Raw genomic sequence first — 44,884 nt, 5'->3', positions numbered from 1 at the left:
CTTTCAGTCAAGGATATTCCGCACCACAGCGCTCTGACCTGCCCCGTTCGACACGCCGGGATGCACAGCGTTCAAGCGTCCAGACTGCGCGACTACCTCGACTGAGCGTGACACCGCTGGAGACCACCAGCGGCGCCGGGACCTCCGCCAGGGAGCCCGGCGCCGCTGGCGATGTGCGTGTGGTGCGGGTCGGCGAGGAGGACTGGCGGTCCCACCGTGATCTGCGCCTGGACATGCTCGCCGATTCGCCGCGCGCCTTCTGGGCGCAGCTCGCCGAGGTGCAGGACCGCACCCCGGAGCAGTGGCGCGAGGAGCTGCGCGGCCCCCGCATCCACCTGCAGGCGCGGTGCGGCGACCAGGTCATGGGCAGCCTCGCCGTGCTGCCTCAGGGCTACACCCCCGAGCACGTGATCGGGGAGGACCAGGCGATCCTGGTCTCCCTGTGGGTGCGGCCGGAGGCGCGCGGCAGCGGTGCCTCCCGTGCTCTGTTCCGCGCCGCCGCCGAGCTCGCCCTGGAGCTGGGACGGCCGCATCTGCTGCTCGAGGTCGATGATGCCGGGCATGCCGCGCGTCGGCTCTACGCGCGCCTCGGCTTCACCGAGACGGGCACGCGCCACCCTCGGGAGTCCACCGGTGGCGAGTGGATCGAGTACGAGGGCCGGGCAGAGCACCTGCTCCAGATCTGAGCGGCCGGACCGGGCACCTGCTCGGGATCGGAGCGCAGGCAGGGCACCGGGTACGAGAGGACCCCGCACCGCGATCGGCGGTGCGGGGTCCTCGACGTCCAGGGGCGCGGACCCGTGAGGTCAGTCCTCGGGGATCTGCGGCTTGATGTGGAGTCGTTCGGTCTCGTCGATCACCTCGGAGGCGAGGGGACGCAGCGCATCGGAGTGGGCGCGCGCATGATGGGCGCAGAACATCAGCTCACCGCCGGCCTGCAGGACCACCTTCACGTAGGCCTGGGCACCACAGCGGTCGCACCGATCGTGCGCGGTGAGCCGGGGGGCTTCGAGAGTCAGGTTCATGGTTCTTTTGTAGCACCTGGCGGGTGCGAAACCGAGGTGCGTCCACCTCGGTTCGCTGGCGGCGCAACCTGCTGTGAGGGGCGCCGCAATACCGGGTGCGCGGCTGCCGGGCCCGTAAGATCCACAGGGTGTCCAGTTCCAGCAGCACCCCACGTCCCAGCGCGAAGACCGAGTACGACGCCCGCCACCTGCAGGTCCTCGAGGGGCTCGAGGCCGTCCGCAAGCGCCCCGGGATGTACATCGGGTCCACGGACTCCCGCGGTCTCATGCACTGCTTGTGGGAGATCCTCGACAACGCGGTCGACGAGGCACTGGGCGGGCACGGCGAGTCGATCAGCGTGATCCTGCATCCCGATGCCTCGGTGGAGGTGCGCGACACCGGGCGCGGCGTCCCCGTGGACACCGAACCCCGCACCGGCCTGACCGGCGTCGAGGTCGTCTACACCAAGCTGCACGCGGGCGGGAAGTTCGGCGGCGGTTCCTACGCCGCCGCCGGTGGTCTGCACGGCGTCGGCGCCAGCGTGGTCAACGCCCTCTCGGGCCGGCTCGACGTCGAGGTGGACCGCGCCGGCACCACCTATGCCATGAGCTTCCAGCGAGGCCGGGCGGGCGTGTTCGCCGATGACGGCGAGCCCAGCCCCGATGCGCCCTTCACCCCGGCCGACGGCCCGGCGGAGCTGCGGAAGATCGGCAAGGTCAAGCGCGGCGTCTCCGGCACCCGCGTGCGGTACTGGGCCGATCCGCAGATCTTCGTCAAGGGCTCCCACTTCTCCCTGGACGACCTCACCCGCCGCGCCCGGCAAACGGCTTTCCTGGTGCCCGGGCTGGAGCTGTCGGTCACCGACCACCGGCCCGAGGCCTCGCCCGATCAGCCCGCCACCCGCCGCTTCCACTACGAGGGCGGGATCTCCGAGTTCGTCGAGTACCTCGCGCAGGACGAGAGGATCACCGACGTGATCCGCCTCCAGGGCACCGGCGAGTACACCGAGACCATCCCGGTGCTCGACGCGAACGGGCACATGGTCTCCACCGATGTGGACCGCAGCTGCGAGGTGGACATCGCCCTGCGCTGGGGCTCCGACTACGAGACCACCCTGCGCTCCTTCGTCAACATCGTGGCCACCCCCAAGGGCGGCACCCATGTGGCCGGCTTCGAGCAGGCCATGGTCAAGACCCTGCGCAAGCAGGTGGAGAACCAGGCCCGCCGCCTCAAGTTCAACGCCAAGCACGAGAAGATCGAGAAGGACGACACGCTCGCCGGTCTGACCGCCGTGATCAGCGTGCGCATCGACGAGCCCCAGTTCGAGGGCCAGACCAAGGAGGTGCTGGGCACCCCTGCCATCCGCGCGATCGTGAGCAGGGTGGTCGAGGAGCAGCTCACCGCGTTCCTCACCTCCGGCAAGAAGGGCGAGAAGGAGCAGGCCGCCCTGGTGCTCGACAAGGTGGTCTCCGAGATGCGCGCCCGCATCGCCGCGCGCATGCACAAGGAGGTCTCGCGCCGCAAGAACGCGCTGGAGTCCTCCACCATGCCCACCAAGCTCGCCGACTGCCGCACCACCGACGTGGACCGCTCCGAACTGTTCATCGTCGAGGGCGACAGCGCCCTGGGCACCGCCAAGAACGCCCGTTCCTCCGAGTTCCAGGCGCTGCTGCCGATCCGCGGCAAGATCCTCAACGTCCAGAAGGCGTCCATCACGGACATGCTCAAGAACGCCGAGTGCGCAGCGATCATCCAGGTGATCGGTGCCGGCTCCGGGCGCACCTTCGACCTCGAGGCCGCCCGCTACGGCAAGATCATCATGATGACCGACGCAGACGTCGACGGCGCCCACATCCGCACCCTGCTGCTGACCCTGTTCCACCGCTACATGCGGCCCCTGGTCGAGGCGGGTCGCGTCTACGCAGCGGTGCCCCCGCTGCACCGGGTGGAGATCATCCACGGGGGAGCGAAGAAGAACGAGTACGTGTACACGTACTCCGAGGCGGAGCTGCTCAAGCTGGTGAAGTCCCTCGAGCGCCGCAACAAGCGCTACAAGGAGCCGATCCAGCGGTACAAGGGGCTGGGGGAGATGGATGCCGACCAGCTGGCCGACACCACCATGGACCCCGCCCACCGCACCCTGCGCCGCGTGCGCATCGAGGACGCCGAGGCCGCCAGCGCCATGTTCGAGCTGCTGATGGGCTCCGAGGTCGCCCCGCGCAAGCAGTTCATCATCGAGGGCGCTGAGGAGCTGGACCGCGAGAGGATCGACGCATGAGCCTGGCAGTCCGTGTCATCCCGTGTCTGGACGTCGACGCCGGGCGCGTGGTCAAGGGCGTCAACTTCCAGGACCTGCGCGATGCCGGTGACCCCGTGGAGCTCGCCGCCCGCTACGGCGCCGACGGCGCCGACGAGCTCACCTTCCTGGACGTGACCGCCTCCTCCGGGGGCCGCGCCACCATGATCGACGTGGTCCGGGCCGCCGCCGAGCAGATCTTCATCCCGCTCACCGTGGGCGGTGGGGTGCGCACCCCCGAGGACGTCGATCAGCTGCTGCGCGCGGGCGCGGACAAGTGCGGCGTCAACACCGCCGCCATCGCCCGCCCCGAGGTGATCACCGAAATCGCCAGCCGCTTCGGCAACCAGGTGCTGGTGCTGTCGATCGACGCGCGCCGCGTCACCGACGACACCCCCCAGGGCACCGCTCGCACCGGCTCCGGCTTCGAGGTCACCACCCACGGTGGCCGCCGCGGCACCGGCATCGACGCCGTAGAGTGGATCCGCGAGGTCACTGATCGCGGAGCAGGCGAGATCCTGCTGAACTCCATGGACGCTGACGGCACCAAGGACGGCTTCGACCTCGAGCTGATCGGTCTGGCCCGCCAGGCCACCACCCTCCCGCTGATCGCCTCCGGTGGCGCCGGGGCCCCCGAGCACTTCGCACCCGCGGTGCGGGCCGGGGCCGACGCGGTGCTCGCCGCGAGCGTGTTCCACTTCGGCCAGATGAGCATCGCCGAGGTGAAGCAGGCCCTCGCCGCTGAGGGCATCACCGTCCGGTGAGCGCCCCGCTGTCGGTCAGCACCGATCGCACCGTCGGCGGTGACCGGCGCTCCCGTGCCGCCCGTCGCTTGGCCGTCTCCGCCCTGGCGCTGCTGCTCGCGATCGCGCTGCTGGCCGCCTGGCTGCTGTGGGACAACCGCCGGCTGGACGTGACCACCTACCGGGTCCCGCTCCTCGGCACCGCGGCCTCCTCGGCGGGTTCAGGCATCGGCCCGGCCGGCCCCGTGCGGATCGCCCAGATCTCCGACCTCCACGCCGCCGACTTCGGAACCTTCACCGATCGTCTGCTCGCGGCCATCCGCGAGGCCCAGCCGGACCTGATCGCCCTGACCGGGGACATGATCGACGTCCGCACCCGCGACCTCACCGGGGTGCTGGACCTCGCCTCCGAGCTCAGCTCTCTCGCCCCCACGTACTTCGTGCTGGGCAACCACGAGGCGGACTCCCCGCTGCGCGAGGAGTTCCTGGCCGGGCTCGAGCAGGCCGGCATCACCGTGCTGCGCAACGAGGCAGAGGTGGTCACCCTGGGCGGCACCGAGCTGATCATCGCGGGCATCGACGACCCGCGCGTGGATCGCGCCGACGGACGCACCGCCTCCTCCGCACGGTCCGACGCGGCCCTCGCCCTGCACGGCCTGGGAGCGGAGGCCGATGAGCTGCCCATCATCCTGCTGGCTCACCGCCCGGAGCTGCTGGAGGACTACGCCCGCACCGAGGCCGACGTGGTGCTGTCCGGCCACGCCCACGGCGGCCAGGTGCGCCTGCCCGTCATCGGTGCGCTGTTCGCCCCGCACCAGGGCTGGCTGCCCGAGCTCACCAACGGGGTCCACACCCGCGAGGGCACCACCATCGTGATCAGCCGGGGGCTGGGCAACTCGATCGCCGGGGTGCGGGTGAACAACCCGCGGGAGCTCGTGGTGCTGGATCTGGAGCGCGGTCTGGTCGGAGACAGCCTGGGCCCGCCTGCCGGGGACGCTCACCCACGGGCAGTTCCTGACAGCCGTGCGGGAGCCGGGGACTCTCCAGGAGCTCGCCTCCCTCGTCCGGGGCCTGATCAGTGCCGGTCTCAGCGCTCCACGCGGTAGGTGACCCCCAGGGTGAGCGCCCCGCCGGGCGGCAGCACCTGCGCGGCGTCCTTCGCCACTGCCGGCTCCACGCACACGAAGTCGGTCCAGGCGTCGTTGGGCATGTCGGCCATCTCCGCCGCCGACTGCGACCACGGGTTCCACACCACGGTCTTCGCGGTGCCGCGGGGGGAGGAGACGATCCGGCGGGCCCCGGCCACGTCCTCGATCACGACCTCCGCGTTGACGCCGTACACGCGGTCGGTCGCGCCGCTCAGCCTCAGCACGGGCTCCTCCTGCCGGAACTGCTCCAGGTCCCGTGTGTTGTCGAAGTAGTCCCCGCCCTGCAGGCCCCGGATCTCGATCTCGCGCACGTCACCCACGGCGAGGTACGTGTGCAGGGCTGCCTCGGCCTCGATCTCCTCGCTGCCCGCGGTGAGGGTCAGATCCACCGACAGGTCCGCGCCGATGCGGAACACGGCGTCCGCCCGGATCCCGGTGCCGTCGGGATCGGCTCCCTTCAGCGCCAGCTCGAGCACCACGTCGTCCCCGTCGAAGGAGGCGGCGGTGAGCTCCCAGGGATGGTTGCGGATCCACCCGTGCTTGACCGGCCTCTCACTGTCGCGACCGGGTCCGAACCAGGGGACGACCAGGGGGATGCCCCCTCGGATCGCGGCGCCGTCCCCGTACTCCGAGAGCTCGCTGAGCCACAGCACGTCCTGTTCACCGGCCGGGGCCCAGCTGGTCAGGTGCGCGCCGTCCAGGTGCAGCACGGCGCGGGCGGCCGGGGTGTCCACCACCAGCGCCTCGGTGCCGTGCACGCGCTCCTGGCTCACGCCGGGCGGCAGGGGGACAGGCGCGGGCTCGGTCGCAGGAGTCATGGTGTGATCATCCCACCGCGGCGATCGGCACGGCCACCGGCGTGCCGGAGCCGTCGCGGCGGCCCGTCGGCTCGGGCAGCTCGATCGGCTGCCCCGCCTCGGAGCTCGCCCGAGCGGGATGCGGCACCACCCAGGCGCCGATCAGCACGTCCTCGCCGCGCAGGAAACGGTGACAGCGCACACCGCCTGTGGCCCTGCCCTTGGCGGGGTACTCGGTGAAGGCGGCGACCTTGAGGGAGCCCGTCTGCAGCACCGGCAGGGTCCCGGAGGAGCCGGCCACGGTCACCACGTCCGCCGGAGCGGTCACGTCGACCACGCCGAAGGAGACCACGTGGGCTCCCGCGGCCAGCTTGATCCCGGCCACGCCCCCGGCCGCCCGCCCCTGGGGTCGCACACCGGAGGAGGGGAAATGCAGCAGCTGCGCGTCGGAGGTGACGAACACCAGGTCCAGGTCCGCATCGTCCTCCAGGTCCACGGCGCCCACCACCCGGTCGCCGTCCTTCAGCGCGACGATCTCGAAGCCGTCGGCGCGGGGGAAGTCCAGCTGCACCCTCTTGACGACGCCGTGGCGGGTGCCGAGCGCGATCGCGCCGCCGCGGGCCACGTCCCCCTCCGCGAGGCGGATCAGCGCCAGCGGCCTCTCCTCCTTCTCCAGGTCGATCAGGTCCACCAGGCGGGTGCCCCCGGCCAGCGACGGCGCACCGGCGGTGGGCGCGAGGGACGGCAGGTCCACCACGTTCACCCGCAGCACGCGCCCCAGGTCCGTGACCACACCGACCTCGGAACGGGTGGTGGTGGCGACGTCGGAGACCACCACGTCGTGGGAGCCGCGCGGCCCCTCCCGCAGCAGCGGTCCCTCGCCTGCCACCCGCGCGATCAGACCGGTGCCCGTCAGCAGCACCCCGCAGGGCTCGTCGGCCACCTCGAGGGAGCCGCCGGCGGTGGCCACGGGCTGCTCCGCGGCTTCCAGCAGCACCGTGCGGCGAGGCGTGCCGTGCTCGGCGGCCACCGCGGCCAGCTCGTCGGAGACCAGGCGCCGCAGCACCTCGTCGGAGCCCAGGATCTCCTGGAGCCTCTCGATCTCGGCGCGCAGCTCGTCGCGCTCGCCCTCCAGCTCGATCTGGGAGAACTTCGTCAGGCGCCGCAGGCGCAGCTCGAGGATGTACTCGGCCTGCACCTGGGTCAGGTCGAACACCCCCATCAGCCGGGTGCGGGCGGTCTCGGCGTCATCGCTGGAGCGGACGATCTGGATCACCTCGTCGATGTCCACGATCGCCAGCAGCAGGCCCTCCACCAGGTGCAGCCGGTCCAGGCGCTTGCGCAGGCGATGCTCCGTGCGGCGCCGCACCACCTTCAACCGGTGGTCCACGAACACCTCGAGCAGCTGCTTGAGGCCCAGGGTGCGTGGCTGGCCCTCCACCAGCGCCACGTTGTTGATGCCGAAGGACTCCTCCAGCGGGGTGTGGCGGTACAGCTGCTGCAGCACCGCCTCCGGGTCGAACCCGGACTTCACGGTGAGCACCAGGCGCAGGCCGTGGTGGCGATCGGTGAGGTCCTGGTAGTCGGTGATGCCCTGGACCTTCTTGGCCTGCACCGCATCGCGCAGCTTCTCGGCCACTTTCTCCGGGCCCACCTGGTACGGCAGCTCCGTGACCACGATGCCCTTGCGGCGGCTGGTGACGTTCTCGATCCGCGTGGTGGCACGCATCCGGAAGGAGCCGCGGCCGGTGCGGTACGCATCCCGCACGCCCTCCAGGCCGATGATCCGACCTCCGCTGGGCAGGTCCGGTCCGGGGACGAAGCGCATCAGCTCCTCGAGCTCGGCATCCGGGTGGTCGATCAGGTGGCGCGCGGCAGCGATGGTCTCCACCAGGTTGTGGGGGGGCATGTTCGTGGCCATGCCCACCGCGATGCCCGCCGCCCCGTTGACCAGGAGGTTCGGGTACTGCGCGGGGAGCACCTCGGGCTGGGTGAGCTGGTTGTCGTAGTTCGGCACCAGATCCACGACGTCCTCGTCCAGCGAGTCCGTCATCAGCAGTGCTGCCTTGGCCAGGCGCGCCTCGGTGTAGCGGGGCGCTGCCGGCCCGTTGTCCAGGGAGCCGAAGTTCCCGTGGCCGTCGATCAGCGGCAGGCGCATCGAGAACGGCTGCGCCATGCGCACCAGCGCATCGTAGATCGCGGTGTCGCCATGGGGATGGAGCTTGCCCATCACCTCGCCCACCACGCGCTGGCTCTTGACGTGGCCCCGGTCGGGCCTCAGCCCCATCTCGGCCATCATGTAGAGGATGCGACGCTGCACGGGCTTGAGACCGTCTCGGGCATCGGGCAGCGCACGGGAGTAGATGACGGAGTAGGCGTACTCCAGGAAGGACGTCTCCATCTCGCTGGTGACGTCGATGTCGAGGATCGTCTCCGCGACCTTCTCGTCACCGGCCGGGGGCTGCGTGCTGCGGGATCGGGCCATGGGGGACATCATGGCAGGTGGAGGGCCCGGATCCCGGCAGGCCGGAGTGTGGATCGCGTCAATCCGGGGCATGCCCCGATAGGATCCGGGACATGGCAGCCGGCGCGAAGGTCCCCGCCCCGACGACGCCGCCCCTCCTCGCAGGAGCCCGCCCGCGCGCCCTACCCGGCGCACTGGGAGGCCGACATCGCCCTGCGGGACGGATCCGCGGCCCACCTGCGCCCGATCCTGCCCAGCGACGCGGAGGCCCTCCAGCGCTTCCACGAGCGGCAGTCCGAGCAGTCCCGCTACCTGCGGTTCTTCGCTCCGATGCCACGACTGTCCACGAAGGACTTGGAGCGCTTCACCGTGGTGGACCACCGCGATCGGGTCGCCTTCGTGGTGCTGGTGGGCACGGAGATCATCGCCGTGGGCCGCTACGACCGCATCGGGCCGGACGAGGCCGAGGTGGCGTTCAACGTCTCCGACTCCCGCCAGGGGACCGGCCTGGGCTCGGTGCTTCTCGAGCACCTGGCCGCCGCCGCGCGCGAGCGCGGGATCGGCACCTTCACCGCCGAGGTGCTGCCGCAGAACACCAAGATGTTCCACGTCTTCTCCGAAGCCGGTTTCGATGTGAGCCGTGCCTACGACGATGGCGTGGTGCAGGTCTCCTTCCGCATCGACCCCACCGCCCGTTCCCTGGCGGTGATGGCCGAGCGCGAGCACCGCGCCGAGTCCCAGGCGATGGAACGGCTCCTGCACCCCTCATCGGTCCTGCTGGTGGGGGTCTCCACCCGCGCTGACTCTCCCGGTGGCCGCTTCCTGACGGCCCTGGAGGCCTCCGGGTTCGACGGTGGCATCCACGTGGTCGCCAGGGATGCCTTCGAGATCCGCGGGCACCCTGCCCACGCCCGGATCGCCGATGTGCCCGGCCCTGTGGACCTCGCGGTGATCGCGCTGCGGCCCGAGGCCTGCCTCGATGCGATCGAGGAGTGCGCCGCCATCGGGGTGCGCTCAGTGGTGATCCCCACCGAGGGGTTCAGCGACACCACCGACGGGCGCCGCCTGCAGCGGGAGCTGGTGGCCCGCGCGCGCAGGCACGGCATGCGCCTGCTGGGCCCGGGCTCCTTCGGGTTCCTGCGCACCGGGAAGGATCCCCTGTCCGTCTCGCTGTCCCCGGCGCTGCCTGCCGCGGGCCGGGTGGCGCTGGCCGGGCAGTCCAGCGCCCTGACCGCGATGCTGCTGGCCGGTGTGGATGCGCGCGGCGTGGGGCTGCACGAGTTCGTGGGCGTCGGCAACCGGGCCGACGTCTCCCTCAACGACTGCCTCCAGCACTGGGAGGACGACGACCGCATCGATGTGATCGGCCTGGCCCTGGAGTCGATGGGCAATCCCCGCAAGTTCAGCCGCATCGCCCGGCGCCTGACCCGCCGCACCCCTCTGATCGTGCTGCGCCCACCGTCCCCGGGCTCCGTGCTGCCTCCCGGGCACGACGTGCGCCGCTCCACCCTCCCGCGTCGGGCCCTGGACCAGGTGCTGGAGGCCGCCGGCGTGGTGCAGACGGGCTCCGTCGAGCACCTGATGGACGTGGTGGACGCCCTGGGGCGGCAGGGCCTTCCCCACGGCACCCGCGTGGGCCTGCTCTCGAACACCCCGGCCCTCGGCGCGGCCCTCAGGGGAGCCGCCGACGAGTCCGGCATGCACGTGGTCGCGGACAACCGCAGTGTGCCGCTGGCCGCCGATCAGCGGCTGGTCCAGCGCGCCTTCACCTCCATGGCCGCGCTCGGCCATGTCGACGTGGTGATCGCGGGCGTCCTCGATCCGCTCACCGGGGACTCCGTCGAGGTGATCCGCCAGATGTCGCTGGTGGCCCGGCACAGCGAGGTGGTGCTGCTGGTGTGCCTGATCACCAGTCAGGACCGCTTCGAGAAGGTGCGCCGTGCCGTCCGTGCCGATGCCTCGCTGCCTCCGGTCCATGCCACCCCGTCCCATGCCGTGCGCGCCGCCACCGGCATGCTGGCGGCGCTGCGCCGCCCGGCCGTGGGCGAGGCTGATCCGGCCGTGCGCGATGACGTGGACCGGGCTGGTGCCCGAGCCCTGGTCGAGCGCCTGGTGCCGCAGCGCGGAGCAGGTCCCGTGCCCCTCGATGCCGAGGACGTCTCCTCCCTGCTGGCCGCCTACGGGATCCCCGTGCTGCGGTCGATCAGGGTGGCGGATGCCCAGGAGGCGGTGTCCGCTGCGGAGGAGCTCGGGTACCCGGTCGCCCTCAAGAGCACGGACCCCGTGCTGCGCCACCGGGCCGATCTGGGCGGGGTGCGGCTGGGTCTCGCCGATGACGCACAGCTGCGCCGCGCCCACGAGGAGATGCGCCGCGAGCTCTCCTTCTCCAGCGCCCCGCTCGAGGTCCAGTCCATGGCGGCCGCCGGCGTGCCGGTGGTGGTGCGCAGCACGGAGGATCCCTCCCTGGGGCCCGTGGTCTCCCTGTCCCTGGCCGGTGATGCCACCGACCTGCTGGACGACATCGCCTACGCGATCCCGCCGCTCTCGGAGCAGGCCGCCTCCGCCCTGGTGGACGCCCCGGCGACGGCGGTCAAGCTGCGCGGGGTCCGCGGGCTGCCGCCGGCCGATCGCGCCGCCCTGGCCGACATCGTGGTGCGGGTGGGGCTGCTGGCCGAGGACCTGCCCGAGGTGGCGCAGCTGGAGCTGTACCCCGTGGTGGTGGCCCACAGCGGCGCCGCCGTGGTGGGGGCGCGGGTCGATCTCGCACGGGCGCCCAACCGCACCGACGGCGCACGCCGCGTGCTCGGCACCGTGGGAGACTGGATGGATGACGACAGCACTTCCCGCTGAGCTCCTCGCCGATCTCGAGACGGCGGGGTACTTCCCCCAGACGGCGGCAGCGAGCATGGAGGCCTCCCTGCGGGGGGCACGGCCGCTGGGCTACCTGGTGCGGCCCGAGACCACCTTCGACGGCCCCGAGGTGCGCCGTCACCTCACCGTCCTGGTGCTGACCGCCACCCACCTGCTGGTCACCCACCTCGATGACGATCCTGCCGATGCCCTGAACCCCAGCCAGGTAGTGGCCACCACCGAGCGCGTGCGCCTGCAGCGGGTGAGTGGCACGGGCCTTTCCCAGGTGTTCGACACCGATGGGCAGCGCGTCCCGCAGCAGGAGGCCGAGGTGACCATCGGGATCACCTGGAACGGCACCCGCCGCATGGACCTGGAGCGGGCGGTGTGCGATGACCCCTCCTGCGAGGTCGACCACGGCTACACCGGGACCCTCGCGCCCGCCGATCTCGCCCTGCGCGTGAGCGCCTTGGCCGACGGCCCGCGCGCCGTCGCCGATGCGCTGCGCTTCCACGGCCTGCTGGTCGACGCGATCGACGCGCTCGACGACGCCCGGGGCTGAGAGCGCTGAGCGCTGCCACCGGTCAGGACCCACAGGACACGGGTCTCGCACCCGGGCTGCTGGACGCCCCGTTCGCGGGCGGCCTGCATCCAGGGCTGCTGGACGTGCTGGCGCCCCTGGCCACCGCCCCGGAGCCAGGCCGCGACCTGGTGGTGCTGGTGGACGGGCTGGGAGCCGATCTGCTCGTGCAGCACCGGGCCCTCACCCCGACCCTGCGGCGCCTGGAGGGGCAGACCACGCGTGTGCGCACCGTGTTCCCCTCCACCACCGCCACCGCCATGGTGTCCCTCCACACCGGCCTGCCGCCCCTGGTGCACGGGGTGCTGGGGCTGACCACCCGCGACCCGGCCACGCGACAGGCCGTCCACGAACTCACGGGTGCCGCGGGCGTGGACCCGAGGGCGTGGATGCCGGAGCCCACCCTCCTGCAGCGCAGCGGGCGGCGAGCCGTGCAGGTGGGTCCGCGCCGCCACGCAGGCAGCCACCTCAGCGGGATGGCCTACCGCGGGTGGGAGTTCCAGGGCCACGGGCGCGAGGACCGCCTCGAGGTGACCCTGCGTGCGGTGCGCCGCGCCGGGCCTGACGGGCTGGTCCACCTCCACGTCGACGACGTGGACCACGCCGGGCATCACCACGGGATCGACTCCGTGCAGTGGAGGGACGCGCTGATGGAGGTGGACGCCCTGCTGGGTGCGCTGCTGCGCAGGCTCCCGGGAGGCACCCGGGTCCACGTCACGGCCGATCACGGCATGGTGGACACCTCGCCCGAGCGCACGATCGAGCTGGGAGCCCCCCCCCACCTGGAGGGACTCATCGCGGGCGTGGCGGGGGAGCCGCGGGCCCTGGCCCTGTTCGCGGAGCCCCGCGCGGGAGCCATGGAGGAGCTCGCCGCCGGGCTGCAGGACCTGCTGGGGGAACGGGCCGTGGTGATGGTGCGCGATCAGCTGCTGGCCTCGGCCCTGCTCGGACCTGTCGGCACCCCCATCAGCGACAGGGTCACGGGGCGCGTGCCCGACGTGATGGTGCTGGCGCGGCAGAACTGGACCGTGGACCTGCTGTCCCACCGCCCCGCCGGGACGAAGCCCCTGATCGGTGTGCACGGCTCGCTCACCGCCGCGGAGTCCTGGATCCCCCTGGTGCGAGCCGTCAGCTGAGCGCGGCGACGGCCCAGCGGCCTGGACCGCCCGGTAGGGAGGGCCGTCAGTCGTGCTTGGAGCCGAAGACGATCTCGTCCCAGCTCGGCATCGAGGCGCGCTTGTTGCGAGACTTCCCCGACTTCTTCGAGGCGGGCCTGCGCGACTGCTCCCCCTCGGACTCCTGCGCGCGCTCCTGCTCGAAGCCGGGCAGGGGAGTCAGGTCCACCGTGTCCTGGTAGTCGGGCTGAGCACCTCGGGAATCCTCCGCCGGGTCGCCCTCGGCTCCGTCGCCCTCGCCGTCGGTCGGCGATCCGCTCCCGGACAGGTCGTCGTCATCAGCGGGGTCCCTGTCCTCCTCCCGGGTGGCAGCAGGATCCTCGGAGGCGGCCAGATCAGTGCTCTGATCATGCTCGGCCCGCTCCCGACTGTGCTCGCTCCAGGCCTCCTGGTCCGGATCCTCGCCCCCGGCAAAGCCCCCCTGTGCGGCCGGGCCGGGTCGCGCGACGTCGCGGTCGACCTCGCCGTCCGCGCCGGCGCCGTCGATCGCCTGGTCCTGGTCGACCTCGGGATCATCGAGGCTGGACCACACACCGATGCTCTCCGGATCCTCCTCGTCCTGACCGGCGCCGCCCTGCGAGGCATCCCGCTGGGGAAGGGGGCGCAGGCCCCGGCGCGCGTTGAGGGCATCGAGCTCGGACTCGTCGATCGCTGCGGGGTGGTCGCTGGAGACCGGGGTGCGGCGGCGCGGACGGCCCGCGCCCTCGTCGAAGGAGCCGTCGGCCTCCAGGTCGTACACCGAGCTCTTGACCGCCACCAGGCGCGCCCGGCCGCGGGAGGGCTCCGGGTCAGCGTCCTCGTCGCTGATCCAGCGGGCCTCGTCGTCCTTGGCGGTGACCGTTCGGTTGTCCATGTCCACCACCCAGTGCGCCTGGCGGGCGCGCCCGGCGGCGGAGAAGGTCAGCTCCAGCGCCCAGGTTCCGTCGCTGCGCCGCCATGCATCCCAGGCCGTGTCGGGGGAGGCCTGGCGCGCGGCGAGGCGCTCGGCCACGATCTCCTCGAGTGCCGGCCCGCCCCGGCCCACGTGGAAGCTGCGGGCGCGCTGCGCGGTCCACGCGCGCTCGGCGAGCACCGGGCCCTCGTAGCGGCGCACATGGTCCACCGGGATCTGCGACATCTCCGCGATGTCCTCCGCGCTACGACCGGATCGCAGCATGGCCTGGATGTCCTTGGGGCGCAGTGCGCCGGCCTCGGCCGCCCGGATCATGCCCAGTGCGGGGCGGTCGCGGCGCACGGCCGCACGGAGCGCCTCGTCGATGCGCAGCGTGTAGCGCTCACCGTCGGAGTCGGTGAGGATCAGGTGCTCCCCGTCGTCGTGGATCCCGTCGAGCTCGAGCTCTCGCATCGTCGTCCTCTCCGTCGGAGACCTGTCGGTCGGGCCATGTCGCTGCTGCGGTGTACGGGCACGACCCTATCCCGCCGCGCCTGCAGTCCCTGCGTCCGTTCCCAGGGGGCGTGTTGTCGGCCGCAGAATGCTCTGCAATAATGCCGCCGCATTCGACGTTGCCACGCGGAGCTGCACTCCTCGTGCAGGACCGGCTCAGGGTCGGCAATACCTCTGACAACCAGGAACGGACCGTAGATGGCCACAGATTACGACGCCCCGCGCAAGACCGACGACGAATCCGGTGAGGACTCGATCGAGGAGCTGAAGGGCAGGCGCAGTGAAGCCGCCGCCCCCACGGTGGACGAGGACGAGGCCGAGGCGGCCGACTCGTACGAGCTGCCCGGCGCGGACCTCTCCGGTGAGGAGCTCTCGGTGCGGGTGCTGCCCCGCCAGGCCGACGAGTTCACCTGTGCCAGCTGCTTCCTCGTGAAGCACCGCAGCCAGATCGACCACGTGGAGGGCACCCTCATCTACTGCAAGGAGTGCTCCGCCTGATCAAGGCGCGACCTCCCCGCGGCGCGGTGCATCGTCAGTCGACGGTGCGCCGCGCCGCTCTCACTGCCAGGGCCAGATCCTCCGGACGGCGCGAGGACGCCACCCACGCAGTGGTGGGGTCCGTCTCGTCCAGCACCTCCATGCGCACCCCCGAGTGGATCCAGCCGCGCGTGCAGTGATGGGCCATGGGCTCGAAGTCCTGACCCATCACCCGTTCCCACTGCTCGCCCTCCAGCACCACCGGCTCGCCCAGCAGTTCCACCGGGATCCGGGCCCTGCCCAGGGTCAGCTGCCCGTCGCGCACCTCCAGCACCGGGGAGCTGACGTAGGCCAGTGCGCAGACCACCACCAGAGCCAGCACCCCCACCACGGCGGCCAGGGTGTACGACAGCGGCACCAGGATCACACCGAAGGTGGCGCCGAGGAGGGCGATCACGATCCAGGCGCCGGGCCCCGGCAGCAGGCGCTCGTGGAACACGGGCGCCGTCGGGCGAGCGGGGACAGGGGACGCTGCGGGGCGGGGCTGATCGGGCATGACGGCATGGTCTCACGCACCCCTGGGACCGGCTCCTCCTGCGCAGCCCCTACCCTGGGTCCATGTCCGACGACCAGACCGCTCCGCGCACCACCTTGCAGATCCGGCTCGAGCCCGGCGTGCCGCTGCCGCATCGCGCCCACGCCGACGACGCCGGCCTGGACCTGACCAGCAGTGAGGATCTGGAGATCCCCCCGGGCGGGCGCGCACTGGTGGACACCGGGACCGCCGTCGCCCTGCCCACGGGCACCGTGGGACTGGTCTGCCCCCGCTCGGGCCTGGCCTCCCGCCACGGGATCACCGTGCTGAACGGCCCGGGTATCGTGGACGCGGGCTACCGCGGCCCCATCCGGGTGCCGCTGCACAACACCGACCTCGACCAGCCCTTCGCCCTGCGCCGCGGCGACCGCATCGCCCAGCTGGTGATCGTGCCGTTCCTGGCCCCTGCGCTGGAGCAGGTCGACGAGCTCGACGACACCGACCGGGCCAGCGCGGGCTTCGGCTCCAGCGGCGGCTTCGGTCCTGGCCACCGGAAGGAAGGCTGAACGCATGGCACTGTTCTCCCGCGGGCGCCGCAAGGACGCCCCCACGCACCGCGCCGACGAGGCCGCCGCCTCGACCTCTGAGGCCGACGACGCCGAGACCGACGACACCGCCGACGCATCGGAGGCCCGCCCCGAGCACCTCGAGGCCGGCCCCTACGACCAGCCCGATGCCCCCGAGGAGGACCGCATCGACCTGGGCGGTCTGCAGGTGCCGACCATCGACGGCATGGAGCTGCGGATGGAGGTGGACCAGCGCACCGGCACCGTCACCGGCGCGAACATGGTGATCGACGGCTCCTCGCTGCAGGTGCAGGCCTTCGCTGCGCCGAAGTCCCGCGGCCTGTGGGACGAGGTGCGGACGTCTCTGCGGGATTCCGTGGTCAAGCAGGGCGGCACCGCCGAGACCCGCTCCGGAGCGTTCGGCACCGAGCTGATCACGCGCCTGCCGGTCAACCGGGCCGACGGCCGCACGGGGTACCGCCCGGCCCGTTTCATCGGCGTGGACGGCCCGCGCTGGTTCCTGCGCGCGATCCTCACCGGCCCCGCCCTGTCGGACAGGACGAAGTCTCGCCGCTTCGAGACGCTCATCTCCCGCCTGGTGGTGGTGCGCGGCGGCGACGCCATGGCACCCCAGGAGCTGATCCCGCTGACGCTGCCCGGCCAGCGGCCCGGGCTGATCCCGCAGAAGGCGGCGCTGATCGATCCGCTCGAGCGCGGGCCCGAGATCACCGAGGTCGGATGAGTCCCCGTTCCGCCGCGAATGGAAGCCGTCCCGGGGCGCGGGGAGGGGGCGCCCCGGACACCGTCGCCTCGATCGACGACCGCCGCAAGGCGCACCTGGCGGGCGTGATCAGCTCCCTGGTGGTGCTGCCGCGCAGTGCGGCACCCGCGGTCGAGGCCGAGCTCGACGACGGCACCGGCACCATCGCCCTGGTCTGGCTAGGCCGCGACCGCATCCCCGGCATCGAGCCCGGCGCGCGCCTGTCCGTGACGGGCTTCGCCGCCCGGCGCGGCGGCCGCCGGGTGATGTACAACCCCCGCTACGAGATCACCCGGATCAGCGGTCAGGAGGAGACATGAGCACCACCCCTGCCGAACCACCGGCCGCAGGTCAGTCATCCCCTCAGCGGTCCCCGGCCCGCTCCCGGGGTGTGGGCACGCTGCTGCAGCAGGAGCAGTTCTCCGTGGCCGAGGCCGTGGGCGGCCCGCGCGGCGTGATCGAGTCCGTCGTCCCCACACTGCTGTTCGTCGTTCTCTACGTGGCCACCCGATCGGTGATGATCTCCGCGGTGGCGGCCGTGGCCGTCGTGGTGCTGGCGCTGCTCGCACGGATCGTGCAGCGCCAGAGCCCTGCCACCGTGCTGGGCGGGCTGCTGGGCGTGGCGCTGGGCGCCGTGCTCGCCGTGCGCAGCGGCGAGGGCAGCGACTTCTACGCACCGGGGATCGTGATCAACGCGGTGGCACTGGGCGTGCTGCTCATCTCCCTGCTCGCCCGTCGCCCCCTGGTGGGACTGTTCATCGGGATGCTCGACCCGCGGGTGGAGGACTGGGCTCAGGACCGCGATGCCCGTCGCGTGTACGCCCGGGCCACGTGGCTGTTCGCCGGCCTGTACGCCGCCAAGCTCGCCGTCCAGGTGCCGCTGCTGCTGACCGGACAGGTGGCCGCGCTGGGGGTGGCGAAGCTCGCCATGGGGCTGCCGGCGTTCGCGGTGATCGCCTACCTGGTGTGGCTGATGCACCGCTCCCTTCTCAGCCGTCGTGCGGCTCGTCAGCCGGAGCCAGCAGGCGCTCCATCGCCCCCACCTCCGCCGGCTCGGCAATGAACAGCAGCTCGTCCCCGCTCTCGAGCGCGTCGTGAGGGGTGGGGGCCATCGGACGGCCGTCCCGGATGATCCCCACCGGCACACAGCCCGTCGGCCAGCGCATGGACCCCACGGTGCGGCCCACCGCGGGGCTCGAGGCGGGCAGCGTGATCTCCACCATCTGGGTGTCGCTGCCGGCGAACTGGAACAGGCGCACCACGCGACCCACGCTCACGGCCTCCTCCACCAGGGCGGTGATCATCCGCGGTGTCGACACCGCCACGTCCACCCCCCACATGGGGCCGAACATCCACTCGTTGTCGGGATGGGAGACGCGCGCCACCGTGCGCGGCACCAGGAACTCCGTCTTGGCCAGCAGGGAGACGACCAGGTTCACCTTGTCATCGCCCGTGGCGGCCACCAGGACGTCGGCCTCCTCGATCGCCGCCTCGCGCAGCACGCCCAGCTCCGCCGCGTCGCCGCACACCCACTGCGCCCCCGGCAGCGCGGTGCGCCGCTCGGGCGTGACCTTGCGGTCGATGAGCACCAGGCGGTGCCCCTTCTCCATCAGCTCGCGGGCGATGGACCTGCCCACGCTCCCGGCCCCCACGATCACGATCTTCATTCCCGCTCACCCCGCAGTGCCCGGTCGTAGCTCTCCCGCACCTCGTCCTCGTCGCGCTGGTGGGCCAGCTGCGTCTCCACTCTCTCGAGCTGACCGGTGGGCACCAGCAGGTGCAGGCGGTCGCCGTCCTGCACGTGCGCGTCGACACCCGGGAGCACGCCCTCACCGAAGCGGGTCAGGTGGGCCACCCGGGAGCCGGTCTCGCGCTCCACGTGCGACAGAGGGGTGCCGATCCACGACGGGTGCGGCTGGAGGGCGATCATGGTGAGAGCGCCGGAGACGTCCCGGTACTGACGCTCAGGGGTTCCCGGCAGGAGCCGGCCCATCACCTGGGCCGCGGCCCAGCGCACCGTGGGCACCGTGGCGATGCCGAGCCGCTCGTACACCTCCGCCCGGTGGGGGTCGTAGATGCGGGCGACCACGCGGCGCACCCCGAACTCCTCGCGCACCACGCGGGCCGCGATGATGTTGGAGTTGTCCCCGCTGGACACGGCGGCGAAGCCGGCCGCCTCACGGATGCGGGCCCGCTCCAGCGTGGTGCGGTCGAAGCCCAGCCCGGCCACCCTCTCCCCGGCGAAGTCGCGTCCCAGACGCGCGAAGGCCGCGGGATCCTGGTCGATCACGGCCACGGTGTGGCCCCGATCGACCAGCGACGCGGCGAGCATCGCGCCCACCCGCCCGCAGCCCATGATCACGAAGTGCATCGATCTCTCCTCCGGTGCGCCCGTGGCGCTCGGTGCGGCACGTGCGAGGGTCACGATAGACCCATGGCCCTGCGGGCTTACAGTTGACCGCGTGCCGGGCCTCACCACCTCCACCATCAAGCGAGCGCTCCTGGGCCGCGCCTTCGCCACGGAGGACCTCTCACGCGAGCGACTGCCCAAGCGACTCGCACTGCCCACCTTCGCCTCCGACGCCCTCAGCTCCGTCGCCTACGCGCCGGACGAGATCCTGCTGACCCTGGCGCTGGCCGGGATGACGGCCTACGCGGTCAGTCCCTGGGTCGCGCTCGCCGTGGTGGCGCTGATGGCGGTGGTGGTGGCCGCCAACCGGCACAACGTCCAGGAGTACCCCGACGGGGGCGGCGACTACCGGGTGGTGCAGGACAACCTCGGCCAGCGGGCAGGTCGCGTCGTCGGCAGCGCCCTGCTGGTGGACTACGTGCTCACGGTGGCCGTGTCGATCTCGCAGGCCGCGCACTACACCACCGGCGGCCTGCCCGTCCTCCACGGATGGGAGACGTGGATCGCGATCGGCCTGATCATCCTGGTCACGCTGGTGAACCTGCGCGGGGTGCGCGAGTCAGGCCGCACCCTCGCGATCCCGGTGTACCTGTTCATGGGATCGCTCGGCCTGCTGCTGCTGCTGGGCGCGGTGCAGGCCCTCACCGGCACTCTGGGGCACGCGCCCAGCGCCGGCTACGAGATCGAGCCGGATGCCGCCTTCGACCAGGGGCTGACCGCCCTGGGCGGAGCACTCCTGGTGCTGCGCGCCTTCTCCTCGGGCTGCGCTGCGCTCACGGGCGTGGAGGCGATCAGCAACGGGGTCCCGTCGTTCCGCCCTCCGAAGTCCCGCAACGCAGCCACCACGCTCGTGATCCTGGGGGCGATCTCCTCAGTGTTCATCCTGGGCATCATCGTGCTGGCCGGCGCCACCGGGGTGCGCTACGTGGAGGATCCCGCCACACAGCTCACCCGGGACGGCGCGCAGGTGACGGACTACCAGCAGATCCCGGTGATCGCCCAGATCGCCCAGGCGGTCTTCGGGGGCGGCTCACCGCTGTTCTACGTGGTCCTGATCAGCACCGGGGTGGTGCTGTTCCTGGCCGCCAACACGGCGTTCAACGGCTTCCCCAACCTGGCCTGTGCCCTGGCCCGCTCACGGAACCTGCCCCGCCAGCTGCGCCAGCGCGGCGACAGGCTGGCCTACTCCAACGGGATCCTGGCCCTGAGCCTGGCGTCGATCCTGCTGGTGTGGCTCACGGGTGCCCGCGTGAGCCTGCTGATCCAGATGTACATCGTGGGGGTGTTCGTCTCCTTCTCCCTGGCGCAGCTGGGCATGACGATCCACTTCAGCAAGCAGCTGCGGGTGATCACCAGCGGGGTTCAGCGCCGGAGGATCGCACGCCGTCGCGCGGTGAACGCCTTCGCCTTCGCGGTCGTCACGCTGGTGCTGGTGATCGTCCTGGTCACGAAGCTGCCGCACGGTGCGTGGGTGGCGGTGTCGGCGATGCTGCTGCTGTGGCTGCTGATGTCCGGCGTCCACCGTCACTACCAGCGGGTGCGCAGCGAGTTGGCTCTGCCCACCGACCAGGAGGATCCGATGCCGCGGCCGGCCAGGTCCCCCGCCCTGGTGCTGGTGGCCTCCCTGGACCGCCCCACCATGAGAGCCCTCGCGGTGGCCTCGGCGACCCGCCCCACCACCATCGAGGCGATCATCGTCGACGACGAGGACGTGGACTGGCGGGCGGTGGCAGATCGCTGGCGCGATCTGGATGTGCAGATCCCCCTGCGGGTCCTGTACGCGCCCTATCGGCAGTTCAGCGCGCCGGTCCTTGCCCACGTGATGAACCTGCTCTCACGCAGCCCCCGGGACGAGGTGGTCGTCTACATCCCGGAGTTCCTGGTGGGACACTGGTGGGAGGCACTGCTGCACAACCACTCCGCGCGGCGGCTGAGGGCCCGCCTCGAGCACCTGCCCCGTGTGGTCGTGGCCACGGTCCCCTGGCAGCTGGGGAGCGCGCAGGAAGCCGTCGACCAGGTGCAGGACGAAGTGCGCTCTGCCGCACTGCGAGGAAGGGGGAGGGCGCGATGAGCCCCGACCAGGACCACCGCCACGCCGATGAGGCCGGCGCCGCCCGGCACCTCACCCTGACGGTCGGCGCTCCGGCGGCCGGCGGGACCTTCGTGGCGCGCCACGAGGGCCGCGTGGTCTTCGTTCGTGGCACCGCACCTGGGGAGACGGTGACCGCTCGAGTGCTGGAGGACCCGAGCGAGGCGACTTCCGCCCGGTTCTGGCGCGCCGAGACGGTGGACGTGCTCGAGGCCGGTCTGGACCGGGTGCCCACCGTGTGGCCCGAGGCCGGTGTGGACGGCGTGGGCGGAGCCGAATGGGCCCACATCGCGCTGCCGGCCCAGCGCCGCATCGCCACCGAGGTCATGCAGGATCTGCTGCGCCGTGCGGGGGTGACCTCCTACCCGCTCCAGGACGTCCAGGTCGAGCCCGCTCCCCACGACATGGACGGCCTGGGCTGGCGCACCCGGGTGCGCTTCGCGGTGGACGAGCACGGCCGGGTGGGCATGCGCGGATGGCGCTCCCACGAGGTGCGTGAGGTCGGCGACAACCCGCTGGCGGCCCAGGCGATCCGAGATCTCGGCCTGGGAGCCTGGACGGCGCCGCCCGGGACCGAGGCCGTCGATGTCGTGGCGCCGTCGGCAGGGCCGGCGAGCGTCGTGCTGATCGGTCGGGAGCTCGATCCGGCAGGGCTCGAGGTCCCCCAGGCGTGGGGTGATGCGGATGTAAGCGTGCGCACCGCGCGCGGTCTGGTTCCGCTGCACGGGGACGGCACCGTGCGCGAGCGCGTGGGGGAGCGGCTCTTCACCGTCTCCGCGACCGGCTTCTGGCAGGTGCACCGGCGGGCCGCCGAGCTGCTCTCCGAGGTGGTCAGCGATGCGCTGCGCGCACCTCGCGGCGGCAGTGCGTGGGACCTCTTCGGCGGTGTCGGCCTGTTCGCGGCCGTCGCCGCGGATCAGGTGGGCCCCGACGGGCAGGTGCTGACCGTCGAGGGCAACCGGCGCGCCTCGGTCCTGGCGGCGGAGAACCTCCAGGACCTGCCCCAGGTGAGCGCGGCCACCGCGGATGTCACCGACTGGGTGCGCGCCCGCAAGGGAGGGGTGGACTGCGTGGTGCTGGATCCGCCGCGCAGCGGAGCAGGCGTGGAGCTGATCGGGCTGCTGACGGCGAAGGTGCGCCGCCGCATCGTGTACGTCTCCTGCGAGCCGTCCACCCTGGCCCGGGACCTCGCCGCCGCCGAGCGTGCCGGATGGTCGGTGGTGGACGTGCGCGCCTTCGACCTGTTCCCGCACACCCACCACATCGAATCGGTGACGGTGCTGGAGCCCGGATCCACGCGCTGAGGACTCCGACACCCACCTCGAGACCGACGCCGCTGCCGCGGCGAGCAGAATCGCGGAGCAGCGTGCTACCATTTATCTTGACGTCAAGATAATTTTTCGGTGAGAGTCGGACGCCCGATGGCCCGTGAGGGCAGTGGATCGTCGCCCGATGCGCGCACTGCGCGTGATGTCGGGCGCGGAGCGGCGCCGACGCACCTACGATGGGTGAGACGCCCCACCCCGAAGGAGATCGCACTGTGAGCACGATCGACTCGTTCGCCGCGAAGCAGACGCTCGCGGTCGGCGGAACCGACTACGAGATCTACGCCCTCGACGCCGTCGACGGCGCCCAGAAGCTGCCCTACAGCCTCAAGATCCTGCTGGAGAACCTTCTGCGCACGGAGGACGGTGCCAACATCACCGCCGATCACGTGCGCGCCATCGCGAACTGGGATCCCGAGGCGGAGCCCTCCACCGAGATCCAGTTCACCCCGGCCCGCGTGATCATGCAGGACTTCACCGGCGTGCCCTGCGTCGTGGACCTGGCCACCATGCGCGAGGCCGTCGAGGAGCTCGGCGGGGATCCCGAGCGCATCAACCCGCTGGCCCCGGCGGAGCTGGTCATCGACCACTCCGTGATGATCGACGTGGCCGGCCGCATCGACGCCCTCGAGCGCAACATCGAGCTGGAGTACGAGCGCAACAACGAGCGCTACCAGTTCCTGCGCTGGGGCCAGACCGCCTTCGACGACTTCAAGGTGGTGCCCCCGGGCACCGGCATCGTCCACCAGGTCAACATCGAGTACCTGGCCCGCACCGTGATGACCCGGGAGACCGACGGGGTGCTGCGCGCCTACCCGGACTCCTGCGTCGGCACCGACTCCCACACCACCATGGTCAACGGGCTGGGCGTGCTGGGCTGGGGCGTGGGCGGCATCGAGGCCGAGGCCGCGATGCTCGGCCAGCCCGTCTCCATGCTCATCCCCAAGGTGGTGGGCTTCAAGCTCACCGGGGAGATCCCGCCGGCTGCCACCGCCACCGACGTGGTGCTGACCATCACAGAGATGCTCCGCCAGCACGGCGTGGTGGGCAAGTTCGTGGAGTTCTACGGCGACGGCGTGGCCCAGGTGCCGCTCGCCAACCGTGCCACCATCGGCAACATGAGCCCCGAGTTCGGCTCCACCGCCGCCATGTTCCCCATCGACCAGGTCACCCTGGACTACCTGCGCCTCACCGGCCGTTCCGAGGAGCAGCTGGCGCTGGTGGAGGCCTACGCCAAGCGCCAGGGCCTGTGGCACGACCCCTCGGTGGAGCCGGCCTTCTCCGAGTACCTCGAGCTGGACCTGTCCACCGTGGTGCCCTCGATCGCGGGCCCCAAACGCCCGCAGGACCGCATCGTGCTCAGTGAGGCCAAGGAGTCCTTCCGCGAGGTGCTGCCCTCCTACACCGGGGACGACGCGCTCGCCGGTGGCGGTGCCGACCGGCCCGACCCGGCCGAGTCCGGCTCCTTCCCGGCCTCGGATCCCGCCTCCCCGCAGTCCGACAACGATTCCGGCGGCCAGGCACCGGCTGAGCACCACCAGGTCAGCGGCCGCGCCACCCGCCCCACCGAGGTGGAGGGCCACGACTTCACGATCGACCACGGCATCGTCTCGATCGCCTCGATCACCTCGTGCACCAACACCTCGAACCCCTCGGTGATGATGGCCGCGGGCCTGCTGGCCAAGAACGCCCTGGAGCGCGGCCTGGAGGTTAAGCCCTGGGTGAAGACGTCGATGGCCCCCGGTTCCCAGGTGGTCACCAACTACTACACGCGCGCCGGGCTGTGGCCGGCCCTGGAGGGGCTGGGCTTCCACCTGGTGGGCTACGGCTGCACCACCTGCATCGGCAACTCCGGGCCCCTGGCCCCGGAGATCTCCGACGCGATCGCCGAGAACGACCTGGCCGTCACCGCGGTGCTCTCGGGCAACCGCAACTTCGAGGGCCGGATCAACCCCGACGTGAAGATGAATTACCTGGCCTCCCCGCCGCTGGTCATCGCGTACGCGCTGGCGGGCACCATGGACTTCGACTTCGAGAACGACCCGCTGGGCACGGACCAGGAGGGCAACGAGGTCTACCTCAAGGACATCTGGCCCAGCCCCACCGAGGTGGAGCAGGTCATCGCCGAGAACATCTCCCAGGAGATGTTCACCGAGGACTACAAGGACGTCTTCACCGGCGACGAGCGCTGGCAGAGCCTGGAGACCCCGGAGGGCGCGACCTTCGAGTGGGACCCCGAGTCCACCTACGTGCGCAAGCCCCCGTACTTCGAGGGCATGGGCATCGAGCCGGATCCGGTCCAGGACATCACCGGTGCCCGCGTGCTGGTGAAGCTGGGCGACTCCACCACCACCGATCACATCTCGCCGGCGGGCTCCATCAAGGCCGACTCCCCGGCCGGCCGGTACCTGCGTGAGCACGGCGTGGAGCGCAAGGACTTCAACTCCTACGGCTCCCGCCGCGGCAACCACGAAGTGATGATCCGCGGCACTTTCGCCAACATCCGCATCAAGAACCAGCTGCTGGACGGTGTGGAGGGCGGCTACACGAAGAACTTCCTGACCGGTGAGCAGGAGTTCATCTACGACGCCGCCCAGGCCTACGCCGAGAAGGACATCCCCCTGGTGGTCCTGGCCGGCAAGGAGTACGGCTCCGGCTCCTCCCGCGACTGGGCCGCCAAGGGCACCAAGCTGCTGGGCGTCCAGGCCGTGATCACCGAGAGCTTCGAGCGCATCCACCGCTCGAACCTGATCGGCATGGGCGTGCTGCCGCTGCAGTACCCCCAGGGCGAGACCGCCGACACCCTCGGGCTGGACGGCACCGAGACCTTCGACATCACCGGCGTCACCGCGATGAACGACGGCGACACCCCGAAGACGGTCCAGGTCAAGGCCACCAAGGAGGACGGCTCGGAGGTCACCTTCGATGCCGTGCTGCGTCTCGACACCCCCGGTGAGGCGGCCTACTTCCGCAACGGCGGCATCCTGCAGTACGTGCTGCGCTCCCTGGTGAAGGCGTGATCTCTGCAGTTCGCACGCTGACCCCGGGATCCGCTGAGCGCATGGCCCGCTGATCGACCCGGTGCCCGACGGCCCGGGCGGAGGAGACTCCGCCCGGGCCGTCGGCGGTCTGCGGACCCGCTTCGCCGCACTCGAGGTGTTTTGCTGCACCGTCTCCCGTCTGGTCTGCACGGCGTTGCACACCTCCCTGATACGGCGTGAACCACCGGTGAAGATCTGCACAGATGTGACCATGCTTCCCGTCATCACAGGTCATCGCGTCGTACTCTGGTGTGCGTTCCGCAGTCGTGATCGAGGAGGATCCCCGCGTGTCCACCACTCAGGAGCATCCCGTCGTGCATGCACAGCCCGCTGCCTCCCGCGAGGCCCTCGAGCCCGCGGGTTCCGCCGTCCCCGGGTCGCTGCTGGCGGACATCGATGCCACGGGCGATCCCGCACAGCCGGGGCAGACCGACGTGGAGATCCCCGGTGATCCCGCCGCACTGCGCGCACTGCCCCCCGAGGACCTGCCGGCGCTGGCCCGCACCCTGCGTCGGCGCCTGCTGGAGATCACCTCACGGTCCGGAGGGCACCTGGGGCCGAACCTCGGAGTGGTGGAGCTGACCATCGCCCTGCACCGCGAGTTCGACTCCCCGCGAGAGGCGATCGTGTTCGACACCGGCCACCAGGCCTATGTGCACAAGATGCTCACCGGCCGCGCCGGCCTCGAGGGCCTGCGCAGCGCTGGGGGAGTGTCGGGCTACCCGGATCGCGGGGAGTCCGAGCACGACGTGGTGGAGAACTCCCACGCCTCGGGCTCGATCGCCTGGGCCCATGGAATCGACCGTGCCCGTCGCCTCGCTGGGGATCCGGCCACCACCGTCGCCGTGATCGGCGACGGTGCGCTCACCGGGGGCGTGGGGCTGGAGGCGCTCAACGAGCTGGCCTCCGACATCGGCACCCGCACCGTGGTTGTCCTCAACGACAACACCCGCTCCTACGCCCCCACGGTCGGCGGCCTCGCCCGGCACCTGCAGGACCTGCGAGACGGCACCGTGAGCGCCGGGGAGGATCTGTTCACCGCCCTGGGCCTGCACTACATCGGCCCCATTGACGGCCACGACCATGCCGCCCTGGCGCCGGCCCTCGCCCAGGCCCGCATCGCCGCGGAGGATCCTGCCTCCTCGGGCGTGGTCCTCCACGTGGTCACCCGCAAGGGCGCCGGATTCGAGCGCGCCGAGGCCGATGTCATGGACCACTGGCACGCCACCGGCCCCTTCGAGATCGAACCGCCCACCGAGGCCGAGGTCTACCCGCCGGCCGATGCCCCCGCCCCTACAACCACCTGGACCGCATGCTTCGGCGAGGCGGTGCTGGAGGCCGCCCGCGCGGACGGGCGCGTGGTCGCCCTCAGCGCCGCCATGGTGGACCCCGTGGGCCTGACCCCGATGCAGCGGGAACTGCCCGGCCGGGTGCTCGACGTGGGCATCGCGGAGCAGCTGGCGATGGACACCGCCGCCGGCCTCGCCCATGGCGGTGCCAAGCCTGTGCTCGCGCTCTACTCCACGTTCCTCAACCGCGCCTTCGACCAGCTGCTGCTGGACGTCGCCCTGCACAGCGAGGACGTCACCGTCACCCTGGACCGCGCCGGCGTCACCGGTGATGACGGCCCCAGCCACCACGGCATCTGGGACCTCGCGGTGACCGCCCAGGTGCCGGGCGCCTCTCTGTGGGCACCGCGCGACGGCGAGCGCCTGGCCGAGGCGCTCCCATCGGCCCTGGGCACCGGTGGCCCGTCGGTGGTGCGCTTCCCGAAGGGCGCCTGCCCGTCAGAACTGCCGGCGACGGCCCGGATCGATGCCGGTGACGTGCTGGCCGGTGATCCCGAGCTGCCGATCGACGTGCTGGTGGTCTCCATCGGCGCCCTCGCGCACCGTGCGGTCGAGGCGGCGCGATCACTGCGCGAGCAGGCGGGGGACGATGGCCCGAACGTGGTCGTCCTCGACCCGGTGCAGGCCCTGCCGCTGTCCTCGTCGATCGTCGACCTGGCGGCCTCCGCGGGTGCGGTGGTCACGGTGGAGGACGGCGTGGCCGAGCGCGGCATCGGCGCGGCCCTCGCGGTGCGGCTCGCACAGCGCGCCACGGTGGGCACCCCGATGCCGCCGGTGCGCACCCTCGGGGTCATCCAGGAGTTCATCCCGCACGCCAAGAGGGATGCGATCCTGGCGGAGAACGGCCTGGACGCGGCGGGGATCGAGGCATCGATACGCTCCGTGCTCGGGTGAGAACGGGGTGAAGACCGCTCGCGCCGACGGCGCGGGGGCGTGCATCCTGGTGCCATGAGCTCCATCTCCCCGACGCCGGACGGCGCGACTGCGCCGGACCCCTCGACCGTGCCGAACGGCCCGACCGCCGATAGCCGCCTTCTCGCCCTGCAGCGTGACTTCCGGCTCACCTCCATCGAGCCGATGAGCCTCACGCGCTTCGCGCGAGTCCATCGTGCGGTGACGTCCACGGGGGAGCACGTCGTGGCCAAGGTGACCGATACTCGGGCAGAGGCGATGGCCAGGTGGACGCGAGCCCTCGCAGATGCAGGGGTCACTGTGGTGAGCGCGGTGGCCGGGCCCCTCGAGCTGGATGGCGACCAGTGGGTGCTCTACCCGTTCATCGACGGGGAGTCCTACACCGGGACCACCGAGCAGATCCGATCCGCCGGTGACCTGCTGGGACGCCTTCACGCGGCGCAGGTGCCCACGGACGGCCTGCGCGCGTACTCCCATCCGGACACCGAGCGTGCCGATGTCGACTCCGATCTCGGCACCCTGCGCGATGTCGTCACCGCGCATCTGCCGTGCGAGGAGGCCGATGCCGCCCAGGCGGGTCTCACTGCCCTCGCCGATCGCTGGTGGGAGCACTCCTGGCCGGCTCTGAGGGCACGGGATGCCGAGCTGCCGCGCACCGGGGTCAGCTCGGACTACAAGGCTTCCAACGTCGTCTTCACCCCGACCGGCCCGGTACTCGTGGATCCCGACAACGGCGGCGTGGAGCCTCGGCTGCTCGACCTGGCGATGGCGCTGGTGCTGTTCCACTGCGAGTGCCCTGGTGCACCGGCCCGGATGATGAACCACGAGGAATGGGAAGTGTTCGCCCGCGCATACGGCGAGCACGTGACGCTCACGCCGGCCGAGCGCGAGCTGTGGTCGGCGGCCGTGGACCACATGTGGTGGGAGGAGGGTACCTGGGTGCTCGAGGACAACGATGAACAGGCCTGGGCGGATCCGGTGCAGGGGGGCTACCTGCGGTCGTTGGCGCTGTGGGATCCGAGCGGGTACCGGCTTCCCTGACCCCGTCTGCCGGATCCGTCCTGCTGCGTTCTGCCCGGAACCCGCTGGGGCATGGTCGTCTCTCGAGCGTGATCGACCGGTCCGGTGCTCCAGGACCCTCCCCATCATGCCTCCATCCACAGACGCAGCTGCGCTGTGTCGAATGTCGGAGGCGCTCGGTACTGTCGTCCCTACCGAATAGATGCTCGAATCCACCGCGAGGGTCGAATCCACTGCGAAGGTCGGATCCGCCGCGAGGGTCGAATCCACTGCGAAGGTCGGATCCGCCGCGAGGGTCGAATCCACGTCGATCGAAGAGGGGCGGCTGTGCACGGGACATCCACGAGCGCTGCGCACGAGTCGCCGCTGCTGAACGCCACCGCGTCGGCGAGCGAAGCAGTCAGAACCCTGGTGGAGCTCGCCTGTGACTGCACAGGGCACGACGCACCCGGCCCCGCTCTCGGCTCGGCCCCTCCCGATCACGCGCTGGTAGAGACCATCGGCCAGATCGAACGCATGAAGAACTCCTTGGATGCTGTTCAGAGCCGATTGGAAGTACAGCTTCGTCATGTGCGGGTCCGAGCCGAACGCGAGGCCGGGCTCCCCGTGGCGAAGGCCGGCAGCGGCGTCGGGCACGAGGTCGGCCTGGCCCGTCGCATCTCCCCGGCGGCCGCCGGGAACCAGCTCAGCCTGCGTCGGGTCCTCGTGGAGTCGCTGCCACGTACCCTCGCGCTGCTGGAGGCCGGAGAGATCTCCGGCTGGGCGGCCGAGGAGGTCTCCCGGGCCGTCATCGTCCTGGACGACGACGAACGCGCCACCGTGGATGCCGAGATCGCTGCCCGCCTGCCGGAGCTCACTGCGCGGGGAGCCGGCCGGGTCGCCCGCGCGGTTGCTGAGCGGCTGAACGCCGAGGCCGCTGTCGAGAGAGTGCGCCGCAGCACTGCTCAGCGCACCGTCACCCAGCGCGCAGCGGGGGAGGGAATGATGCGCCTGACCGCCCTGCTTCCCACCCATGAGGGCGTTGCCGCCTACGCGGCGCTGGCCCAGGCCGCGAGCGCAGCGAAGGCCACGGGCGATCAGCGATCGCGTGGCGCCGTCATGGCCGACACCCTCATGCAGAGGGTCACCGGCACCGCCGAGGGGGAGGTCGTCCCCGTCGAGATCCACCTGCTCATGACCGATACCACCCTCCTGGGGGACGGAGCCGACGTCGCCCTGATCGACGGGCACCCCATCCCCGGCCCGGTGGCCCGGAACCTGGCCCTGACCGGCGCACTGTTCCCCGAGACGCAGCTACGGGATCCCGATGCCGCGGGGGCCGCTCCCTCCGCGGCGCAGCATCGGCCCGCTCCAAGCGCAGCGCCTGCACCGGTGCGGTGGATCCGTCGTCTGTACGCGGATCCGGTCAGCGGTGACCTCACGGCCATCGACGCCCGTCGCCGGGTCTTTGCCGGCCAGGTCCGCGCCTTCATCAGCGCACGCGATCAGCGCTGCCGCGGACCCTGGTGCGATGCCCCGATACGCCACGTGCATCACGTGCACGGGTACGCGAGCGGTGGGGAGACCACCCCCGCCAACGGGGTCGGGACGTGCGAGCGGCTGAACCACGTAGCGGAGCTGCCCGGGTGGAGCACTCGGATCAGCGGCGAGGGAGGTGGCGGTGATCTGATCCTCACAGCACCCAGCGGGCACAGCTACCGGTCCCGTCCGCCGCGCCTGCGGGAGGAGCTGTGCGCTGAGCCATCGGTTTCCGGCGATGCGGGGCACTCGGTGCCGCACGATGAGGGGGCGATGGATCCATGGCAGCCCGAGGGCGCGGGGGAGGAGGACTTCCCCTATCCGCCATGGCAGGTGGTGGAGGAGTGGTTCGTCCCTGACTCCTGGATCCCGGTGGAGGACCTCGAGCCGTTCTGATCGGTCCCGATGGGAGACGTGGCGGCGGCGACGGGATCCGTGGTGCTCGCAGTGGAAAGCGCGATGAACGGTGGGATCACCGGAATAACTGTGCGCTCACAGAAGCACCGGCACACCCGGCCGCGCGGTGAGCACGATCGGATCGCCGTCGGTCACGTACAGGGTGTGCTCGGCGTGGGCGCCGCGGGAGCCGTCCGCCGAGCGCTGCGTCCAGCCGTCGACCTCGTCGACCACCAGCTCATGGGTGGTGGGCATCAGGAACGGCTCGACGGTGATCAGCTGCCCGGCCACCAGCTCGGCGCCACTGCCGGGCACGCCCTTGTTCGGCACGAAGGGCGCCTCGTGCATGGTGCGGCCCACGCCGTGCCCGCCGAACTGCTCGTTGATCGTGTAGCCCAGCCGGTGCGCCTCGTTCATCACCGCGTGGCCGATGTCGCCCACGGTGCTGCCGGCCCGCACCTGACGGATCCCCGCCCACATCACCGACTCGGTGTCGGCGATCAGACGGAGGTCCTCCTCCCGGGCCTCGCCCACCACGAAGGACACGCAGGAGTCGGCCACCCAGCCCTCCACCTCCACGGCGAAGTCCAGCGAGACCAGATCGCCGTCGGCCAGCACCTGGTCGCGGGGCCGGCCGTGCAGCACCCCGTCATTGACCGACGTGCAGATCACGTATCCGAACGGCGATGCCCCGAAGACGGGGTGGTAGTCGATGTAGCAGCTGGTGGCGCCGGCCTCGCGGATCATCTCGTGCGCCCGGGCGTCCACCTCCAGCAGGTTCCAGCCCACGTCCACGGTGCTGCTGAGCTCCGACAGCACCGAGGCCACGAACTGGCCTGCAGGGCGGGCCTGCTCGAGCGCGGGCAGCTCCAGCGTGGAGTCCCGGCGGCGTCGACGGCGCCCGCGGATCATCGGGCGCTCCCGTCCGCCGCGGCGGTGATCCGGCCAGCACGGCCAGGGCCCGCCTCGGAGTCTCCGGGTGCCTTATCGCTGTGCCAGCTCACCAGGCGCGCCCCCACCCAGGCGATCCCGGCCGCGAACAGGGCGGCCCCCAGCAGGTGGAAGAACACCAGCAGCTCGGGCAGTCCGGTGAAGTACTGGACGTACCCGATCACGCCCTGGACCGCGGTCAGCGCCACCAGCGCCCAGGCCGAGACCCGGGCCTGCGCGCTGCGGGGATCGCGGTGCAGGAGCACCAGCAGTACCGCGAGCAGGGCGCAGAACAGCCACACCGAGGCCGCGTGGATCTGGGAGATCAGGCGAGGGTCGATGGCGATGCGTGTGATCTCCCCGTCGTCACCGGAATGCGGGCCGGTGCCGGTGACCAGGGTTCCCAGCACCAGCACGGTGAAGCCGAGGGCGGCGATCGCGGCGTACAGAGCGACCGTCGACCAGGGCACCGTGCGCCGTGCCGTGCCGTCGCCCTCGTACAGGCGCACCACCAGCACGGTGGAGGCCGCGACGATCACCGGCGAGATCAGGAAGTGGGGGCTCACCAGCCCCGGGTGCAGATCCAGCCGCACCACGAAGGCACCGATGATCGCCTGCAGGGCGGTGCCGATCAGCGGAACCCAGGCCAGGCGCCGGAAGCCCGCGCCCTTGTGGCGCAGCCAGCGCCAGGACACCAGCAGCACCGCGATGGCGAAGACCCCCAGCACACCGGTGAGGGTGCGGTTGCCGAACTCCACGAAGGGGTGGATGCCGGCCTCCAGTGTGAGTTCCGGGGTGAACTGCCCGGGCTCGCAGTTGGGCCAGGTGGAGCAGCCCAGCCCGCTTGCCGTCAGGCGCACCGCCCCGCCGGACAGGATGATCCCCATCTGGCAGATCAGGTTCCCCCAGAAGGCGATCGCCGCGATCCGTGCGCGAGATGCGGCAGACCACGAGGGCAGGCGCGGATCGGGCTGGGTGCTGAGTCGGCCGTGCTGCTCGGGCAGCGGATCGGACGGGTGCGGCACGGTGGACTCAGCGGGCTGGGAGGACATGGCGACGATTCTAAGGATGTCGTCTGGACGTTCGGTCCGGCGCAGCAGCGTCGAGGTCGAATGCGATGGAGTCCTCATCCGAATGAGCGGACGACGAGTCGGCTCCGGCGGCCCGGTGCCGAAAACGGACTCAGCTGTCCGTCCAGCGGAACCAGCGGATCACCGCGAGTACACCGCCCACCGCCCACACCAGCAGCACCAGGAACGAGCCGACCATCAGGGCCCCACCGCCCAGGCCCGCCCGCATCAGCTCGCCGAGGGCGCCCGAGGGCAGCAGATCCACCAGACCCCGCAGGATCCGCGGATAGCTGACCAGGGGGAACGCGATGCCACCGACGGAGACGAACAGCAGGAAGAGCAGATTGGACACGGCCAGCACCGCTTCGGTGCGCAGCGTTCCGGCCACCAGCATCCCCAGGGAGCCGAAGGCGACGGTCCCGGTCAGCCACACCGGCACCAGCAGAAGCAGTCCGGTCACCTCGGGGCGCCAGCCCAGCGCGATCCCCAGCAGGCTCAGCACCAGGACCTGGAGCACGTGGACGCCCAGCGTGGCGAGGATCTTGCCGGCCAGGTAGCCGTCGCGGCCCAGGGGAGTGGTGGCGACCCAGCGCAGCACGCCGTTGCGCCGGTCGAAGCCGGTCTGGATGGCCTGGGAGGTGAAGGAGGTGGACACCAGGGCCGTGGCGAGCGTGGCGGCCATGGCGGTGTCAATGGGGGCGACGTCCTCGAGGCGCCCCACCGGGAGCAGGCGCAGGCCGATCAGCACCAGCGCCGGCATCACGATGGCGACCAGGATCTGCTCACCGTTGGTCAGCAGGATGCGCGCTTCCAGCGCGGCGTGCGAGAGGATCCGGCGCAGCGGGGGAGCAGGGGCGATCACGTGGGTGTTCATGCGTCCTCCTCCATCAGGTCCAGCAGGACGCTCTCGAGGTCCGCCGCACCGCCGGCGCCTAGCTCGAGTCGGGCCCCGTGCTTCGCGGCCAGGGACTGCAGGTCAGCGGTGAGGGCATCGAGCGATCCGGGTTCGATGTCACGCAGGGTGGCCTGCAGGCAGGCGGCCCCCCGGCCCGCCTGATGGTCGCTGATGACCTCGTCCACGGAGCCCGAGGCCAGGGCCCTGCCGCGGGCGATCACGCACACCGAATCGGCGAGCCCGGCCACGTCGTCCATGAGGTGGGTGGTGAGCACGACGGCGGTGCCGGTGCGGGCGAGTCCTTTGATGAGGGTGCGCACCCGGCGGCGGATCGACGGGTCCATGCCCGCTGTCGGCTCGTCCAGGAACACCAGGTCAGGCCGGCCGATGATCGCCAGGGCAAGGGCCAGGCGCTGCCGTTGCCCGCCGGAGAGCCGCCGCACCAGGGTGCCGCCGAACTCGTCGATGCCCAGGTGCTGGGCCACCTCGTCCACGTCCAGCGGATCGGCGTGCAGGCTCGCCCCATAGCGAAGCAGGGTCAGGGCCGGTGCACCGGAGGTGAGCCCGCCGTCCTGGATCATCACGCCGACGCGGGCGCGGTGCCCGGGGCCGGCGCGCCAGGGATCCTCGCCCAGCACCCGGACCGAGCCGCCGTCCGGTCGCAGCAGGCCCGTGGCGCAGGAGATGGCGGTGGTCTTCCCGGCGCCGTTCGGGCCCAGCACGGCGGTGACGGCCCCGTGCTCGGCCCGCAGATCGAGCCCGTCCAGGGCCCGGACGGGGCCGTAGGAGAGCGTCAGGTCCTCGGCGACGAGGGCGGGGGTGTCGTTGTGCATGGCGCCCCCATGGTAGGCGGGGCCGGGCGCCCCGGTGAAAAGCGGACACCCGGCCTCGGCCGGGGCACGCGCTCGTAGGTCACCCGTGCATCGACGGGAGCGGCCTCAGCGCCCCTGGAGGTGCAGCGGGGTGTGCTCCGGCTCCACCACCTCGGAGGCCAGCGGGGGCTCGGGGGCGGTGCCACCGGGACCCCAGGTGTCGGTCTCGAAGCGATCGCGGTCGTGCGGCTCCAGGATGTGGCTCATGTCCGGGCCCAGCGGCACGATCTGGGTGGGGTTGATGTCGGTGTGCACGTAGTAGTAGTGCTCCTTGATGTGCTGGAAGTCCACGGTGTCGCCGAAGCCCGGGGTCTGGAACAGGTCCTTGAGGTAGTTCCACAGGTTGGGCATGGTGGCGAGGGTCTGCCGATTGGCCTTGAAGTGGCCGTGGTAGGCGACGTCGAAGCGCACCAGGGTGGGGAACAGCCGTACATCGGCCTCGGTGATCGATGGGCCCATGAGGTAGCGGCGGGTGGACAGGCGCTCCTCCAGCTCGTCCAGCGCCTCCCACAGCAGGTGGTACTCCTTCTCGTAGGCCTCCTGCGACCCGGCGAAGCCCACCTTGTACACGCCGTTGTTGACCCGGTGCAGCATCCAGTCGTTCAGCTCGTCGATCTCGGCGCGCAGGTGCTCCGGGTAGAGGTCCGGTGCGCCCTCCCGCTGGAACTCGGTCCACTGGCTGCTCAGGTCCAGCGTGATCTGTCCGAAGTCGTTGGTGACCACGGCGCCGTCGCGGGTGTCCACGATGGCGGGCACGGTGATGCCGCGGGGGTAGTCGGGGATGCGCTTGAAGTAGGCCTCCTGCAGGCGCTCGATGCCGAGCACCGGGTCCTTGCCGCCCTCGTCGAGGTCGAAGGTCCAGGAGCGCTTGTCGTGGGTGGGACCGGCGATGCCCATGGACAGGGCATCCTCCAGGCCCAGCAGGCGGCGCACGATGATGGTGCGGTTGGCCCAGGGGCAGGCGCGCGAGACCACCAGGCGGTAGCGGCCGGCCTCGACGGGGTAGCCGTCCTCGCCGTCCTTGGTGATGCGGGTGGGGATGTAGTTCATGTCCCGGTCGAAGGACTCGCCCTTGCGGACGTAGCTGCCCTTTCGGTCGTGCTCGTTGGTCTCCTGCGTGCTCATGGCGTGCTTCTCCTGTCGTGGGACGGGTGTCGGGTTCCGCCCTGATGGTGATCCGCCGTGTGCGGGATCCACCGCCGAGGGACCGTCGGCACCATTATGATTGAAAACTGAAGTAAGCTCAAGAGGGGTGGAGATCCTCACTCGGATCAGTCCCCGACGGTCCCGCATCGAGGTCGGCGATGCGATACGGTTTATGCAAGCAAATGCTTGTGAAATACACACGAGTGCAACAGACGCGAGGCGCGCGTGCCCGATTCGCGACGGGCGCGCGAGGGAGGAGGAGCGCGTGGACCACATCGACAGCGACCAGCGACCCGCCGACCCGGATCTCCGCGACACCCGTGAGCGGCTGATCGAGGCCATCTCCACCCACGGTCCGGTCACCGCGCGTCAGCTGGCCGAGCGCTTCGGTCTCACCAGTGCGGCCGTGCGTCGGCACCTGGCGGCGCTGCTGGCCGACGACGTCATCGCCGAGCACGAGGCCCCTGTGGCCCGCCGCGGGCGCGGCCGGCCCTCCAAGGCGTTCGTGCTCTCGGCCTCCGCGCACGAGTCGCTGCCCGGGGGGTACGACCAGCTCGCCGTGCTGGCCATGGAGGAGCTGGTGCGGGAGGGAGGCACCGATGCAGTGCGGCGCCTGGCCGATCGCCGCGTGGCCGACTGGGAGAGCGAGCTGGAGTCCCTGGTGGTCGATAGGATCGCGCAGGGCGAACGGGTGACCGTCGAGCGCCGGGTCGAGCTGCTCGCGGAGCTGCTCACCTCCCGCGGGTACGCCACCACCGTGCGCCCCCTCACGGTCCCCCTGCCGACAGCCGGTGCACGAGGGCGCTCCCGCCCGCGTACGCTCATGACGGCGCAGCTGTGCCACGGGCACTGCCCGGTCCTGGACGTCGCGTCCGGGCACCCGGAGCTGTGCGAGGCCGAGACCCGCGTCATCTCCCGCATCGTCGGAGCCCCGGTCCAGCGTCTGGCCACTCTGGCCCAGGGAGCACATGCCTGCACGACCCACATTCCGCTCACCGAGGGAAGGACACCATGACGAGCGCACCAGAGCAGCTCAGCCAGGACGAGATCATCGCGTCCATCGGCAACTACGCCTACGGATGGCACGACGAGGACTCGGCCGGCGCCAGCGCCCGCCGAGGTCTGAGCGAGGAGGTCGTCCGTGACATCTCCCGCTTGAAGGACGAGCCAGAGTGGATGCTCGAGCGCCGCCTGAAGGCGCTCAAGCTCTTCGACAAGAAGCCGATTCCGACCTGGGGCCCGGACCTCTCCGGCATCGCCTTCGACACCATCAAGTACTTCGTGCGCTCCACCGAGAAGCAGGTGACCTCCTGGGAGGAGCTACCGGAGGACATCAAGGAGACCTACGACCGCCTCGGCATCCCCGAGGCCGAGAAGCAGCGCCTGGTTGCCGGTGTCGCCGCGCAGTACGAGTCCGAGGTGGTCTACCACCAGATCCGCGAGGACCTGGAGGAGCAGGGCGTCATCTTCGTGGACACCGACACCGGTCTGCGCGAGTACCCGGAGATCTTCCAGGAGTACTTCGGCACCGTGATCCCCGCCGGTGACAACAAGTTCTCCGCGCTGAACACCGCCGTGTGGTCCGGCGGCTCCTTCGTGTACGTCCCCAAGGGCGTGCATGTGGAGATCCCGCTGCAGGCCTACTTCCGGATCAACACCGAGAACATGGGTCAGTTCGAGCGCACGCTGATCATCGCGGACGAGGGCTCGTACGTGCACTACGTCGAGGGCTGCACCGCCCCGATCTACAAGTCCGACTCCCTGCACTCGGCCGTGGTCGAGATCGTGGTGAAGAAGGACGCCCGCGTGCGGTACACGACCATCCAGAACTGGTCGAACAACGTGTACAACCTGGTCACCAAGCGCACCACGGTGGAGCAGGGCGGCACCATGGAGTGGGTCGACGGCAACATCGGCTCCAAGGTCACCATGAAGTACCCGGCCGTGTGGCTGATGGGCGAGCATGCTCGCGGTGAGACCCTCTCGATCGCCTTCGCCGGTCAGGGCCAGCACCAGGACACCGGCTCCAAGATGGTGCACATGGCGCCGCACACCTCCAGCTCGATCGTCTCCAAGTCGGTCTCGCGCGGTGGCGGGCGCAGCTCCTACCGGGGCCTGGTGCAGGTGATGCCGGGCGCCGAGCACTCGGCCTCCACCGTGCTGTGCGATGCGCTGCTGGTGGACCAGATCTCCCGCACCGACACCTACCCGTACGTGGACGTGCGCGTCGACGACGTCCAGATGGGCCACGAGGCCACCGTCTCCAAGGTCTCCGAGGAGCAGCTCTTCTACCTCATGAGCCGCGGCATGGAGGAGACCGAGGCGATGGCGATGATCGTGCGCGGCTTCATCGAGCCGATCGCGCGCGAGCTGCCCATGGAGTACGCCCTCGAGCTGAACCGCCTGATCGAACTGCAGATGGAAGGAGCAGTCGGCTGATGACCTCGTCCGATGTCACCGATGTGAAGGGTGCCGAGAGCGCCGGGGACCCGACGGCGAACGAGGCCGCGGGCAACGCGGCCGGCGCCGCGCCGGTCTCCGCCCAGGACGTCCTGCACGAGTCCGACGCCCGCGACGCGCGCGCGAGCGGGGCCGAGCTGGAGTCCGAGGGCCTGACCATGACCGGCCAGGAGGGCGAGAAGTCCGCCGCGCACGGCGCCGCCAACCGCGGCGACCGCAAGCGCTCCTTCGAGCTCGCCGACCACGAGGTTCCCACCTCCAAGGTCGAGGAGTGGCGCTTCACCCCGCTGCGCCGCTTCGCGCCGCTGTTCGAGGACGTCGCCACCGACGACCGCGAGGGCGACCCGGCCCTGGACTACCAGGTGGAGATCCCGCAGGGTGTTCCCGATGTCGCGAACCTGGCCCCCGGCCAGGCCCCCCGCGGCACCGTGCTGGTGCCCGAGGACCTCACCAGCGCCGTGGCCTCCGCCCGCTGCGAGCAGGCCCTGCACCTGGTGGCCCCCAAGGGCACCGACGTGGCAGAGCCCTTCCGGGTCGCGATCACGGGCAGCGGTGCCGACCGCCGCGGCAATGCCCACATCGTGCTGGAGACCGAGGAGTCCTCCTCGGCCACCTTCGTGCTGAACCACACCGGCAGCGCCCAGTACGCGCAGAACGTGGAGATGGTCGTCGGCGACAACTCGCAGATGACCGTCATCGCCCTGCAGGACTGGGACGACGATGCGCTGCACATCGCCCGCCACCACGCCCGCGTGGGCCGCGACGCGAAGCTCAAGCACATCGTGGTCTCCCTGGGTGGCAGCGGCGTGCGCGTGGACGTCATCGGTGAGCTGGCCGCCCCCGGCGGCGAGCTGGAGAACCTGGGACTGTACTTCTCTGATGCCGATCAGTTCCTCGAGCACCGCCTGTTCGTGGACCACGCCGCACCGAACTGCACCTCCAACGTCGCCTACAAGGGCGCGCTGCAGGGGGCCAAGGCCCGCTCCGTGTGGGTCGGCGACGTGCTGATCCGCAAGCAGGCCGAGGGCACCACCACCTACGAGCTGAACCGCAACCTGGTGCTCACCGAGGGCGCCCGCGCGGACTCGGTGCCGAACCTCGAGATCGAGACCGGGGAGATCGAGGGCGCCGGCCACGCCGCCGCCACGGGTCGCTTCGACGACGAGCAGCTGTTCTACCTCATGGCCCGCGGCATCCCGGAGAAGGAGGCCCGCCGCCTGGTCGTGCGGGGCTTCTTCGCCGAGCTCATCCAGCAGATCGACGTCCCGGAGATCCGCGAGCACCTCTTCGAGTCGATCGAGAACGAGCTCGAGCGGAGCATGAACTGATGCCCGACGCCTTCGTCCCCGTCGCCACCCTCGATCAGCTCGCCCCGGGCGAGGCGATCGACGTCGTCGCCGGCGGGGTGGAGATCGCCCTGGTGCGCGACGAGGACGGAGGCGTCCACGCCATCGAGGACCGGTGCTCCCACGAGGACGTCCCCCTCTCCGACGGGGACGTCGAGGGCTGCACCCTCGAGTGCTGGAAGCACGGCAGCCAGTTCGATCTGCGCACCGGCCGTCCGCTGCAGCTGCCCGCCGTCCTCCCCGTGCCGGTGCACCCGGTGCGGGTGGACGAGACCACCGGCGAGATCTCGGTCGACCCGACCGCGACCCTCGCCCCCTGAACATCCCCGTACAACGAATGCCAGGTCGAAGCGCCTGGCCGCACAGCTGAGGAGAACCACCGCATGTCGATCCTGGAGATCAAGGACCTCCACGCCACCGTCGAGACCCCCGAGGGCACCAAGGAGATCCTCAAGGGCGTCGACCTGACCATCAAGGCGGGCGAGACCCACGCCATCATGGGCCCCAACGGCTCGGGCAAGTCCACCCTCGCCTACGCGATCGCCGGCCACCCCAAGTACGAGATCACCTCCGGCTCGGTCACCCTGGACGGCGAGGACGTGCTGGAGATGAGCGTCGACGAGCGCGCACGCGCCGGCCTCTTCCTGGCCATGCAGTACCCCGTCGAGGTGCCCGGAGTGACCGTCTCGAACTTCCTGCGCACCGCCAAGACCGCCATCGACGGCGAGGCCCCCGCACTGCGCACCTGGGTGAAGGACATGAAGGGTGCCATGGCGGACCTCCGCATGGATCCCGCCTTCGCCGAGCGCAACGTCAACGAGGGCTTCTCCGGCGGCGAGAAGAAGCGCCACGAGGTCCTGCAGATGCAGCTGCTCAAGCCCGGCATCGCCATCCTCGACGAGACCGACTCCGGCCTGGACGTGGACGCGCTGCGCATCGTCTCCGAGGGCGTCAACCGCGCCAAGGAGAACACCGACGTGGGCATCATGCTGATCACGCACTACACCCGCATCCTGCAGTACGTGAAGCCCGACTTCGTGCACGTGTTCGTCGACGGGAAGGTCGCCGATCAGGGCGGCCCCGAGCTCGCCGAGCGCCTCGAGTCCGAGGGCTACGACCGCTACCTCACCCCCACCGCCTGACCACGGAGGAGCCATGACAGAGACCAGCGCACCCGGTGCCTCCGAGCACGCGACCGCTGAGCAGGTTTGGGAGGCGATGAAGGATGTGATCGATCCCGAGCTGGGGATCAACGTCGTCGACCTGGGCCTGGTCTACGGCATCACCGTCGAGGAGGGCAACGCCGTGGTGGACATGACCCTCACCTCGGCCGCCTGCCCGCTGACGGACCTGCTCGAGGAGCAGACCTTCGCGGCTCTGGACCCCATCACCGAGTCCCACCGCATCAACTGGGTGTGGATGCCGCCGTGGGGCATGGAGAAGATCACCGAGGACGGCCGCGAGCAGCTGCGCGCGATCGGGTTCAACCTCTGATCCGATCCGCTGAGCCGGCCACAGCGATCGGAAGGGCCGCAGCGTCCCTGTGGACGCTGCGGCCCACCCCTCCCAGGTCTGTATACAATCCGGGGATCGACGTGGAGAGGTGACCTGTGGATCTGTGGAGCATCGCGCTGCTCGCGCTGATGGGCGTGCTGGCTGGCATCATCAATGCCGCGGTCGGCTCAGGCTCGCTCCTGACGCTGCCGGTACTGCTCGCCCTCGGGCTCCCGCCCGGTGAGGCGGTGCGCACGAACACGGTCGGCATGTCCTTCGCGACCATTGGATCGGTGCTCGGGTTCCGTCGGGAGATCGCGGCGGAGCGGGCGCACGTTGGACCGCTCACGCTGGTCACGGTGCTCTGCGCAATGGTCGGCTCGCTGCTGCTGCTCTTCTCTCCCTCCAGCGCGCTGGACGTGGTGGTGCCGGTCCTCATCGTGGTCGCGCTCGTGCTCGTCGTGCTGCAGCCGACGATCACCCGCCGCATGGCCGCCCGGCGGGCTCGCCGCGCGACGGATCCGCAGGTGTCGACGGCTCTGGCGCAGACGGGCGCAGATGCCGAGGGCCCTGTCGGAGCCGCCTACCGCCGACCCGAGGTGATCGCGCCGATGGGTCTTGCCGCGGTCTACGGCGGCTACTTCACGGCGGCCCAGGGCATTCTCTACACGGCGATCCTCGGCACGATGACCGGTCGCTCGCCCAAGGCGATCAACCCGGTGAAGAACCTCATGCAGCTGGTGGTGAACATCGCGGCCGCCGTCGTCTACATCAGCGCGTTCGTGCTGGTCGGGTCGACGATCGCTTGGTGGGGCGTGCTCACGCTGGCCGTCTCGGGCCTCATCGGGGGCTTCGCCGGCTCGCACATCGCCAAGCGGTTGCCCAACAGCGTGCTGCGCGCCGCGATCGTCGTCGTGGCCCTCGCAGCCCTCTTCCGGCAGCTCCTGGGCTGACCCTCCTGCGGCCCGGCTCGATCAGTCGGGGAGGTCCGCGAGTCCCGCGAGGAACGCATCGCGGCTGCGGACCAGGTGATCGCGCATCGCCTCGGCGGCCCCCTCGACGGCCCCGTCGGTCACCAGCTCGAAGATCCGCCGATGCTGCGTCCACGTGGACGAGCCGCGATTGGCGGTGTAGCCGCCGTGGGTGGCGTGCATCCACTCGATCCTGCCGCCGATCCGCTGCAGCAGATCAGACAGCACCGGGCGCTGCGCCAACAGGGCGATCCCCTGGTGGAAGTGCAGGTTCGCCGAGGCGATCTGCCGCGCATCGCGACGCTCGACCCCCTGCTCACCGTCGCACAGCGAGGACTCGACCTCCGCCAGCAGCGCGGCGGACCTCTCCCCGGGCTCGGTGTCGTCGCGAAATCGCTCGGCGGCGCTGCGCACCATGGCGACCTCGAGCACGATGCGCAGATCGAACAGTTCAGCGGCGTCGGCGTAGGGCGGACTGGCCACGCGCGAGCCGACGTTCGGCGTCGAGATCACGAAGCCCTCTCCGGTGAGGGTCTGCAGCGCCTCGCGCACCGGGATGCGGGAGACCCCGAACTCCTCAGCGAGGGCCACCTCCCGCAGCGGTGTCCCGGCGTCGAGCCGCGCCTCCATGATGCGCGAGCGCAGCTCATCGGTCACGCTGCGCGCAGCATGGTCAGACACTCATGAACTCCCTGCCCGGCACCGATTCGATCAGTCCCCGAGTGTAGTCATGCTGAGGGTTCGTGATGACGTCCCTGACCGGTCCGGTCTCGACGACGCTGCCGGACCGCATGACCACGACGTCCTCGGCGAGCTCCGAGACCACGGCGAGGTCGTGCGTGATGAACAGGCAACTGATGCCGAGCTCCCGGGTGAGTCCGCCGATCAGGGTGAGGATCTGATCCTGCACGAGCACGTCGAGGGCGGAGACCGCCTCGTCGCACACCAGCAGCTGCGGGCTCGAGGAGAGCGCACGGGCGATGGCGACGCGCTGGCGCTGTCCGCCGGAGAGCTGGCTCGGATGGGCGTGCGCCAGATGCGCGGGAAGGGCCACCTGTTCGAGCAGGGTGCGCACCCGCTCCCGCCGCTCACCTCGATCACCGATGCCGAAGACGTCGAGCGGCTCCCGGATGATCTGCTCCACGGTCCACATGGGGTTCAGCGAGGAGTAGGGGTCCTGGAAGACGGGCTGGGTGAAGCGCCGCAGCTGCTTCATCTCCCGGCGGGAGGCGTCCGTGACGGAGCGGCCGTCGAGCAGCACGTCGCCGCTCGTCGACGTCTCGAGCCCGAGCACGATCGAGGCGAGCGTCGACTTCCCGGAGCCGGACTCGCCGATGATCGCGGTTGTCACACCGCGGCGCGCGCGGAAGCTGATCCCGTCGACCGCCCGGACCTCGCCGCGGGCCGAGCCGCGCATGCGGAACACCTTGGTGAGGTCCTTCACCTCCAGCACGTATTCCGACTCGGCCACCGGCGGCGTCGAGGAGAGGTTCGTGAGCACGGGAGAGGCGTCGACGAGCTCGCGGGTGTACGGGTGCTCCGGGTGGCGCAGCACCTCGCCTGGCAGGCCGCGCTCGACCAGCTCGCCCTCGTGCATCACGGCGATGCCGTCGGTGCGGTCCGCCGCGACGCCCAGATCATGGGTGACGAACAGCAGTGACATGCCGCGCTGTTCGACCAGTCGCTCCAGGTGGTCGAGGATCTGCTTCTGCACCGTGACGTCGAGCGCGCTGGTGGGCTCGTCCGCGATGACGATGTCGGGATCGCCAGCGAGGGCGATCGCGATGAGGATCCTCTGCCGCATGCCGCCGGAGAACTCGTGCGGGTACTGGCGGGCGCGCCGCTCGGCCTCGGGGATCCCCGACTCGGTCATCAGGCGGATGACGTCGTCGTGGATGCTCTGCTTGTCGGTCTGCCCATAGGCGCGCAGGGCGTCGGCGATGTGGTCACCGACCCGCATCGTCGGGTTGAGGTTCGACATCGGATCCTGCGGCACGAGCGCGATGCGACGCCCCCGCAGCTGCCGCCATTCGGCAGCGGTGGCGCCGACGAGCTCCTGGCCGCGGTACCGGATCGAACCGCCGGTGATGCGGCCCTCGCCGGGCAGCAGGCCCAGCAGCGCGGCGATGGTCGTCGACTTGCCGGATCCGGAGCCGCCGACGATCGCCATCTTCTCGCCCGGGGCCAGCACGAAGCTGATGCCCTTCACCGTGGGCTCCGCGCTGCGGCCGTAGGTGATCTCGAGGTCGGTGACCTCCAGCACGTGCTCATCGGTGCTCATTGCGGATTCCTCCTCGCTGCCTGCGCTGTGGGTCATCGCCGTCACCGACCCACCGCGTAGCCCTGCTCGCCGCGCGGGTTCGCGGCGGCGCCGAGCAGACCGGTCGACGGATCCCGGGTGACGGCGGAGAGGCGTCCGAGCGCCCAGTCGCCGGCGCGGACGATCCGGTGTCCGCGCGCCTCGAGACCGGCGATGACCTCGTCGCCGATGCGGTCCTCGACCACGGACTCGCCGGGCGCCCAGGTGCGCGGCCAGAAGCTGTCGACCATCGAGGTGGTGTGCAGCATCGGCGCTTCGATCGCCTGCTGCGGGGTGTAGCCGCCGGCGAGCACGCGCAGCAGGAACAGCAGCTGCCACTGGTCCTGCTGGTCCCCGCCCGGCGTGCCCACCGCGATGACCGGCTCCCCGTCGCGCAGGACGAGCGTCGCGCTGAGCGTGGTGCGGGGCCGCGCCCCGGGCCGCAGGGCCGACGGCGAGGACTCCTCAAGCCACATCATCTGCAGACGAGTGCCCAGGCAGAAGCCGAGCTCGGGGATCGTCGGGGAGGACTGCAGCCAGCCGCCCGACGGGGTGGCGCTG

At 71.0% G+C, this 44,884-nt stretch carries 40 protein-coding genes (1 of these 40 running past the window's edge); 25 read left to right on the top strand and 15 right to left on the bottom strand.

Features of this window, described 5'->3' with window-relative positions; genetic code table 11:
* The first annotated feature begins 107 nt into the window (after positions 1–107).
* Positions 108–686, top strand: coding sequence for a GNAT family N-acetyltransferase (locus tag IOE58_RS10485; RefSeq protein ID WP_193866330.1), 579 nt, complete (start codon positions 108–110; stop codon positions 684–686).
* A 120-nt stretch (positions 687–806) separates the two neighbouring features.
* On the opposite strand, the gene IOE58_RS10480 is transcribed toward IOE58_RS10485, so the two are convergent.
* On the bottom strand, positions 807–1,025 hold the full coding sequence (locus IOE58_RS10480) for a DUF7455 domain-containing protein (RefSeq protein ID WP_193866329.1): 219 nt from the start codon (positions 1,023–1,025) through the stop codon (positions 807–809).
* Between the two features lie 128 nt (positions 1,026–1,153).
* Between IOE58_RS10480 and IOE58_RS10475 the strand changes: the two genes are divergently transcribed.
* The 3 genes from IOE58_RS10475 to IOE58_RS10465 are packed head-to-tail and all read left to right on the top strand — an operon-like array spanning position 1,154 to position 5,150.
* Positions 1,154–3,283, top strand: a complete 2,130-nt coding sequence (locus IOE58_RS10475; protein WP_193866328.1) for a DNA gyrase/topoisomerase IV subunit B — start codon at positions 1,154–1,156, stop codon at positions 3,281–3,283.
* Positions 3,280–4,065, top strand: a complete 786-nt coding sequence (gene hisF, locus IOE58_RS10470; RefSeq protein ID WP_193866327.1) for an imidazole glycerol phosphate synthase subunit HisF — start codon at positions 3,280–3,282, stop codon at positions 4,063–4,065. The genes IOE58_RS10475 and hisF overlap by 4 nt, the downstream gene beginning before the upstream one ends.
* Positions 4,062–5,150 carry a metallophosphoesterase gene (locus tag IOE58_RS10465; RefSeq protein ID WP_193866326.1) on the top strand — a complete coding sequence of 363 codons (1,089 nt, stop codon included), beginning with the start codon at positions 4,062–4,064 and terminating at the stop codon, positions 5,148–5,150. The genes hisF and IOE58_RS10465 overlap by 4 nt, the downstream gene beginning before the upstream one ends.
* Here IOE58_RS10465 and IOE58_RS10460 read toward each other — a convergent pair.
* The gene (locus IOE58_RS10460) at positions 5,132–6,010 is read right to left on the bottom strand and encodes a D-hexose-6-phosphate mutarotase (protein ID WP_193866325.1); all 879 of its coding nucleotides are present in this window, start codon (positions 6,008–6,010) and stop codon (positions 5,132–5,134) included. The two genes, IOE58_RS10465 and IOE58_RS10460, sit on opposite strands and share 19 nt — an antisense overlap.
* A gap of 7 nt (positions 6,011–6,017) precedes the next feature.
* On the bottom strand, positions 6,018–8,474 hold the full coding sequence (locus IOE58_RS10455; RefSeq protein WP_193866324.1) for a DNA gyrase/topoisomerase IV subunit A: 2,457 nt from the start codon (positions 8,472–8,474) through the stop codon (positions 6,018–6,020).
* 48 nt (positions 8,475–8,522) lie between these two features.
* On the opposite strand from IOE58_RS10455, the gene IOE58_RS10450 reads away from it, so the two are divergent.
* From IOE58_RS10450 to IOE58_RS10440, 3 genes are all read left to right on the top strand, one after another.
* Positions 8,523–11,303 carry a bifunctional acetate--CoA ligase family protein/GNAT family N-acetyltransferase gene (locus IOE58_RS10450; protein ID WP_348981948.1) on the top strand — a complete coding sequence of 927 codons (2,781 nt, stop codon included), beginning with the start codon at positions 8,523–8,525 and terminating at the stop codon, positions 11,301–11,303.
* Positions 11,281–11,865 carry a DUF5998 family protein gene (locus IOE58_RS10445; RefSeq protein WP_193866323.1) on the top strand — a complete coding sequence of 195 codons (585 nt, stop codon included), beginning with the start codon at positions 11,281–11,283 and terminating at the stop codon, positions 11,863–11,865. Before IOE58_RS10450 ends, IOE58_RS10445 begins: the two co-directional genes overlap by 23 nt.
* Before the next feature lie 104 nt (positions 11,866–11,969).
* Complete coding sequence (locus IOE58_RS10440) at positions 11,970–13,019, top strand: alkaline phosphatase family protein (protein ID WP_348981947.1); 1,050 nt, start codon at positions 11,970–11,972, stop codon at positions 13,017–13,019.
* A gap of 46 nt (positions 13,020–13,065) precedes the next feature.
* On the opposite strand, the gene sepH is transcribed toward IOE58_RS10440, so the two are convergent.
* Positions 13,066–14,403 (bottom strand): septation protein SepH, encoded by a 1,338-nt coding sequence (gene sepH, locus IOE58_RS10435; protein ID WP_193866322.1) that lies wholly within the window; start codon positions 14,401–14,403, stop codon positions 13,066–13,068.
* Between the two features lie 237 nt (positions 14,404–14,640).
* Here sepH and IOE58_RS10430 point away from each other — a divergent pair, with 237 nt between their 5' ends.
* Positions 14,641–14,940, top strand: a complete 300-nt coding sequence (locus tag IOE58_RS10430) for a DUF4193 domain-containing protein (protein ID WP_017823650.1) — start codon at positions 14,641–14,643, stop codon at positions 14,938–14,940.
* Between the two features lie 34 nt (positions 14,941–14,974).
* Here IOE58_RS10430 and IOE58_RS10425 read toward each other — a convergent pair whose 3' ends face one another.
* A complete protein-coding gene (locus tag IOE58_RS10425) occupies positions 14,975–15,475 on the bottom strand; it encodes a DUF3093 domain-containing protein (protein WP_193866321.1) in 501 nt (166 codons plus the stop codon).
* Positions 15,476–15,537: 62 nt separating this feature from the next.
* On the opposite strand from IOE58_RS10425, the gene dut reads away from it, so the two are divergent.
* From dut to IOE58_RS10405, 4 genes are read left to right on the top strand one after another with little or no spacing between them, the layout of a single operon-like run.
* A complete protein-coding gene (dut, locus tag IOE58_RS10420; RefSeq protein ID WP_193866320.1) occupies positions 15,538–16,020 on the top strand; it encodes a dUTP diphosphatase in 483 nt (160 codons plus the stop codon).
* 4 nt (positions 16,021–16,024) lie between these two features.
* Entirely contained in the window at positions 16,025–16,762 is a 738-nt protein-coding gene (locus tag IOE58_RS10415; RefSeq protein ID WP_193866319.1) for a DUF3710 domain-containing protein, read from the top strand.
* The gene (locus IOE58_RS10410; protein ID WP_193866318.1) at positions 16,759–17,100 is read left to right on the top strand and encodes an OB-fold nucleic acid binding domain-containing protein; all 342 of its coding nucleotides are present in this window, start codon (positions 16,759–16,761) and stop codon (positions 17,098–17,100) included. Before IOE58_RS10415 ends, IOE58_RS10410 begins: the two co-directional genes overlap by 4 nt.
* The gene (locus tag IOE58_RS10405; protein WP_193866317.1) at positions 17,097–17,843 is read left to right on the top strand and encodes a DUF3159 domain-containing protein; all 747 of its coding nucleotides are present in this window, start codon (positions 17,097–17,099) and stop codon (positions 17,841–17,843) included. The genes IOE58_RS10410 and IOE58_RS10405 overlap by 4 nt, the downstream gene beginning before the upstream one ends.
* On the opposite strand, the gene IOE58_RS10400 is transcribed toward IOE58_RS10405, so the two are convergent.
* Positions 17,770–18,447 carry a potassium channel family protein gene (locus tag IOE58_RS10400; RefSeq protein WP_193866316.1) on the bottom strand — a complete coding sequence of 226 codons (678 nt, stop codon included), beginning with the start codon at positions 18,445–18,447 and terminating at the stop codon, positions 17,770–17,772. The genes IOE58_RS10405 and IOE58_RS10400 overlap by 74 nt on opposite strands.
* Positions 18,444–19,151: a potassium channel family protein gene (locus IOE58_RS10395; protein WP_193866315.1), complete on the bottom strand. Its 708-nt coding sequence runs from the start codon at positions 19,149–19,151 to the stop codon at positions 18,444–18,446. Before IOE58_RS10395 ends, IOE58_RS10400 begins: the two co-directional genes overlap by 4 nt.
* Positions 19,152–19,242: 91 nt before the next feature.
* On the opposite strand from IOE58_RS10395, the gene IOE58_RS10390 reads away from it, so the two are divergent.
* From IOE58_RS10390 to IOE58_RS10365, 6 genes are all read left to right on the top strand, one after another.
* Positions 19,243–21,261, top strand: coding sequence for an APC family permease (locus IOE58_RS10390; protein ID WP_348981945.1), 2,019 nt, complete (start codon positions 19,243–19,245; stop codon positions 21,259–21,261).
* Positions 21,258–22,583 (top strand): class I SAM-dependent RNA methyltransferase, encoded by a 1,326-nt coding sequence (locus tag IOE58_RS10385; protein ID WP_193866313.1) that lies wholly within the window; start codon positions 21,258–21,260, stop codon positions 22,581–22,583. The genes IOE58_RS10390 and IOE58_RS10385 overlap by 4 nt, the downstream gene beginning before the upstream one ends.
* 236 nt (positions 22,584–22,819) lie before the next feature.
* The gene (locus tag IOE58_RS10380) at positions 22,820–25,624 is read left to right on the top strand and encodes an aconitate hydratase (protein WP_348981944.1); all 2,805 of its coding nucleotides are present in this window, start codon (positions 22,820–22,822) and stop codon (positions 25,622–25,624) included.
* A 308-nt stretch (positions 25,625–25,932) separates the two neighbouring features.
* A complete protein-coding gene (locus tag IOE58_RS10375; RefSeq protein WP_193866311.1) occupies positions 25,933–27,888 on the top strand; it encodes a 1-deoxy-D-xylulose-5-phosphate synthase in 1,956 nt (651 codons plus the stop codon).
* Between the two features lie 54 nt (positions 27,889–27,942).
* Positions 27,943–28,947: a phosphotransferase enzyme family protein gene (locus IOE58_RS10370; RefSeq protein ID WP_193866310.1), complete on the top strand. Its 1,005-nt coding sequence runs from the start codon at positions 27,943–27,945 to the stop codon at positions 28,945–28,947.
* A 495-nt stretch (positions 28,948–29,442) separates the two neighbouring features.
* Complete coding sequence (locus IOE58_RS10365) at positions 29,443–30,840, top strand: HNH endonuclease (protein ID WP_193866337.1); 1,398 nt, start codon at positions 29,443–29,445, stop codon at positions 30,838–30,840.
* Between the two features lie 96 nt (positions 30,841–30,936).
* On the opposite strand, the gene map is transcribed toward IOE58_RS10365, so the two are convergent.
* The 5 genes from map to IOE58_RS10340 all read right to left on the bottom strand — a co-directional run bounded on the left by map (position 30,937) and on the right by IOE58_RS10340 (position 35,732).
* Positions 30,937–31,752, bottom strand: coding sequence for a type I methionyl aminopeptidase (gene map / locus IOE58_RS10360; RefSeq protein WP_193866309.1), 816 nt, complete (start codon positions 31,750–31,752; stop codon positions 30,937–30,939).
* Complete coding sequence (locus IOE58_RS10355) at positions 31,749–32,822, bottom strand: COX15/CtaA family protein (RefSeq protein ID WP_193866308.1); 1,074 nt, start codon at positions 32,820–32,822, stop codon at positions 31,749–31,751. The genes map and IOE58_RS10355 overlap by 4 nt, the downstream gene beginning before the upstream one ends.
* Positions 32,823–32,952: 130 nt before the next feature.
* Positions 32,953–33,714: an ABC transporter permease gene (locus IOE58_RS10350; protein WP_193866307.1), complete on the bottom strand. Its 762-nt coding sequence runs from the start codon at positions 33,712–33,714 to the stop codon at positions 32,953–32,955.
* Positions 33,711–34,568, bottom strand: a complete 858-nt coding sequence (locus tag IOE58_RS10345) for an ABC transporter ATP-binding protein (RefSeq protein WP_193866306.1) — start codon at positions 34,566–34,568, stop codon at positions 33,711–33,713. Before IOE58_RS10345 ends, IOE58_RS10350 begins: the two co-directional genes overlap by 4 nt.
* A 105-nt stretch (positions 34,569–34,673) precedes the next feature.
* Positions 34,674–35,732 carry a glutathione S-transferase family protein gene (locus IOE58_RS10340; RefSeq protein WP_193866305.1) on the bottom strand — a complete coding sequence of 353 codons (1,059 nt, stop codon included), beginning with the start codon at positions 35,730–35,732 and terminating at the stop codon, positions 34,674–34,676.
* 286 nt (positions 35,733–36,018) lie between these two features.
* Here IOE58_RS10340 and IOE58_RS10335 point away from each other — a divergent pair, with 286 nt between their 5' ends.
* The 7 genes from IOE58_RS10335 to IOE58_RS10305 all read left to right on the top strand — a co-directional run bounded on the left by IOE58_RS10335 (position 36,019) and on the right by IOE58_RS10305 (position 42,006).
* Complete coding sequence (locus tag IOE58_RS10335) at positions 36,019–36,768, top strand: helix-turn-helix transcriptional regulator (protein WP_259891339.1); 750 nt, start codon at positions 36,019–36,021, stop codon at positions 36,766–36,768.
* Positions 36,765–38,192 carry a Fe-S cluster assembly protein SufB gene (gene sufB / locus IOE58_RS10330; RefSeq protein WP_193866304.1) on the top strand — a complete coding sequence of 476 codons (1,428 nt, stop codon included), beginning with the start codon at positions 36,765–36,767 and terminating at the stop codon, positions 38,190–38,192. Before IOE58_RS10335 ends, sufB begins: the two co-directional genes overlap by 4 nt.
* Positions 38,192–39,541 (top strand): Fe-S cluster assembly protein SufD, encoded by a 1,350-nt coding sequence (gene sufD, locus IOE58_RS10325; RefSeq protein ID WP_193866303.1) that lies wholly within the window; start codon positions 38,192–38,194, stop codon positions 39,539–39,541. The genes sufB and sufD overlap by 1 nt, the downstream gene beginning before the upstream one ends.
* Positions 39,541–39,879: a non-heme iron oxygenase ferredoxin subunit gene (locus IOE58_RS10320; protein ID WP_193866302.1), complete on the top strand. Its 339-nt coding sequence runs from the start codon at positions 39,541–39,543 to the stop codon at positions 39,877–39,879. Before sufD ends, IOE58_RS10320 begins: the two co-directional genes overlap by 1 nt.
* A 63-nt stretch (positions 39,880–39,942) precedes the next feature.
* Positions 39,943–40,701 (top strand): Fe-S cluster assembly ATPase SufC, encoded by a 759-nt coding sequence (gene sufC, locus IOE58_RS10315; protein WP_193866301.1) that lies wholly within the window; start codon positions 39,943–39,945, stop codon positions 40,699–40,701.
* Between the two features lie 13 nt (positions 40,702–40,714).
* Positions 40,715–41,053, top strand: coding sequence for a metal-sulfur cluster assembly factor (locus IOE58_RS10310; protein ID WP_193866300.1), 339 nt, complete (start codon positions 40,715–40,717; stop codon positions 41,051–41,053).
* Positions 41,054–41,169: 116 nt separating this feature from the next.
* Positions 41,170–42,006, top strand: a complete 837-nt coding sequence (locus IOE58_RS10305) for a sulfite exporter TauE/SafE family protein (protein ID WP_259890871.1) — start codon at positions 41,170–41,172, stop codon at positions 42,004–42,006.
* A 21-nt stretch (positions 42,007–42,027) separates the two neighbouring features.
* Here IOE58_RS10305 and IOE58_RS14795 read toward each other — a convergent pair whose 3' ends face one another.
* The 3 genes in view from IOE58_RS14795 to IOE58_RS10290 are tightly spaced (at most 41 nt apart) and all read right to left on the bottom strand, a layout consistent with a single transcriptional unit that may run on beyond the window.
* Positions 42,028–42,705 carry a GntR family transcriptional regulator gene (locus IOE58_RS14795; RefSeq protein ID WP_193866299.1) on the bottom strand — a complete coding sequence of 226 codons (678 nt, stop codon included), beginning with the start codon at positions 42,703–42,705 and terminating at the stop codon, positions 42,028–42,030.
* Positions 42,698–44,305 carry a dipeptide ABC transporter ATP-binding protein gene (locus tag IOE58_RS10295; protein ID WP_193866298.1) on the bottom strand — a complete coding sequence of 536 codons (1,608 nt, stop codon included), beginning with the start codon at positions 44,303–44,305 and terminating at the stop codon, positions 42,698–42,700. The genes IOE58_RS14795 and IOE58_RS10295 overlap by 8 nt, the downstream gene beginning before the upstream one ends.
* Positions 44,306–44,346: 41 nt before the next feature.
* Positions 44,347–44,884 carry the 3' end of a gamma-glutamyltransferase family protein gene (locus IOE58_RS10290; RefSeq protein ID WP_193866334.1) on the bottom strand. 1,238 nt of this gene lie beyond the right edge of the window, so the window shows 538 of its 1,776 coding nt (coding positions 1,239–1,776); its start codon lies off the right edge, out of view; it ends in the stop codon at positions 44,347–44,349.

Source organism: Brachybacterium epidermidis (assembly GCF_015209585.1).
GTDB classification, from domain to species: Bacteria; Actinomycetota; Actinomycetes; order Actinomycetales; family Dermabacteraceae; genus Brachybacterium; species Brachybacterium epidermidis.
The sequence above is the reverse complement of the archived record's forward strand: the minus strand, read 5'-3'. Positions and strand labels throughout refer to the sequence as shown.

Bases quoted from the DNA above. Each gene is read 5' to 3' on its own strand.
- IOE58_RS10480 (WP_193866329.1), bottom strand. From the start codon at position 1,025: ATGAACCTGACTCTCGAAGCCCCCCGGCTCACCGCGCACGATCGGTGC.
- hisF (WP_193866327.1), top strand. From the start codon at position 3,280: ATGAGCCTGGCAGTCCGTGTCATCCCGTGTCTGGACGTCGACGCCGGG.
- IOE58_RS10460 (WP_193866325.1), bottom strand. From the start codon at position 6,010: ATGACTCCTGCGACCGAGCCCGCGCCTGTCCCCCTGCCGCCCGGCGTG.
- IOE58_RS10455 (WP_193866324.1), bottom strand. From the start codon at position 8,474: ATGGCCCGATCCCGCAGCACGCAGCCCCCGGCCGGTGACGAGAAGGTC.
- IOE58_RS10445 (WP_193866323.1), top strand. From the start codon at position 11,281: ATGACGACAGCACTTCCCGCTGAGCTCCTCGCCGATCTCGAGACGGCG.
- sepH (WP_193866322.1), bottom strand. From the start codon at position 14,403: ATGCGAGAGCTCGAGCTCGACGGGATCCACGACGACGGGGAGCACCTG.
- IOE58_RS10430 (WP_017823650.1), top strand. From the start codon at position 14,641: ATGGCCACAGATTACGACGCCCCGCGCAAGACCGACGACGAATCCGGT.
- IOE58_RS10425 (WP_193866321.1), bottom strand. From the start codon at position 15,475: ATGCCCGATCAGCCCCGCCCCGCAGCGTCCCCTGTCCCCGCTCGCCCG.
- dut (WP_193866320.1), top strand. From the start codon at position 15,538: ATGTCCGACGACCAGACCGCTCCGCGCACCACCTTGCAGATCCGGCTC.
- IOE58_RS10415 (WP_193866319.1), top strand. From the start codon at position 16,025: ATGGCACTGTTCTCCCGCGGGCGCCGCAAGGACGCCCCCACGCACCGC.
- IOE58_RS10410 (WP_193866318.1), top strand. From the start codon at position 16,759: ATGAGTCCCCGTTCCGCCGCGAATGGAAGCCGTCCCGGGGCGCGGGGA.
- IOE58_RS10405 (WP_193866317.1), top strand. From the start codon at position 17,097: ATGAGCACCACCCCTGCCGAACCACCGGCCGCAGGTCAGTCATCCCCT.
- IOE58_RS10400 (WP_193866316.1), bottom strand. From the start codon at position 18,447: ATGAAGATCGTGATCGTGGGGGCCGGGAGCGTGGGCAGGTCCATCGCC.
- IOE58_RS10395 (WP_193866315.1), bottom strand. From the start codon at position 19,151: ATGCACTTCGTGATCATGGGCTGCGGGCGGGTGGGCGCGATGCTCGCC.
- IOE58_RS10385 (WP_193866313.1), top strand. From the start codon at position 21,258: ATGAGCCCCGACCAGGACCACCGCCACGCCGATGAGGCCGGCGCCGCC.
- IOE58_RS10370 (WP_193866310.1), top strand. From the start codon at position 27,943: ATGAGCTCCATCTCCCCGACGCCGGACGGCGCGACTGCGCCGGACCCC.
- IOE58_RS10365 (WP_193866337.1), top strand. From the start codon at position 29,443: ATGAAGAACTCCTTGGATGCTGTTCAGAGCCGATTGGAAGTACAGCTT.
- map (WP_193866309.1), bottom strand. From the start codon at position 31,752: ATGATCCGCGGGCGCCGTCGACGCCGCCGGGACTCCACGCTGGAGCTG.
- IOE58_RS10355 (WP_193866308.1), bottom strand. From the start codon at position 32,822: ATGTCCTCCCAGCCCGCTGAGTCCACCGTGCCGCACCCGTCCGATCCG.
- IOE58_RS10350 (WP_193866307.1), bottom strand. From the start codon at position 33,714: ATGAACACCCACGTGATCGCCCCTGCTCCCCCGCTGCGCCGGATCCTC.
- IOE58_RS10345 (WP_193866306.1), bottom strand. From the start codon at position 34,568: ATGCACAACGACACCCCCGCCCTCGTCGCCGAGGACCTGACGCTCTCC.
- IOE58_RS10340 (WP_193866305.1), bottom strand. From the start codon at position 35,732: ATGAGCACGCAGGAGACCAACGAGCACGACCGAAAGGGCAGCTACGTC.
- sufB (WP_193866304.1), top strand. From the start codon at position 36,765: ATGACGAGCGCACCAGAGCAGCTCAGCCAGGACGAGATCATCGCGTCC.
- sufD (WP_193866303.1), top strand. From the start codon at position 38,192: ATGACCTCGTCCGATGTCACCGATGTGAAGGGTGCCGAGAGCGCCGGG.
- IOE58_RS10320 (WP_193866302.1), top strand. From the start codon at position 39,541: ATGCCCGACGCCTTCGTCCCCGTCGCCACCCTCGATCAGCTCGCCCCG.
- sufC (WP_193866301.1), top strand. From the start codon at position 39,943: ATGTCGATCCTGGAGATCAAGGACCTCCACGCCACCGTCGAGACCCCC.
- IOE58_RS10310 (WP_193866300.1), top strand. From the start codon at position 40,715: ATGACAGAGACCAGCGCACCCGGTGCCTCCGAGCACGCGACCGCTGAG.
- IOE58_RS10295 (WP_193866298.1), bottom strand. From the start codon at position 44,305: ATGAGCACCGATGAGCACGTGCTGGAGGTCACCGACCTCGAGATCACC.